General features: G+C 70.7%; 52 protein-coding genes and 1 tRNA gene (2 of these 53 running past the window's edge). 22 read left to right on the forward strand and 31 right to left on the reverse strand.

Annotated features, from left to right (window positions below):
- The 3 genes from AB0K03_RS20795 to AB0K03_RS20805 all read left to right on the forward strand — a co-directional run.
- On the forward strand, positions 1–366 hold the 3' end of the coding sequence (locus AB0K03_RS20795) for a DEAD/DEAH box helicase (RefSeq protein ID WP_364687228.1). It extends 5,970 nt beyond the left edge of the window; only the last 366 of its 6,336 coding nucleotides appear in the window; its start codon lies beyond the left edge, outside the window; it ends in the stop codon at positions 364–366.
- Positions 366–2,507, forward strand: a complete 2,142-nt coding sequence (locus tag AB0K03_RS20800; RefSeq protein WP_364687230.1) for a UvrD-helicase domain-containing protein — start codon at positions 366–368, stop codon at positions 2,505–2,507. Before AB0K03_RS20795 ends, AB0K03_RS20800 begins: the two co-directional genes overlap by 1 nt.
- 96 nt (positions 2,508–2,603) lie before the next feature.
- Positions 2,604–2,756 carry a hypothetical protein gene (locus AB0K03_RS20805; protein WP_364687232.1) on the forward strand — a complete coding sequence of 51 codons (153 nt, stop codon included), beginning with the start codon at positions 2,604–2,606 and terminating at the stop codon, positions 2,754–2,756.
- Between the two features lie 38 nt (positions 2,757–2,794).
- Here the strand turns inward: AB0K03_RS20805 and AB0K03_RS20810 are convergent, their stop codons facing one another.
- Positions 2,795–3,520, reverse strand: coding sequence for a GPP34 family phosphoprotein (locus AB0K03_RS20810; RefSeq protein ID WP_364687234.1), 726 nt, complete (start codon positions 3,518–3,520; stop codon positions 2,795–2,797).
- A gap of 437 nt (positions 3,521–3,957) precedes the next feature.
- Between AB0K03_RS20810 and AB0K03_RS20815 the strand changes: the two genes are divergently transcribed.
- The 7 genes from AB0K03_RS20815 (at position 3,958) to AB0K03_RS20845 (ending at position 10,400) form a co-directional block, all read left to right on the forward strand.
- Positions 3,958–4,881, forward strand: coding sequence for a radical SAM protein (locus tag AB0K03_RS20815; protein ID WP_364687236.1), 924 nt, complete (start codon positions 3,958–3,960; stop codon positions 4,879–4,881).
- Positions 4,878–6,107, forward strand: a complete 1,230-nt coding sequence (locus tag AB0K03_RS20820) for a methionine adenosyltransferase (RefSeq protein WP_364687238.1) — start codon at positions 4,878–4,880, stop codon at positions 6,105–6,107. Before AB0K03_RS20815 ends, AB0K03_RS20820 begins: the two co-directional genes overlap by 4 nt.
- Positions 6,104–6,757 (forward strand): hypothetical protein, encoded by a 654-nt coding sequence (locus AB0K03_RS20825; protein WP_364687240.1) that lies wholly within the window; start codon positions 6,104–6,106, stop codon positions 6,755–6,757. The genes AB0K03_RS20820 and AB0K03_RS20825 overlap by 4 nt, the downstream gene beginning before the upstream one ends.
- Positions 6,757–7,488 carry a phytanoyl-CoA dioxygenase family protein gene (locus tag AB0K03_RS20830; RefSeq protein ID WP_364687242.1) on the forward strand — a complete coding sequence of 244 codons (732 nt, stop codon included), beginning with the start codon at positions 6,757–6,759 and terminating at the stop codon, positions 7,486–7,488. Before AB0K03_RS20825 ends, AB0K03_RS20830 begins: the two co-directional genes overlap by 1 nt.
- Entirely contained in the window at positions 7,488–8,435 is a 948-nt protein-coding gene (locus AB0K03_RS20835) for an NAD-dependent epimerase/dehydratase family protein (protein WP_364687244.1), read from the forward strand. The genes AB0K03_RS20830 and AB0K03_RS20835 overlap by 1 nt, the downstream gene beginning before the upstream one ends.
- 89 nt (positions 8,436–8,524) lie before the next feature.
- Complete coding sequence (locus AB0K03_RS20840; RefSeq protein WP_364687246.1) at positions 8,525–9,067, forward strand: FkbM family methyltransferase; 543 nt, start codon at positions 8,525–8,527, stop codon at positions 9,065–9,067.
- A complete protein-coding gene (locus tag AB0K03_RS20845; protein ID WP_364687248.1) occupies positions 9,060–10,400 on the forward strand; it encodes a hypothetical protein in 1,341 nt (446 codons plus the stop codon). The genes AB0K03_RS20840 and AB0K03_RS20845 overlap by 8 nt, the downstream gene beginning before the upstream one ends.
- A gap of 7 nt (positions 10,401–10,407) precedes the next feature.
- Here the strand turns inward: AB0K03_RS20845 and gltX are convergent, their stop codons facing one another.
- Genes gltX through AB0K03_RS20860 form a run of 3 tightly spaced genes read right to left on the reverse strand, consistent with a single transcriptional unit; the run spans position 10,408 to position 13,764 of the window.
- On the reverse strand, positions 10,408–11,820 hold the full coding sequence (gltX, locus tag AB0K03_RS20850) for a glutamate--tRNA ligase (RefSeq protein ID WP_364687250.1): 1,413 nt from the start codon (positions 11,818–11,820) through the stop codon (positions 10,408–10,410).
- A 27-nt stretch (positions 11,821–11,847) separates the two neighbouring features.
- A complete protein-coding gene (locus tag AB0K03_RS20855; protein WP_364687252.1) occupies positions 11,848–12,561 on the reverse strand; it encodes a creatininase family protein in 714 nt (237 codons plus the stop codon).
- Positions 12,562–12,564: 3 nt separating this feature from the next.
- Positions 12,565–13,764: a helix-turn-helix transcriptional regulator gene (locus AB0K03_RS20860; RefSeq protein WP_364687254.1), complete on the reverse strand. Its 1,200-nt coding sequence runs from the start codon at positions 13,762–13,764 to the stop codon at positions 12,565–12,567.
- Between AB0K03_RS20860 and AB0K03_RS20865 the strand changes: the two genes are divergently transcribed.
- Positions 13,763–13,999 carry a hypothetical protein gene (locus tag AB0K03_RS20865; protein WP_364687256.1) on the forward strand — a complete coding sequence of 79 codons (237 nt, stop codon included), beginning with the start codon at positions 13,763–13,765 and terminating at the stop codon, positions 13,997–13,999. The two genes, AB0K03_RS20860 and AB0K03_RS20865, sit on opposite strands and share 2 nt — an antisense overlap.
- Positions 14,000–14,309: 310 nt before the next feature.
- On the opposite strand, the gene AB0K03_RS20870 is transcribed toward AB0K03_RS20865, so the two are convergent.
- From AB0K03_RS20870 to AB0K03_RS20935, 14 genes are all read right to left on the reverse strand, one after another.
- Positions 14,310–14,391 (reverse strand) — tRNA-Leu (locus AB0K03_RS20870).
- Positions 14,392–14,646: 255 nt separating this feature from the next.
- A complete protein-coding gene (locus AB0K03_RS20875; protein ID WP_364687258.1) occupies positions 14,647–15,996 on the reverse strand; it encodes an NAD(P)/FAD-dependent oxidoreductase in 1,350 nt (449 codons plus the stop codon).
- A 126-nt stretch (positions 15,997–16,122) separates the two neighbouring features.
- Positions 16,123–16,686: a hypothetical protein gene (locus AB0K03_RS20880; RefSeq protein ID WP_364687260.1), complete on the reverse strand. Its 564-nt coding sequence runs from the start codon at positions 16,684–16,686 to the stop codon at positions 16,123–16,125.
- 1 nt (position 16,687) lies between these two features.
- Entirely contained in the window at positions 16,688–18,019 is a 1,332-nt protein-coding gene (locus tag AB0K03_RS20885; protein WP_364687474.1) for a DUF58 domain-containing protein, read from the reverse strand.
- 32 nt (positions 18,020–18,051) lie between these two features.
- A complete protein-coding gene (locus AB0K03_RS20890; RefSeq protein WP_364687262.1) occupies positions 18,052–19,062 on the reverse strand; it encodes a MoxR family ATPase in 1,011 nt (336 codons plus the stop codon).
- 13 nt (positions 19,063–19,075) lie between these two features.
- Positions 19,076–19,672: a hypothetical protein gene (locus AB0K03_RS20895; RefSeq protein WP_364687264.1), complete on the reverse strand. Its 597-nt coding sequence runs from the start codon at positions 19,670–19,672 to the stop codon at positions 19,076–19,078.
- Between the two features lie 82 nt (positions 19,673–19,754).
- Entirely contained in the window at positions 19,755–20,459 is a 705-nt protein-coding gene (locus AB0K03_RS20900; RefSeq protein WP_364687266.1) for a DUF4129 domain-containing protein, read from the reverse strand.
- 48 nt (positions 20,460–20,507) lie between these two features.
- Positions 20,508–21,245, reverse strand: a complete 738-nt coding sequence (locus AB0K03_RS20905) for a uracil-DNA glycosylase (protein WP_364687268.1) — start codon at positions 21,243–21,245, stop codon at positions 20,508–20,510.
- Between the two features lie 26 nt (positions 21,246–21,271).
- On the reverse strand, positions 21,272–21,604 hold the full coding sequence (locus AB0K03_RS20910) for an LppU/SCO3897 family protein (RefSeq protein WP_364687270.1): 333 nt from the start codon (positions 21,602–21,604) through the stop codon (positions 21,272–21,274).
- 6 nt (positions 21,605–21,610) lie between these two features.
- On the reverse strand, positions 21,611–22,603 hold the full coding sequence (locus tag AB0K03_RS20915) for an HAAS signaling domain-containing protein (protein ID WP_364687272.1): 993 nt from the start codon (positions 22,601–22,603) through the stop codon (positions 21,611–21,613).
- Positions 22,584–22,940 carry a PadR family transcriptional regulator gene (locus AB0K03_RS20920; RefSeq protein WP_364687274.1) on the reverse strand — a complete coding sequence of 119 codons (357 nt, stop codon included), beginning with the start codon at positions 22,938–22,940 and terminating at the stop codon, positions 22,584–22,586. The genes AB0K03_RS20915 and AB0K03_RS20920 overlap by 20 nt, the downstream gene beginning before the upstream one ends.
- Before the next feature lie 38 nt (positions 22,941–22,978).
- On the reverse strand, positions 22,979–23,827 hold the full coding sequence (locus AB0K03_RS20925) for a hypothetical protein (RefSeq protein ID WP_364687276.1): 849 nt from the start codon (positions 23,825–23,827) through the stop codon (positions 22,979–22,981).
- 262 nt (positions 23,828–24,089) lie between these two features.
- Complete coding sequence (locus AB0K03_RS20930; RefSeq protein WP_364687278.1) at positions 24,090–24,824, reverse strand: hypothetical protein; 735 nt, start codon at positions 24,822–24,824, stop codon at positions 24,090–24,092.
- A gap of 243 nt (positions 24,825–25,067) precedes the next feature.
- Positions 25,068–25,838 carry a Hint domain-containing protein gene (locus AB0K03_RS20935; protein ID WP_364687280.1) on the reverse strand — a complete coding sequence of 257 codons (771 nt, stop codon included), beginning with the start codon at positions 25,836–25,838 and terminating at the stop codon, positions 25,068–25,070.
- A 101-nt stretch (positions 25,839–25,939) separates the two neighbouring features.
- Here AB0K03_RS20935 and AB0K03_RS20940 point away from each other — a divergent pair, with 101 nt between their 5' ends.
- On the forward strand, positions 25,940–26,242 hold the full coding sequence (locus tag AB0K03_RS20940) for a hypothetical protein (protein ID WP_364687282.1): 303 nt from the start codon (positions 25,940–25,942) through the stop codon (positions 26,240–26,242).
- A gap of 210 nt (positions 26,243–26,452) precedes the next feature.
- Here the strand turns inward: AB0K03_RS20940 and AB0K03_RS20945 are convergent, their stop codons facing one another.
- The 6 genes from AB0K03_RS20945 to eno form a co-directional block, all read right to left on the reverse strand.
- The gene (locus tag AB0K03_RS20945) at positions 26,453–26,716 is read right to left on the reverse strand and encodes a hypothetical protein (RefSeq protein ID WP_364687284.1); all 264 of its coding nucleotides are present in this window, start codon (positions 26,714–26,716) and stop codon (positions 26,453–26,455) included.
- A 229-nt stretch (positions 26,717–26,945) separates the two neighbouring features.
- Positions 26,946–27,851, reverse strand: coding sequence for a Ppx/GppA phosphatase family protein (locus AB0K03_RS20950; RefSeq protein WP_364687286.1), 906 nt, complete (start codon positions 27,849–27,851; stop codon positions 26,946–26,948).
- Positions 27,852–27,861: 10 nt separating this feature from the next.
- Positions 27,862–28,374 (reverse strand): amino-acid N-acetyltransferase, encoded by a 513-nt coding sequence (locus AB0K03_RS20955; protein WP_364687288.1) that lies wholly within the window; start codon positions 28,372–28,374, stop codon positions 27,862–27,864.
- Positions 28,371–28,874 (reverse strand): DUF501 domain-containing protein, encoded by a 504-nt coding sequence (locus AB0K03_RS20960; protein ID WP_364687290.1) that lies wholly within the window; start codon positions 28,872–28,874, stop codon positions 28,371–28,373. Before AB0K03_RS20960 ends, AB0K03_RS20955 begins: the two co-directional genes overlap by 4 nt.
- The gene (locus AB0K03_RS20965; protein ID WP_364687292.1) at positions 28,875–29,495 is read right to left on the reverse strand and encodes a septum formation initiator family protein; all 621 of its coding nucleotides are present in this window, start codon (positions 29,493–29,495) and stop codon (positions 28,875–28,877) included.
- A gap of 108 nt (positions 29,496–29,603) precedes the next feature.
- A complete protein-coding gene (eno, locus tag AB0K03_RS20970) occupies positions 29,604–30,887 on the reverse strand; it encodes a phosphopyruvate hydratase (protein ID WP_364687293.1) in 1,284 nt (427 codons plus the stop codon).
- Between the two features lie 170 nt (positions 30,888–31,057).
- Here eno and AB0K03_RS20975 point away from each other — a divergent pair, with 170 nt between their 5' ends.
- A complete protein-coding gene (locus AB0K03_RS20975; protein WP_364687295.1) occupies positions 31,058–31,675 on the forward strand; it encodes a hypothetical protein in 618 nt (205 codons plus the stop codon).
- Between the two features lie 77 nt (positions 31,676–31,752).
- Positions 31,753–32,448, forward strand: coding sequence for a hypothetical protein (locus AB0K03_RS20980; protein WP_364687297.1), 696 nt, complete (start codon positions 31,753–31,755; stop codon positions 32,446–32,448).
- A 438-nt stretch (positions 32,449–32,886) separates the two neighbouring features.
- Here the strand turns inward: AB0K03_RS20980 and AB0K03_RS20985 are convergent, their stop codons facing one another.
- From AB0K03_RS20985 to mfd, 4 genes are read right to left on the reverse strand one after another with little or no spacing between them, the layout of a single operon-like run.
- Entirely contained in the window at positions 32,887–34,503 is a 1,617-nt protein-coding gene (locus tag AB0K03_RS20985; RefSeq protein WP_364687299.1) for a DUF885 domain-containing protein, read from the reverse strand.
- A gap of 10 nt (positions 34,504–34,513) precedes the next feature.
- Positions 34,514–35,479 (reverse strand): nucleoside triphosphate pyrophosphohydrolase, encoded by a 966-nt coding sequence (locus AB0K03_RS20990; protein ID WP_364687301.1) that lies wholly within the window; start codon positions 35,477–35,479, stop codon positions 34,514–34,516.
- Entirely contained in the window at positions 35,479–36,267 is a 789-nt protein-coding gene (locus AB0K03_RS20995) for a SurA N-terminal domain-containing protein (protein WP_364687303.1), read from the reverse strand. Before AB0K03_RS20995 ends, AB0K03_RS20990 begins: the two co-directional genes overlap by 1 nt.
- A gap of 7 nt (positions 36,268–36,274) precedes the next feature.
- Complete coding sequence (mfd, locus tag AB0K03_RS21000; protein ID WP_364687305.1) at positions 36,275–39,913, reverse strand: transcription-repair coupling factor; 3,639 nt, start codon at positions 39,911–39,913, stop codon at positions 36,275–36,277.
- 190 nt (positions 39,914–40,103) lie between these two features.
- Between mfd and AB0K03_RS21005 the strand changes: the two genes are divergently transcribed.
- The 4 genes from AB0K03_RS21005 (at position 40,104) to AB0K03_RS21020 (ending at position 46,821) form a co-directional block, all read left to right on the forward strand.
- The gene (locus AB0K03_RS21005; protein WP_364687307.1) at positions 40,104–41,894 is read left to right on the forward strand and encodes a hydrogenase maturation protein; all 1,791 of its coding nucleotides are present in this window, start codon (positions 40,104–40,106) and stop codon (positions 41,892–41,894) included.
- A gap of 84 nt (positions 41,895–41,978) precedes the next feature.
- Positions 41,979–43,814 carry a glycosyltransferase family 2 protein gene (locus AB0K03_RS21010; protein WP_364687309.1) on the forward strand — a complete coding sequence of 612 codons (1,836 nt, stop codon included), beginning with the start codon at positions 41,979–41,981 and terminating at the stop codon, positions 43,812–43,814.
- A complete protein-coding gene (locus AB0K03_RS21015; protein WP_364687311.1) occupies positions 43,811–45,760 on the forward strand; it encodes a galactose oxidase-like domain-containing protein in 1,950 nt (649 codons plus the stop codon). Before AB0K03_RS21010 ends, AB0K03_RS21015 begins: the two co-directional genes overlap by 4 nt.
- Positions 45,760–46,821, forward strand: a complete 1,062-nt coding sequence (locus tag AB0K03_RS21020) for a glycoside hydrolase family 6 protein (RefSeq protein WP_364687313.1) — start codon at positions 45,760–45,762, stop codon at positions 46,819–46,821. The genes AB0K03_RS21015 and AB0K03_RS21020 overlap by 1 nt, the downstream gene beginning before the upstream one ends.
- A 15-nt stretch (positions 46,822–46,836) precedes the next feature.
- Here the strand turns inward: AB0K03_RS21020 and AB0K03_RS21025 are convergent, their stop codons facing one another.
- On the reverse strand, positions 46,837–48,411 hold the full coding sequence (locus AB0K03_RS21025; protein ID WP_364687315.1) for a lysyl oxidase family protein: 1,575 nt from the start codon (positions 48,409–48,411) through the stop codon (positions 46,837–46,839).
- A 180-nt stretch (positions 48,412–48,591) separates the two neighbouring features.
- Between AB0K03_RS21025 and ppc the strand changes: the two genes are divergently transcribed.
- The 3 genes from ppc to AB0K03_RS21040 all read left to right on the forward strand — a co-directional run bounded on the left by ppc (position 48,592) and on the right by AB0K03_RS21040 (position 53,578).
- Positions 48,592–51,387 carry a phosphoenolpyruvate carboxylase gene (gene ppc / locus AB0K03_RS21030; RefSeq protein ID WP_364687317.1) on the forward strand — a complete coding sequence of 932 codons (2,796 nt, stop codon included), beginning with the start codon at positions 48,592–48,594 and terminating at the stop codon, positions 51,385–51,387.
- Between the two features lie 92 nt (positions 51,388–51,479).
- On the forward strand, positions 51,480–52,181 hold the full coding sequence (locus tag AB0K03_RS21035; RefSeq protein WP_364687319.1) for a response regulator transcription factor: 702 nt from the start codon (positions 51,480–51,482) through the stop codon (positions 52,179–52,181).
- 56 nt (positions 52,182–52,237) lie between these two features.
- Positions 52,238–53,578 (forward strand): HAMP domain-containing sensor histidine kinase, encoded by a 1,341-nt coding sequence (locus AB0K03_RS21040; RefSeq protein WP_364687321.1) that lies wholly within the window; start codon positions 52,238–52,240, stop codon positions 53,576–53,578.
- Between the two features lie 51 nt (positions 53,579–53,629).
- Here the strand turns inward: AB0K03_RS21040 and AB0K03_RS21045 are convergent, their stop codons facing one another.
- Complete coding sequence (locus AB0K03_RS21045; protein ID WP_364687323.1) at positions 53,630–55,765, reverse strand: MMPL family transporter; 2,136 nt, start codon at positions 55,763–55,765, stop codon at positions 53,630–53,632.
- 222 nt (positions 55,766–55,987) lie between these two features.
- Here AB0K03_RS21045 and AB0K03_RS21050 point away from each other — a divergent pair, with 222 nt between their 5' ends.
- Complete coding sequence (locus AB0K03_RS21050; RefSeq protein ID WP_364687325.1) at positions 55,988–57,127, forward strand: monooxygenase; 1,140 nt, start codon at positions 55,988–55,990, stop codon at positions 57,125–57,127.
- Here the strand turns inward: AB0K03_RS21050 and AB0K03_RS21055 are convergent.
- A protein-coding gene (locus AB0K03_RS21055) for a response regulator transcription factor (RefSeq protein ID WP_364687327.1) crosses the window boundary here: on the reverse strand, positions 57,105–57,351 show its end. The gene runs 437 nt beyond the window's last position; only the last 247 of its 684 coding nucleotides appear in the window; its start codon lies beyond the right edge, outside the window; it ends in the stop codon at positions 57,105–57,107. The two genes, AB0K03_RS21050 and AB0K03_RS21055, sit on opposite strands and share 23 nt — an antisense overlap.

The following is a 57,351-nucleotide window of genomic DNA, read 5'->3' on the forward strand; positions in this document are numbered from 1 at the left end:
ACCGCGGTGACGACGACCAGCCTCGTCGAACCGATCGCCGGCAAGCCGGACACGGCCCAGCCGCGCCGGCCGTTGGGCGCCTGGGCCGACGTGTACGAGGCCGCGTTCTCCCAGGCCGAGAAGGAACTGATCGCTGCCCTGGCCGACCACGACGTCGCACCGCCGACGGTCGGTGCGGAAGGTCCCGACGGCATCCCGATCGACATCTGCTGGCCCACGGTGCGCGTCGCCGTCGCCTTCCCGCACATGCCGCCGGAGGACCGCACCGATCTTGCCCGCCACGGCTGGCGCCTGGCGGAGCCCACGCCGGCCGACGTCGTCGCCGCCCTGGCCCACGCCGCCGTCGACCCGGACGAAGGACACTGATGCCGACCATCATCATGGGCAAGCTCGCCAGCAAGATCGACGGCTCGGTCCGCGGCAAGGCGATGACCTTCCTGCAGAAGCTCGGCGTCGACGATTCGACCCCCGGACTGCACATCGAACCCATCCAGCACAGCGCCGACCCGCGAGTACGCACCGGACGGGTCGACGAGTTCTGGCGGGCCGTCATGTTCCGCCTCGACGGCGACGGCGAAACCCACTACGTCATCCACGGCATCTGGGCCCACGACGACGCCATCGCCATCGCCCGACGCGTACGCCTGAGAGTCAACCCCATCAACGGCCTGCCTCAGATCGAAGAGATCGAGGCCGCCCCGGCACCCACGCCTGAACCGCCGGTCGCTGAACCGCCGGCGAAACCGGTCGAGCCGTTGTTCGTCCGCCTCGGCCACGACCGCGTCGACCTCGTCGAACGGCTCGGGCTTCCCGAAGACGTCGTCACCCGGGCCGTCGCCGCGCCCGACGAGGACGCCATTCTCGACCTCGCTCAGCATCACGAGGGCTGGATCGGCACGATCTTGGTCGATCTCGCCGCTGGAGACAGAATCGACGCGATCGTCCAGCGCATGCAGCTGGAGAAGGCGTCCACCTCCGGAAACGACGACGCCGACGTGCTGCAGTCCCTCAAACGGCCGGCGGCCGCGCTGCAGTACGCGTTCATCGACGACCAGGAGGAGCTGCGCCGGGTCATCGAGGGCGGCGACTTCGGCGCCTGGCGCATCTTCCTCCACCCTGAACAGCGCCGCTATGTCGACCGTTCGTACAACGGTCCGTTCCGGCTCTCGGGAGGAGCCGGCACCGGCAAGACCGTCGTCCTCGTCCACCGGGCCCGCGCCCTCAACCGGCGCGACCCCGACGCCCGGATCATCCTCACCACCTTCACCACCAACCTCGCCGACGCGTTGGGCGACAGCCTCACCCACCTCGACCCACGAGTCCCCCAGGCGAAGACACTGGGCCAACCCGGCGTGTACGTGAACGGCGTGGACGCGCTGGCCTCCGCGGTGCTCCGCAACGCCGGCCACGGCCTCGCCGCCGCCATGCGCGACGTCCTGGGCGAGGAACGAGCGACGCCGCTGGCGCGCACCGCACCGACCCGATGGCGGGAAGTCGTCGAATCGACCGGCACCATGCTGCCGCACGAACTCGCCAACGAGACGTTCCTCGCCACCGAGTACGCCCACGTCGTCCTACCCAACAAAGTGCATGACGAGGTTGCCTACCTGCGGGTACGCCGTCCCGGCCGAGGTGTCGCTCTGGATCGCGCCAAACGCCGGGCCGTGTGGGCGCTCATCGAGGCGTACCGGGCACGGTGCCGCGCCGAGGGCAGCGTCGACTTCACGGAGGCCGCCGCGGTCGCGGCAGCACACCTGACCGCAAGCGGCGAGCACCCCGCCGACCACGTGCTCGTCGACGAAGGGCAGGACCTCTCGCCCGCGCACTGGCTCCTGCTGCGCGCCACGGTCGGTGAGCACGCCGACGACTTGTTTATCGCCGAGGACTCCCACCAGCGCATCTACGGCACCCGAGTCGTCCTCGGACGGTACGGCGTCGCGATCGTCGGACGATCCCAGCGGCTGACACTGAACTACCGCACCACGGCGCAGAACCTGGGGTACGCGATGAGCATCCTGGACGGCGCGGATTACGTCGACCTCCAGGACGAACCGGAAAGCACTGGATACCGCTCTGCCCGCTCCGGTCCAGCACCCGTGGTCGAGGTCGTCGAGTCGCTGCCGGAGGAGATGACCGCCATCGTGCGGCACGTCCGCGCCTGGCTCGACGCAGGTGACCCCCTGGAGAACATCGCCGTCCTCGTTCCCGACCGATACCACCGCGACCGCGTCGTGACCGCCCTGACCGACGCCGGCATCGACGCCCGCGCCGTCGATCGAGACCGACCACCGACTGGCCGAGTGCCGGTACTCACCATGCACCGCGCCAAAGGCACCGAATTCTCCAAAGTGGTCCTCGAAACGGGTAAGCCGTCTCCGGCCGAGCTGGAACGCCTGGGATCGCTCGACCCCTCCGAACGAGCGGACGCGGAACTGCGTGCCCGGTCCTTGAGGTACGTGGCGGCCACTCGCGCTCGCGACGCACTCGTGGTCGTGAAGCGCCGCTGAGGCTGCTGCCGGAAGGCTCGGCTCGGGGACGCGATAGTCACGGCCTGGGTCGAAGAGGCTGGGCTGCGTGGCGACTGGTGTACGTACGCGATCGGGATGCCGGTGATCCCGGTGACGGCGAACCCGGTGGTCGCACCGCCCACGACGACGGTCAGCGGGGCGGCAGCCGCCATCACGGTGAACACCAGCGGCCACACACCGAGACGGCTGCGCGCCAGGGTGGCGTTGACCGTGTCGGTGGAATGCTGAGCAGACATACGGGGATCCCTTCGAGCGGATCGGATGGATCAGCGGCGGGTGATGATCGAGTCGCCGACGGCGGCCTCGGTGTGGGCCAGCAGTTCCCGGACCGGGGCGGGAGCGGTGGTGACGGCGGCGCGAAGCCCGGTTTCGAGGTCGGCGGGATGGCCGAGCAAGACCGACCGGTACAGGTCGGTGGCCAGAATCAGGCCGCCGAGGACGGTGTCGAACCCGTCCAGCGGTTGGCCTTTCTGCAGGCGGCCGGAGAGGCGGGCCCAGGGCCAGGCAGCGGTATTCATGTCGGTGGGCACGTATCGCACCCGCCGCCCGAGCAGTCGTCGCTCGGTGGTGTTGCGCAGGTGTCCGGCCCGGGTGAGCCGGTCGGCGACGTCCTGGTGGGCAGTCCGGGCGAGGTAGGCCAGCCAGGTCCGGACCGGCAGGGCGGATCGTTCGGCGGCCAGCCGGTCAAGGACCGTGTGCGCAAGCGCGTCGATCGGCGGCTCCGCGTCCAAGATGATCACCTGCCCGCCCGGCAGCGCGAGCCTGCGTGCCAGCACCAGCTCGGCCAGCAGCGCCGCGGCCAGACCCAGACCGGTGACGTGATCGTCGAGCAGCGGCCGCCCGTCGTCGTCACGGTGGGCGAGCCGGAACAGGTCGTCGGCGACCAGCGGCCAGGTCGGCCGTCGTGGTCCGGCCTGCCATCCCCCGACCGCAGTATGCCGTCCTCGGGTCGGCGCGGAGCCGTTCGGAAATGCGGTATTGATGTACGCCATGACCAGACCGCCTATCGGCGGTTCTCACGGCCGGTGGTCGCATGGTCGATCTCGCGCTGTTCCAGGTAGTCCGCTGCGCGGATGCGCATGTCGTTGTCTCCTGTTCCAGGATCGTGAAGCCCCCGAGGCGGGCGGGTACCGGTGCCACTGCTGCTGGGGAGACCGCTGCGGCTCCTCACGCCCACCCCCGGGGCCGTCTTCGAGCGCCGCAATCGGCTGATCTGGCGGCGCGAATAGACGATCCCGTGCCACCGCCGGCGTTGGGTAGATCACGTTGGGGGTCCACCGCGAACCCCCGATATCGGGCCCTGGCCGCGTAGGGGTCCACCGTGAACCCCCACGATGAGCTGACCTGACAACGCTCCCGCCAGCGAGGGTGAGACATCGGTCTTCGTCGAAGTGAGCCCGGCGATGGTCGTCTTCTGGGGAGGAGAATCATGCGCGTCTCAGCGATGACGTCGGACCCCGCGCCGTGGGCGTGGGAGTTCGACTGGCACCTGACGAACAGGTGCAATTTCTTCTGCGAGTACTGCCATCCGCAGATCCGGTACGTCCTGAACAAGAAGCCGCTGGAGGAGCCGCCGGCCGACCTGGTCGTGCGCCGTTTCGAGGAGCTGGAGGGCACCTCGCTGGTGCACATGTCGGGCGGGGAGCCGTTCCTCTTTCCCGACTTCGCGCGGTTGTGCGCCGGGCTGACCCGCCGCAACTGGATCAGCATCAACACGAACCTGGCGTCACCCGACCTGGTGACCGATTTCGCGTCGTCGGTCGATCCGTCCAGGGTCGTGAAGATCGTGGCAGCGCTGCACATGCCTGAGCGCGAGCGTCTCGGCCTGCCGTTGGAGACGTACGCCGAGTCGTTCCGGATCCTGCGGTCCGCCGGCTTCGACGTGGTCTCCCTCTACGTCCTGTACCCGCCGCTGCTGCCACAGCTGCGGAAGGACCTCGCGGCTCTGGCTCGTCTTGGCGTGGAGCCGGTCCGTGCCAAGGTCTTCAAGGGCGTGCACGAAGGCCGCCGCTACCCGGAGTCCTACACCGCAGAGGAACGTGACCTGATTTTGGCGAACTCCGGCGAGTATGTGTTCAACCGCCCGTACTTGGACGGGATGCTCGCTTTCCGCGGCCAGCCCTGCACGGCGGGCATGAGCTCGTTCAAGGTCACGGTCACCGGCGAGGTACGCAGGTGCGCATCCGTTCCGGCGGGCTACGGCAACCTCTACGACGGGACGTTCCGGCCCGCCCGGGAAAGCACTGGTTGCCCGGCCCGACGTGTCCTGGTCCTGTCGCAGTGCCTGGCCTATCTGGTGGAGCCTCCTGCTCCAGCCGGAACGACAGCGAGCCAGGCGGAGGCTCGGGCATGAGAGTGCTGACCGGTCTCGGTGCCGTCCATCCCGATCAGATGCCCTTCGATGTCGCCGAACGTAAGGGAATCGGCCATCCTGACAGCCTCGCCGACCTGGTCGCGGACAGGTTCTCCCAGCGTTACTCCTACCTGTGCCGGGAGCAGTTCGGCGTGGTGCCGAACCACTGGGTCGACAAGGTCAATCTGGTGGGGGCAGCAGCCGACGTCCGGTTCGGCGGCTACGACATCCGCAAGCCGATCGACGGCTACCTGTTCGGCAAGCTCACCGAGCATCTGGGTGGGACTCGGCTTCCGCTCGCCGACCTGTTCGCCGAGGTGACCCGAAGCGTTCTCGTGGAGGTTCTCGGCGACGAGACCGTGCTCGATCATCTGCGCCTGCACGTCAACAACACTGCCGGCACCGCTGTGGATCATGACGAGCAGTTCTACCAGCCGCGGACGGCAGCTGCCGTCCGCGAGGTGCTGGCGGACGAGTCCGTCGCGAACGACACCGTGCTGTGCGCGGGAAGCGGCCCTCGTGGTGCGGCCGCGGAGACTGCCGTCTGGTTGGAGTCGCTGCTGACTCGGCATGACTTCCGCTCCCGTTTCGGCACCGGCACGGATGTGAAGGTCATGGTGGTCCGTTCGGGTGTTGAGCTGGACGTCACCGCAGCCGTTCCGTTTCTGCCCGGGGCGGTGAGCACTTGGTCGGAGTACCGCGACCAGCTGGACGCCATTCAGGACGAGCTCGGCAACGAGGTGAAGCAGTTCCTCGACGGCCTGTCGCTCTCCCTGGGAGAAGCGCGGTTACACCTGAACACGAAGGATGTTCCGGGCCGCGGCTACTTGGCGCCGTTCGGTACGTCTCTCGGCAAGGGCGACTGCGGTGCGGTGGGACGCGGGAACCGCTACAACGGCGTCATCGAGCCGTTGCGGCCGGCCAGCGGCGAGGCACCCGCCGGCAAGAATCCCGTGCACCATGTCGGGAAGATCTACACGGCGATCGCCGGTGACATCGCCGGTCGATTGTTCGCACAGTTGGGCGTCTACGCCGATGTGGTGGTCGCCGCCCGCAACGGTGGTCGGCTGGACAAGCCGGCGTATGTGCTGATCCGCAGTGATCTACCGGTCGGTGCCACGGGCGAAGCGATCGCTCGTGAAGCTCTCGGGACTGCTCCGTCCTACCATGAGCGCTTTCTCGGCGAGGATCCGATCGCCCGGTTCCGAGAGCGGGCGTCGGCATGACGACGGTGCTGGACGACGTCCATGTCCGCCATCTGGAGCAGCTGCGATCCCGGCTCCCGGTCATCGACCGGCAGGGGCTGCGGCTGGACGACACCTACGTAATGTTCTTCGCCGAAGCCGAACTCATGGCCGAGCATGCCCGCCGCCTGGTCGCCGGCCAGGCAGCGCCCCGGGTTCTCGAGGTCGGTCTCGGGCTGGGGGTCTTCGCCGAGCAGCTCGGCGCGTATCGGATCGGCGGCTATCGGGCAGTGGAACCGCATCCGGGCGTGGTGGAGCTGGTCGCTCCGCGAGTCAGGTCGGCGCTTCGCTGCGAGGTGACGTTCGAGGTGGAGCCCTGGCAGTCGGTCGCGCTGCCTCCGGCGAGCCTCGACGCGATCATGTACGACACCTGGCCGCCGGACGGTCATGCCGACGCGGACTTCGCCCGGTTCGTCGAGCATGTCGCCGTACCGGCCCTGCGGCCCGGCGGACGGTTCAGCTTCTTTCACAGCGGCACGCAGCTTTCGGCGGCTCGGACGTACGTCCTGGATCGGCATTTCCCCGGCTGGCAGGCCGCTCCGTACCGCATACCTCCGGCCGACCTACCGGCTGCTTGGAGCAAACCCAGCGCGGACTTTCTCGTACCGATCGCGGTGAAAGGAGACGGCTGATGGACACAGTGCCGATCAGTTCCTCGGTGCGAAGCGCATTCGACGAGGACGGGTACGTGGTGCTGCGGGGCGTTCTCGACGCAGCCACCGTTGAGGCTCTCCGCGACGCCGCCTCATGCGTGTTCGACCAGGTCGTCGGAGCGACCCTGGCCCAGCAGATGGCCCATCCCCGGCTCACCTGGTGGCGGCTGCCGGACGGCCGGGCGTACGTCTTCAAGGTGAAGCCCGTCGCTGACCTGGCGCCGGCCTTCGGCGACGTGGCGCGTGGCCAGACGCTGCCGGCCATCGCGTCGGCGCTGCTCGGCGCCGAGGTGGAGCTGATGGAGGATAAGGTCACCTACAAGGAGGCCCTGAATCCCGACGTGCCGTGGGCGAACTTGCCGGTGCTGGGCGAAGAGGTTCGCAAGCACTCGGATGCGACCTACTTCGCCGCACGTGGCTTCAGCGGGGTGCTGACCGTCGCGGTGTGCCTGGACGACTGCCCGGCCGAGGCGGGCGCGTTGCGTGTCTGGCCTGGAACCCATCGCCGGCACGTCGAGTACGTGCAGACGGCGGATCAGGGCCCGATCGTGCCAGACGAGTCGGCTCCGGACGACGAGGCGGTCACGCTTACGGCCGAGGCCGGGACTGTCCTCGCGTGGGACGCGGCCCTGGTGCACGCGAGCGAGGCCAATCTGACGGGCAAGCCACGGCGGCTGCTCGTGCTCGGCTACACGACAGTCGATCACTGATGGGTAGCCGCGTTCTGGTGATCGGCGGCACCGGCTTCGTCGGGTCCCACTTGGTCGCCGCAAGTGTGGACCGAGGCCACGACGCGACGGTGTTCAGTCGGGGTCGCCGTCCCATCACTCCCGAAGTGGCAAGCATCGTCGGAGACCGACGACGACCAGGCCCGGCGACCCGAGCAGATCTGGAAACCGGCTGGGACACGGTCATCGACACATGCGCACACACCGCCGTGGACATGGACGTGAGTCAGAGCATCCCGGCCACGCGCTACCTGCTGCTGTCCACGTGCGGCGTCTACCAGGCGGCGGGGCTGTCCCGGATCGCGGACGAGTCGGTGCCGGCGAACACGCACGGTGTGGCTCGCGGGAAGGTGCAGTGCGAACGCCGCGTTGCACTGCTTCCGGCGCAGTCTCTGGTCGTCCGACTCGGTGCGGTCACCGGGCCGGACGACCCGTCCGGGCGGGCCGCCTATTGGATCGACCGAGCACTGCGAGGCACGGGCGTCCTCGTTCCGGCAAGACCTGACCAGCCGGTACAACTCGTCGACGTTCGTGACGTCGCCGGATTCCTGGCGGCAATGGTCGACTCCGAGCACACCGACGTGGTCAACGTCGCCGGCCCGATCACACTGTTCGCCGAGTTCATCGACCTGATCCGGGCCGCCGGACACGGCGAGTCGGAATTCGACTGGGCCCCGGAACAATTCGTCCTGGCCCGCGGTGTCCGGCCTTGGCAGGAAGTACCGCTGTGGCTGCCCACCGACCACCCATTCCGAGCCCACCTACGGACCGGAACCGACCGTGCCGCTCAGGCGGGCTTCGTCGCCCGCCCGCTCGCCGTGACGATCGCTGACCTCACCTCCTGGCACCGGGATCATCGGTGTTGGCATCCCTACTGGCTGGGGCTCGATCGCGAGCAAGCTCTCCTCCAAGCGATCGGAGGATCCTGATGCTCCCCTACACGCAGCCCGCCCCCTACTCCAGCCAGTGGGGTGAGGACCGTTGGCTCACCGAGCGGCTCATCGCGCCGCGACGAGGAGTGTTCGTCGACGTCGGCGCAGGAGATGGCGTCCGCGGCAGCAACAGCCTGCACTTCGAGGATCAGGGCTGGTCCGGGCTCTGCGTCGACTCGGATCCACGCAATCGGGAGGCCCTCGCCCGGAGAAAGTGTCGGCTCCAGATGTGCGCCGTCGCCAGCCAACCCGGACCGCAGCCTTTCAGCATGTACGACGCCAAGCCCTCATGGTCAGGGCTGGGCGAGCGCGGCGCCGGCTACACCGTGATCAGCATCGTCTGCCGCACCCTGGAGGATCTGCTCACCGAGGCGGGCATCGAGCGCATCGATCTGCTCAGCATCGACGTCGAAGGCACCGAGCTGGATGTCTGGGCGTCCTTCGACCCTGATCGCCACCGTCCCGGAATCGTCATCGTCGAGTACGACGAGTCCGTTCCTACTCGCAGCACCGCACATCTGCACCGTGCGTTCGGCATCGACCAGTACGAACTCCTGCATCGAACACCGTCCAACCTGATCCTTCGAGGTACGGACGCGGTCAGCCGGCAGCGGTGGCCCGATGCATGACCAGGTCGCGGCTATCCTTCGCCGACGCCTCGCCGGCGAAAACGTTATCGTGTTCTGCTCCCAGCACGAGGAGGTTCCGGCGTGGGAACGGCTACTGGAGACCGCCGGGGTGAACTCGGCGCTGGTCCTGGCCTTCGACGGTCCTCAGCTCTCGCCGCTGCTCGCGCACCCGTCACACCGAGACGCCGGAGAACTGGTGGCCGCTCGGCATAGGCTGTTGGGCACCCTCTCCGCGAGATCGCCGCTGGCACAGATGGTCGATGGCTTCGACCCGGGAGGCCGAGCGGTTCTTCTGGTCACCGACCCGCTCGATCCTAGAGACGTCGGTGAACGTCGCCTTTTCGCGGCGAAGCATCCCAGTTGGTCACTCGTCGAACACAAGAGTGTCGTGGACACGCTGTGGGACGTCATGGGCGTGGACCGCGCCGAATCGGTGGCCCTCGACCGGCCCGGCGCCCTGTTGAAGCACGACAGTCTGGCGACCAGCGGCATCGTCGCCTCATGGCAACGCCTCGGCGAGGTGCCCTCAGCGGGCGGAAGCGGCATCCGAACCGCCCTCACCGGGAACGACGACGGACGCTTTCGCGTACGCATCATGCCGCATCTGACCGGACGGCCCTGCCGCCTGCAGGGGCTGACCAGCGCGGATACGACCGTCGTCTTCCCGCCCTTGGAGTTGCTGGTCCCGCAGCGAAAGGAAGACAGATCGTTCCTGTGCGCGGGCTCCACCCCGCTGTCGGCACCGGAGCAGGCCCCGCTGACGGCATTGACGCGGCGGCTCGGCGACCAGTTGCGCGCGTTTCTGGCGTACCGCGGAGGATTCTCGGTGGACGGCATCCTCACTCTCGAGGGCTTCCGCCCGACCGACCTCAACACCAGAGTCACCTCGGCGTTGGAGAGCTTGCCGGCGACGGTTCGCGTCGCGGTACACGCCTGCGCCTTGGCGGCTCGCGCCGATCTGATCGACCTGCCAGGTTCGGCCCTCGGGCGATACGTCGCGGACGCATTCCGGGAGACCGGCGAACTGCTGATCCGCGCTCCGTTCCCGGACAACGACCGCCTGGTTCGTGAGCATGTTCGCTGGTTCGGTGCGGTCCTCGTCAGCGCCGGACACGCCGAGCCGCACGGCGTCCTCGACATCGGTCCGGGAGCACGGGGAGCGGTTCTGACCGCTCGATTGCGCCACGCTGACCTACCCGACGGCGTGGACCTCCAAGCTGCCACCATCGCCGTGTTCGAGGCTGCAGACCGGCTGCTGGGAGCGAGGTACGGGCCGTTGACGGCACCCGGAGGTGCTGATCCGTATCAAGCGGATCAGCACCATCGAAGGTAGAGCAGGCTCATCCGAGCCGGGTGATCGCAGCCTGAATGCGGTGCAGAGTGCGTTCGCGGCCGAGCACTTCCAGCGACTCGAACAGCGGCAGGCCGATGGTCCGGCCGGTCACTGCGACACGAACCGGTGCCTGAGCCTTGCCGAGCTTCAGCCCTCGAGCCGCGCCCAGTTCCTCGACGGTCTGCTTCAGGCACTCTGCGGTCCACGCAACATCGGCGAAAGCGGCAGCCACGTCGGTCAGCAGACCGACCGCCGATTCGCCCGTCATCGCCTTCGCCCAGGCGGCCTCGTCGACCGGTGGTTCCGGCAGGAACAGGAAATCCACCATCGTCACGATCTCGCCGAGCAGGCTGACCCTGGTCTGCGCCAGCGGGGCGACCACAGCAAAGACATCCTCGTTGTAGTCCTCGGGCCGCCACGGGGCGGCCTCGCCGCGCAGCCAGGGCTGGCAGGCGGAGATGAACTCCTCGACGCTCATCGCCCGGATGTAGTCGCCGTTGAAGGCGCGAAGCTTCTTCACGTCGAAGAAGGCCGGCGACGGGTTGACGTCTTCGAGCCGGAACTCGGTGACCAGGTCCTCCCACGGCAGGATCTCCCGGTTACCGGACGGGGCCCAGCCGAGCAACATCAGGTAGTTGCGCATCGTCTCGGCCAGGTAACCCTCAGCGCGGAAGTCCTCCAAAGCGACCCGGTCACGTCGCTTGGACAACTTCTGCCGCTTCTCGTTCACCAGGATCGGCGCATGCGCCCACACCGGCGGCTCGTGCCCGAGCGCCTGCCACAGCAGCTGCTGCTTCGGCGTGTTCGGCAGATGCTCCTCGGCCCGGATCACGTGCGTGATGCCCATGACCATGTCGTCCACGACGTTGGCCAGCAGGAACACCGGTGACCCGTCACCGCGGGCGATCACGAAGTCTTCGATGGTGCTGTTGGCGAACGTCGGCTCGCCGCGAACCAGGTCACGAACGACCGTCCGCCCCTCGTCCGGGGTGCGGAAGCGCACGGCACGCCCCGGCTCGGCGGTCAGGCCGCGGTCACGGCAGAAGCCGTCATAACCTTTGTGCTCGCTGCCGGCGCGCGCGACGACCTGCTCACGGACGCAGTCGCAGTAGTACGCCTGCCCCGCCGCGAGGAGCTTGTCGATCGCGTCGCGGTGGTGCTGAACGTAGGCGGACTGGAAGAGTGGTCCCTCGTACTCCTCGGGTCCGCAGCCCAGCCACGCCATCGCGTCCAGGATCCCCTGGACCCACTCCGGCTTGCTGCGTTCAGCGTCGGTGTCCTCGATCCGGAGCACAAGGATGCCCCCGGACTGCTTCGCCAGCACCCAGTTGTAGAGCAGGGAACGAGCGTTGCCCACGTGGAACATCCCCGTGGGAGACGGGGCGAACCGGACACGTACGCCGGAAGGAGAAGACGCCATGCACGCAGCGTACCGACCCCGGTCCGATCATTCGGTTGCGGTCAGCGCGTCCAGGTGGGCTTTGAATGCGTCGGTCAGGCTGTCGAGAATCATCCGGCCTTTGTCCGCTGTTCCGGCCGATGGCAGCCCGATGACACCCGATCTGGTGTAGCCGGCCATGCCGTGGACGAGCAGCAGGTTGCGGTCGTCGGCCTGATGGTCGGACGTCTCGACACCGGGACGGAGCAGCTTCGGCGCGACGTGACGCAACAGCGACACCTCCAGCTCACCGGCATGCATGTCGGCATGGCCGTCGCTCGTCAGGCCGGCCGCCTGACGGGCGGCGTTCCAGTCGTCCCTGGCGGGAAACAGTGTCATCACCGGTCCCGCGATGTTCGCCTCCTGAACGATGTTGCTCAGCACGTAGTTGCCGCCATGCCCGTTGACCAGAGCAAGACGCTCGATCCCGGACCGCCGAAGAGACGTGAAAACGTCATTGACCACGGCGGTCAGGGTGGTGTGGCTGATGCTGACCGTGCCCGGCCAGGCGCTGTGCTCGTGGGAGCAGGAGATCGTCACCGGCGGCAGCATGAACAGGTCGTAAGCCGAGGCGACGCGTTCGGCGATCGCACACGCGACGACGCTGTCCGTGGCCAGGGGCAGATAGGCGCCGTGCTGTTCGAAACTTCCGATGGGTAGCACCGCGACGGGGGCGGCGCGGCGCCTCTCGTCCTCGCTGGTGGCGGGCGACAGCAAATTCATGGATCAATCCTGACAGGCGACGAGCGCACCCTGGTATGCCTCGGCCAGGTGGGGAAGCACGGTGAGTTCGCGGTGCCGGCGGAGTCGCGGCAGCAGCCGCCCCACGGCCCGCAGGGCACGCACCGACGATGTCTGCTCTGCTACCTGGACCGCGGACAGGCCCTCGACCGCCGCCCGTTCCGGCTCACCGTCGTCCAGATACGCGAGCGCGAGGTCAGCGCGCCATACGCCTTCATCGAGGCGCCCCTCGGCAGGCCACGCCGCGAGGACTTCCTCATAGGTCCTCGTGGCCGCCGCGCTCTCGCCGAGCATCTGCCGGCACCGGGCTTCGCTGGCGCGAACGTAGTCGACCGTGCAGTGGCCGCCGAGATGATCCGACCCGTCGGTGGGCTCGGAGACCAGACGGAACGCCTGGTCGATGTTCGTCCGGCTCGCCGCCGCATCGTCGGCGAGGGCGTGCGCCTCGGCCTCACGGATAAGGCACAGGGCCGACGTATGGGGCGGCAGTTTCGGTGTCCGGCGGGCCTGCTGCGCGAACCGGCCCGCACAGACCGCATCACCGTCGTCGAGCGCTTGCTGACTCTTGCGCATGAGGATGTACGACACCAGATGGAGATCGTCGGCTTCGGCGGCCAGGGCATGCGCCCGATCCAGCAACGAACTCGCCCGCGCCGGGTGCGACCCGTTCGCCTCGATCCAACTCAGGAACTCGGTCCAGTGCGCTTCGAGAGCCATCAGGCGAGAACGGTGCGGTCCGGTTGTGGCCATCCGGGCCGCGCCGATGAGCTGGGACTGTCCCTCTGCGGGCCGGCGCAGACCCGCGCAGCCAAGGGTGTTGCTCCGGGCGGACAGCACGCTCAACAGAGCATTCCACGAATCGTGCAGCGAAGGATCGGCGAAGACGTCAGCGAACCGTAACGGAGATGCCTCGGAGGATGAGGCGAGCCCCAGGTACGGCCGCGGGATGCTCAACCCGTCGGCGATGCGTTCCAGGACCTCGAAGGAGGTGACCCGTTGTCGTCCCTGGGCGATCTGCCGCACCCGGGTCTCCGAGAGGCCGGTCAAGGCGGCAAGTCGCGCCCGGGACAGACCTCGGGTCCGCAGGAAACGCAGAAGCACGGAGACATCGCGGGCCGCGAGATGCTCGACGAGGGGCCGGCCCTCGAACACCGCCGTGTCCCACCACTGAGGATCGATGTTCATGGCCGCGCCGCCCCTCTCCGACATCCGACCACACACCGCTTCGGTGGCAACACGCTACGGCAAACAGGAACGTTTCCGCCAGATCGGGCAGCGCATGGGACAACGCTCGGGCGTCGGCTTCGTCGCCGGCGTATCCGGGGACGACAGCTTCGACCAAGCGTGGCGGTCCGGAATCCAGGAGCGGTTCCGCACGATCCTCGCCGGCCTGTGCATGAAGACGGACCTGCTCGCGTGAATCACCGAGCAAGGCAAGCTCCGGCCGGAGACCGACCCAGCGCTCTTGGAGGCGATACCTACGACAAACCTCGCCGTCAGCCGACTACCGGAAGCCAACGGCGATGCCTTTCGATGCCTTCCACCTGGAGCTGCGCTACAGCGAACTGGACCCACGGGTCACGGTCACCGCAGACACCGCGACCAGGCTCAGCGCCACCGTGCACGAGATCCTCGCCCCAGATGGCGTTGCGGAACCCCTTGCGCGCCCCGAGTGGGGCACGCAACGGAACTCAACCAACGGTTGATGATCTCCGTGCGGATGCTCTGGGTGCCCGGGGCGGGTCTCGAACCCGCACGCCTTTTGGGCAGCCGCTTTTAAGGCGGCCGTGTCTGCCGTTCCACCACCCGGGCCGGTGCGCTGATGCTCACCGTAGCCGGTGCTGCCCAGCCGGCACGATGCCGGATCGGTCCCGAATCGGCCGCGTCACCCCCGGCGCGACGACGCGACGGGCGGGGACGGGCAGGCGGAACCGGACACGAATGGGACAAACCGCTGGTCAGCGGCGTTCCCGCCCGGCGAGCACCGAGCGGGAGGGGCGGCGCCGTTCGTCAGCCGCCCGTCGCCGGCCACGGCCAGCCGGGCGGCTGGCTGGCCGGCGGGCCGTGTCAGCGGCGGGCGGCGCCGACCGGTTCGCGGTCGTCCGCCAGCGGCGGCGTCACGTGGGTGAACTCCTCGCGGGGCTCGTGCAGCTGCCCCAGCGAGATGACCTCGCGTTTGAGGACGAACGCCAGGGTCCAGTCGGCGAGGACGCGAACCTTGCGGTTGAACGACGGGATGCGGCTCATGTGGTACGTCCGGTGCATGAGCCACGCCGGGAAGCCCTTGAGCTTGACGCCGTAGATCTTCGCCACGCCCTTGTAGAGGCCGAGGCTTGCGACGCTGCCCGCGTACTTGTGCTTGTAGTCCTTCGGGGTGCCGCCGTAGATGACCTGGCGGATGTTGTCGGCGAGCACCGCGGCCTGCCGGACGGCGTGCTGGGCGCTCGGCGAGCACCAGCCGCCCGGGTTGGTCAGGTCGGGGACCTGCGCGCAGTCGCCGGCCGCCCATGCCCCGTCCAGGACCCGGTCGCCGTCGACGACCTGCAGGGTGGCCCGGCAGGTGATGTGCCCGCGGGGGCCGCGCGGCAGGTCGGTGTGGTCGAGCATCGGCGACGGCTTGACGCCGGCGGTCCAGACGATGGTCTCGGCCCGGAACACCTCGCCGTCGGAGAGGTGGACCTCGCCGTCGACGCAGGACTCCATGCGGGTCTCGAGGCGGATGTCGATGCCGCGCTTCTGCAGCTGGCGGGCCGCGTACGCGCCCATCTCCGGGCCGACCTCGGGCAGGATCCGGTTGGACGCCTCGACGAGGACGAACCGGACCTCCTCCTTCTGCAGCTCGGGGTAGTACTTGAGGCCGTCGCGGACCACGTCCTCCATCTCGGCCAGCGCCTCGACGCCCGCGTAGCCGCCGCCGACGAAGACGAAGGTCAGCGACGCCTTGCGCACCTCGGGGTCGGGGGTGACGGCCGCGACGTCGAGCCGGTCGAGGATGTGGTTGCGCAGGTAGATGGCCTCGCCGATGGTCTTGAAACCGATGCCGTGCTCGCGCAGGCCGGGGATCGGCAGGGTGCGGGAGACCGAGCCCGGCGCCACGATGATGTGGTCGTACGCGATCTCCTTGATGGGGCCCTCGATGGGCTGCACGGTCACCGTCTTGCGGGCGTGCTCGATGCGGGTGACCTCGCCCGAGACGATGTGGCACCGCTTCAGCTCACGACGCAGCGGCACCACCGAGTGGCGCGGCGAGATGTTGCCGGCCGCCGCCTCCGGGAGGAACGGCTGGTAGGTCATGTGCGGCTGCGGGTCGATGACGATCACTTCGGCGCGGCGCGCGTTCAGCTTCCTCGACAGGCGCAGCGCCGCGTACAGCCCGACGTGTCCTGCCCCTACGACCACGATGCGTTGCGGTTTCACGTGTTCATTGTCCCGCCGCCGGGGGTCCCGTGCCCCGTTCTGTGACCAAGGACAACCCCGGAAGTCAAGAGTCGTAACGCCGGTATTTCGGTTTCATTTCGCTGAGAACTTCATGCGCGCGCACGGTCACGGACGGCGAAGGAGCCGGCTCAGGAGCAGCGCCAGGCCCACCGCGGCCGCCAGCCCGACCAGGGTCGCCAGGACGAACGCGCCGCCGGCCAGCTCGGCGGTCAGCCCCAGCGCGAGCACGGTCAGCACGGCCGAGAGGAGGATCGTCAGGCCCGCGCGGGTGAGCCAGCCGGTGACCACGTCGGCGTTCACCATCGAGTCGTACGGCAGCACCGCCGCCAGCGCCGCCAGCGTGTGGCCGGCGTACGTGAGCGTCGCGATCGCCAGCACCCGCCAGAGCGCGATGCGGGCGTCGTACCAGGTGGTGTCGACGAGCCAGCCCGCCACCACGGTCACGATCGTCAGCGTGGGCCCCCGGCCGCGCGGCGCGAAGGCGGGGTAGACCGCGACCACGGCCAGCAGGACCGCGTACCGGCTCACCACCAGCGACACCGGCCAGGCGACCGTCATCGCCGCGAAGAAGGCGAGGCCGGCGCCGCAGCGCACGGCCAGCGGCAGGACCGTCGCCCGGGTGACGACCCTACGGGTGCGGGCCAGGCGGTTCGCGATGCCGTCGAGCATGTCAGCGCCCCCGGGGCGCGGAGGCCAGCCGGGCCACGTCGCGCAGCACGAGGTCGAGGCTGCCCGCCCCGGCCCAGGTCACCACGGGCACGCCGTGCTCACGCAGCCGGCCGAGCACGTTCTCCCGTTCCATCCGCCACAGCCGGGTGGCCAGCGGCGTCCACTGGCTGCGCTGCGGTGGCGCGGCCCCCTCGGGCAGCGTGTCGACGGCCACCGTGTAGCGGCCCGACTGCACGAGCCCGGCCAGCATGTCCGCCGCCCGGGGATCCACCAGCGGGGTCAGCACCACGACGAGCGCGTCGGAGGAGACGTTGTGGGCGCCGAAGACGTGCTCGTACGGCTCACTGTCGGCGGTGTCCGCGCGGACGTCGAGCAGCCACTCGAGCACCGTCAGATACTGCCGCCGGCCCGTGGCGGGACGCAGGCGGCGGGCGGAGGAACCGTACTCGGCGAGCGAGACCCGGTCGCCGCGCTGCAGGTAGTGCTCGGCGATCGCCGCGGCCGCGCGCACGGTGGTGTCGAGCACGGACGCCTTTCCCTTCACTCCCCCGGACGCCCCCGCCTCCCCGAGCACGTCGAGGAGCAGCAGCACCTCGGCGTCGCGGTCGGACAGCGTCGAGGCCACGTGCAGATCGCGGGTCCGCAGGGACACCCGCCAGTCGATACGGCGCAGCCTGTCGCCCGGCGCGAACGGGCGTACCCCCGCAAGCTCGCCGCCCTCACCCGGCCGCCGCGACCGGTGGTTGCCGACCAGGCCGGCCGCCGCGGGCATCGCCTCGGTGGCCGCGAACGGTTCCGTCTCCGGGTAGACCCGCACCCCGCGGGCCGGGACGACGACCGGACGGCAGGCCAGCAGGCCGCCGCACGCGGCCACCCGCGCGGCCGCCGGGCCCACGGCGTGCCGGCCCCAGCGCAGCGCCCGCCCGGGCAGCTCGACCGCCGTCCAGCCGTCCGGGGCCACCGTGACGGCGAACGGCCGGTCGGCGTCCTCCAGGTCCAGCCACGGCGAGGTCCGGGTCCGCACCACCACCAGGTCGTACGCGATGACGTCGGCGTTGGCCACGGTCAGGGCCGCGGCGACCTCGCCACCCTCGACGATGTGCTCCTCGTCGGCGTCGATCCGCAGCTCCGGCGCGGACCGGGGCATCCGCCGCAGCCCGATCGCCGCCCCGATCGCGAACGGCGCGGCCAGCAGCACCAGGTCCACCCGGCCCAGCGCCACCCCGAGCACCAGCAGCAGGCCGGTGAGCAGGACCGTACGGCCCAGGGCCCGGGTCGGCACCCAGGCCGGGGCCGCCCAGCCCTCGTCGGCCGCCGCCTCGGCCGGAGGCACCGCGGCCCGCAGCGGTGGCGGGTCGATGAGTGTCACTGCTCGGCGTACCCGCCCGCGTACGTCGGCAGCGCGCCGCTGGCCGGCGCCGGCACGTTCTGCAGCACCTCCTGCACCACGAACTGCGGGTCGACGCGGCGCAGCCACATCTCCGGCCGCAGCGTGATCCGGTGCGCGAGGGCGGGCACGGCGACGTCCTTGACGTCCTCGGGCACCACGTAGTCGCGACCGGCCATCGCCGCGCGGGCCCGGGCGAGCAGCAGCAGCGCGAGCGAGCCACGCGGCGACGAGCCGACCAGCGCCGAGGCGTGCTCGCGGGTCGCCGCGGTCAGCGCCACGATGTAGCGGCCGATCGAGTCCTCGACCGCGACCGACTCCAGCGCGCCCTGCATGGCCTGCAGCGTGCGGGCGTTCACGACCGGCGCGAGCTGCGCGTCCTCCTGGCGGCGGGACATGCGACGGCGCAGCACGTCCCACTCCTCGTCCTGGGTCGGGTAGCCGAACGAGACCCGCAGCATGAAGCGGTCCAGCTGGGCCTCGGGCAGCGGGTACGTGCCCTCGTACTCGATCGGGTTGGCGGTGGCGAGCACGTGGAACGGCGGGTCCAGGCGGTAGGTCACGCCCTCGACCGACACCTGCTTCTCCTGCATCGCCTCCAGCAGGGCGGCCTGTGTCTTCGGCGGCGTCCGGTTGATCTCGTCGGCGAGCAGCATGTTCGTGAACACCGGGCCGGCCCGGAAGGCGAAGTCGCCCTTGCGCTGGTCGTACAGGAAGGAGCCGGTCACGTCCGCGGGCAGCAGGTCCGGGGTGAACTGCAGGCGGCGGAAGTCGAGCCCGAGCGCCTGCGCGAAGCAGCGGGCGGTCAGCGTCTTGCCCAGGCCGGGCAGGTCCTCCAGCAGCACGTGACCGCCGGCCAGGATGCCGGCGAGGACGAGCTCGAGGGCCTCCCGCTTGCCCACCACCACGCTGCCGACCGACTCGAGGACCGCGCCGGCCAGCCGGCCCACCTCGTAGGGCGGCAGGGCCTCCACGCTCGCGTCCGTCACCGATCCACCCTTCTCAGATCTTCTCCAGTGCGTCGACGACCGCCGACATCTCCCGGGCCTTCGGCGGCCGCCGTCCCGGGTCGTGCAGCAGCTGCCACAGCGGCTCCCCCATCAGCTCGCGGGCCCGCCGGGGATCCGAGGCGCGGGAGACCCCGTGCCGCAGCCGCAGGCGCTCGTCGGCCAACTCGGTCAGCGCGGGCAGCACGATACGCGAGAAGCGCTCGCCGTCGTTGTGCGACCAGTCCAGTTGCTGTTCCCAACGGCGTACGGCGATCCGCAGCGTGTCGTTGCCGGCCCAGCGGTAGTCGCCGCTCTCCTCACCCCGGCCGCCCCGCGCCCGCGGTGGCGGCGGCGGGGCCACTTCGGACACCGCGAGCATCAGCAGCCGCAACGCGATGAACGCGGCCACGACGAGCAGCACGGACACCTTGATGCCCTGCGAGCGCAGCACCGCCACGGTCACGGCCGTCGCGACGGCGACGAGCAGCACGTTGCGCAGCACCCAGCCGGCCCGGGAACGCGGTTTCGCGGGCGCCTCCGGGACCTCCTCGGCCGGGTGGTCGGCCGCGCCGGAGAACAGATCCTCGAGACCCCCGTCGTCGCGACTCACGTTACCTCCATCGGCATGGACTCCTGGCCCTCACCGGCGAGGCCGTCGCCCACCGCCGGCAAGCGCGGTTCGGTGCAGTCGCTCATGCCGCAGCTCCGGCCCCGAGGTCGGCGCGCAGCCGTTCCAGCGCCGACCGGGCCTGGTGGCGCATCTGGTCGTCGACCGTGTGGGTCGCGTACCGGGCCTGGCGGTAGACGTGGGCGAACGGCGTCAGCACGGCCGCCTCCACGCGTTGCTCGGCGAGGAGACGGGCGACCAGGTCGGTCGGGCTGTCGCCGGCGTGCCGGGGGGTGCCGGCCGCTGCCGCGGCCTGCTCGAGGCGTACCCAGCAGGCGATGACGGCCCGCCGGGGGTCACGGTCGGTGTCGGAGAGCTCCTGCAGGCCCGCGTCGAGCGCGGCGACCAGATCCTCGGCCGTACGGGTCTCCGGCCGCGGCTCGGCCCGGCGGGCGCCCCGCCGCACCCGCCGCCGGCTCCGGTCACGGATCACGGCCCACGTGACCAGGATGAGCACCGCCAGCCCGGCCACCGCGAGGACGATCCACGCCGCGGTGCCGATCCAGCCCGGCAGCCCGCGGGCGGCCTCGACCGGCTCGGGGGTCGCGCTCTTCACCGCCTCGGGCGTCGGCGGCAGCAGCGGCGCGGCGGTCTCCTCGGCCGCGGCGGCGGCATCCGGGTTGAACCGCTCGAGTTGCGGCGCCGACCGGGTGGCCGCCAGCGAGGCGAGAAAGAGCAGCGCGAGGACGGCGGCGAGCGGCCACCAGCGACGCAGTGCGGCGAGATCCAATGCGCGGGCCCTGATCCGTGTACGAGGGGAAAGACGGCAGGACACGAATCATGCCAGGCCCGCGAGCCGTTTCGCACTGTCGAAGACGTCGTCGAGCATGGCCGGGGTGAGCCGGCCGGTGAAGGTGTTCTGCTGGGACACGTGATAGCAGCCGAGCAGCTCCGGCGCGCCCGGCACGGACACCCGTACGCCGTGGCCGAACGCGGGCCTGGGCACCGGCGGCTGCACGCCGTACACGGAGGTCAGGGCCGGCCACCACGCCGCCCAGGCGAAGGCACCCAGCGCGACCACCACCCGCAGGGTGGGTCTGAGGAGCGAGATCTCCCGCCGCATCCAGGGTGCGCACGTGTCGCGCTCGACCGGCAGGGGTTTGTTGTCCGGCGGCGCGCACCGGACCGCGGAGAAGACGCGGGTGTGCCGCAGCTCCAGGCCGTCGTCGGCGGAGACGCTGGTCGGCTGGTTGGCCAGGCCCGCGCGGTGCAGCGCGGCGAACAGCACGTCGCCGGAACGGTCGCCGGTGAAGATCCGGCCGGTCCGGTTGCCGCCGTGCGCGGCGGGCGCTAGGCCGAGGATCACGATCGGCGCGTCGGCGGGCCCGAACCCCGGGATCGGCCGCCCCCAGTACGTCCAGTCCCGGAACGCTGCACGCTTCGTGGCGGCGACCTCCTCACGCCACGTGACCAGGCGCGGGCAGGCGAAACAATCCGCGACGCCGGCGTCGAGCACGGTCAGGTCCGGCGCGGCGGCCGCGTGGGCGGCCACGTCTTCAGGGGTACGGCTGAGCACGCGTCCAGTATGTCCGCAGGGCCGGTTCAGCGCCGCCGGGTGAGGCAGAGCAGGTAGCCGTCGCCGGCCGTGCTGCTGTAGACGAAGTACTCCTCGTTCGCCTGGAAATACGTCTCGCAGGCGGTGCTGCGCGGGTCACTGCGGCCGTCGAGCCGGCCGACCACGGTGTACGCGGCGTACGCGGAACCGCACCCGACCACCTTCGCGTCGGCTTCGGCGTCCTCGCCGACCCGGACCGTGACCGGCGCCGCGAGGCAGTCGCCGACCGCCGCGTCCACCGCCTCGTCCTCGTCGCGCGACACCGTCAGCACCAGCACACCCAGCAGCGCCGCGACGGCACCGCCGAGGAGTTTGTTCACACCGGGTCAACGACCCGGGCGACTCGGCGTTGTCGTCGGGTCCGCGCTCGCCGGCGCCGTCTTCGTCGGCTTGCTGCCTGCCTTCTCGCTCTCGGCCGCCTTCGGTGCGGCCCCGGGCATGCGGAACGGCGCGTGCTCCGGACAGTACGGGTAGACGCCCGGGTCGACGTCCTCGACGTAGTTGCCGTCCTCGTCGTAGCACGAGGCATTGCCCAGGTGGATGGGCTGGCCGTTCTGGTCGAAGAGGCGCGCGTCGTCGATCAGCTTCCCCTCCTGGTCGTAGACGAACACGTCCTCCACACCGCTGTACGGGTTGTCGTAGTTCACGTCCGAGTAGTACGAGTCCCGGGTGCTGCTGTCGGCCTCGACGAACCCGGAGAACGCCACCATGACCAGCACGAACGACCCGAGGTAGAGGGCCAGACGCGGCCACCGGCGCAGCCGCAGCGACCGGCGCCCCAGCCAGATCGAGCCGAGGACGCCGACGCCGAGCAGGAACAGCGCCACCAGGTCGCTCCCGCCGATGCGCGGCAGCAGGCCGATCGGCTGCCCGGTGCCGTCCAGCATCACCGCGACCACCATCGCCGCCAGATAGCCGCGCACGACCCACCAGGCGGGACGCAGCAGCACGAAGAAGTCGCGGGCGCGCGGGTAGCCGAGCATCTTGCCGAGGCGCACGTCCACCATCCGCAGCAGGGGGTAGACGTGCTCGCGCAGCTGCGGGACGAACTGCTCGCGGAGCTCCGCGAACGGGTTGACCGACCGCGGCGGGTCGGGGAAGCCGCCCACGAACGGCGCCGTGCCGCGCAGCTCGGCGGCGTACGCCTCCGGGCTGCCCAGGCGCTCCGTGAGCGACCCTTCACCGTCGGCCATGACCTCGGTCAAGTGCTCGGCAAGATCCTCGAGCAACTCGTCGCGCTGCGCCTCGGGCAGATCCCCGAGCGCCGCGCGGACCGCGAACACGTACGCGGTGATCTCGTCATGAGCCGTGGAATTCACGCCGTCTCCCGCTCGTCTCCCGCTCGTGAAGCAGATCGTCCATCGTTGATGCGAACCCGTGCCAGATCTTGCCCGACCGCTGCAACTCGTCCCGCCCGGCGGCGTTCAGCGAGTAGTACTTCCGGTGCGGCCCCTCGACACTCGGCACCACGTACGTGGTCAGCAGGCCGGCGTTGAAGAGGCGGCGCAGCGTGCCGTACACGGAGGCATCGCCGACCTCGGCGAGGCCGGCGGTGCGGAGGCGGCGGAGGATGTCGTAGCCGTAGCCGTCCTCGTCGCGGAGGGCGGCGAGGACGGCAAGATCCAGGACTCCCTTGAGGAGCTGGGTCGTATCCACGGGGAGCACAGTAGTGCGCGGTGCGAAGTAGTGTCCAATCAATGCCCCGGCGCGCCGCCGCCGAAGACGTAGCGGTTCCTCTCGCGGTCGAAACGGACCGCCACCGGCCGGGACGGAAGGCCGAACCGTTCCACCGCCCAACCGACGGCGGCCGCGGTCAAACCCTCCACCTGGAAGTCGGTCTCGGCGTACCGAACGGAGCGGACCACGATGTCGACCGGGTGCCCGCTGACGGCGGCCGATATCTCCTCCGCCACGAGAGCGATGCCCGAGACCACGGCACTCATCATCTCGTCGTCGAGGGGTGCACCGTCGACGTCCTGCACCACCCGGACGCCGCTTTGCGACGAGGGACGCGCCTCGGCTGTGAAGGCGATCTGGATGCCCCACGACGCGTGCAGCACCTTGTAGTCGAAGGTGGTCACGGTCGCGGCGACCTGTGTCTCCAGCAGCGGGACGGCGTTCGAGTGGCCGGTGCTGCTCTCCATGGTGAGGATGGCCGGGCGGCGGCAGACGGTGGCCAGCCAGATCATGAAGCGTTCCACCGATCCGAAGTTGCGGCCGTCGGCAAGCTCCGCTGGGGAGAAGGAGAACTCGATCTCCCCGGGCTCGAAGGGGAAGCAGGTGAACCACATGGGCTCGACGTGGACCTCAAGCCGCACAGAGACGTCGGCCGCCCCCTCCCCGAAGAGAGTCGCTGGTGAGAGGTCCTCGGCCGAGATCTGCCTGCCGTTGTGCTCCAGCTCGTATGGCCATGGACCCGCCACGACGGCGCGGAACAGCTTCTCCCAGTGACGTATATCAGCGTCGAGTACGCAGATGTCGCGCAGGCTCCCGTCCGTCTCGAAGTCCGCAGGACGATAGCCGCCACTCAACCCGATCTCCACGGTCCGATCCTGGCGCACGGACCGCGAGGGGCTGCACCAACGTCGGCGACGTCGGCACAGCCCTGTTGCACCCAGCCGCTATCGGCACCTCGTCCGGTCTCTCGTACCGTGTGGACCACATCACGAGGTCTACTGCGACCCGGTTCACCCAGCGCGTCGATGGACAACCTCGCCGGGCTGCCGGGACCGGCCACGCGGGGCGGGTCGAGAACGAAATCCATCCATGCTCCCACCCACCCCACAAGGCGTGAGTTTGAACTCGTCAAGTGGCATTTCTCAAAAGCGGCACGCAGCCAAGAGCCGCATCCCGAAGTTTGATTCCGCCGAAGCCAACGCCATCGAGTTCCCGCCTCACCCTGCCGACTGCGTGAGCGGATTTCACCAGAATCGTCGTACGTGGGTTGTCCCCACGCGCAGGATTCAAGTATGGCGCAACCGAAACGGCGATATCTTCGCCGAACCACCACTGAGAAAGGTCGCCGGAGGCGCTGGAGTCCCTCGACAGGTCACCGAGCACCCCCAGGACGTGCTCAGTAGCGGCGTCCAGGAACGCCACGTAACTCCAGCCTTGGAGACCTCCCCATACGGCCGCGTCTTCCAGCATCAGGCCGATGGAATCGAATAGCGGGGTGAACTCACCGGTCCACGAGCAGCCGAATCGACTGCCCACAGCCAGCACCATCGCGCATTGCGCAGTGTCATGGGCTGCCATCCTTGCCACCAAGATGTCTGGCCTTGCCCTCCAGACGTTGTTACTGCCATGCAGACCCAGACGCACCTCGCCGGCCAGCTGCCCACCCAGCACAGGGAATTTCAATCCGGAATATATCGAGTTGATCGGCTCCAGATGCGCTGCGAATTCACGCAGGTCCGGACTCTTGCTCAAAGAACTTGAGGTATCAATCCTGAATGGCGGCGGCGCGTAGGTCGCCCGGTTTGCGGCGAAAAACCTCTGAGCGCGTTCAGACAGGTCACTGAAAGCCGCGTCGCTCGCCATAGTGGCCCACCCTCGAGATATTCGAACAATCTCTCACAGGACGGACAGAAGGGTATATCCGTCCCATGCACATCGTAACCATGTCCTTGGCTTCCGTTTGCGACATGAACCGCCTGTGAACGAGCTCCAGTGATCGGGGCACCCTGACTTTCCAGATCACACAGAGCGCCGATCTCGGCACAGCCTCCATGATGCCCTGTTGCCTGGACGGCAGTCTTCACATCAGGTGTCAGGTCTTCGAGCTCACGTGCTTGACTGGTGCCGAATCCGCGCGTTCCATCGGTTGCCACTGCCTCTGCCGCAACGTTCGTGTGCCCGATGTTCGCATCGGCGAGATCCAGAAGTTCGTCCGAAGCCTCGCCGCAGTTGTGTACGAGAACTGGTGTGGTGCCGGCGAGGACGTAGTACGTGTGGATGCCCGTGACGGTCAGGTTGTGGACCTGCTGGCCCGTCACCGAGATCGGGGTCCAACGCCGTGATCTTCACGTACGTGCCTGCCGCAGTCCGCAGCAGCGCATCCACGCTCAGCTCCGAAGCCGGCACCCACTTGTGCAGCGACTCCACCCAGAACGGGTGACCGTCGGTCGCGATGATCGTCTCCTCGTCGGAGGCACCCACCTTGACCGTGATCTGCACGAGGTCCTTGTCGCCCTCGCCCAGGATCGTCGCCTCGATCGGCTTGGCCGCCGTCTCACCGGTCTTCGGGTCAGTGGCCAGGACCTCGTCGCCGACCTTCAGGTCTTCGATCGCCTTGGTGGAACCGTCGGCCAGCACCACCTTCGTGCCCGGCACGAAGCTGTTCTTGGTCGCGCAACTCTCGCCGCCGCCGTCGCTCTTGCCGCCCCCGTCGCCCTTGCCGCCGCCCGGGTTGTCCCCGTCGGTCTTCTTCGGCGACGTGTCCTTCGCCCCGCTCGGGGCGTCCTTCGGCTTGGCCGGGCGGCGCAGGCTTCGGCGGGACGGACGTGGCAGTTCACCGTGCGCGCCCTTGGCGGTGTCACTGACGCGCCCCGGCAAGGCGGCGCGCGATGGTCTACGCGGCGGTGGTGATCTTCGACCCGACCGGTTGCCGCCGGCCGTCCAGCTCGCCTACGTCGGCTTACTGACATAATCGCCGCGTGCCACAAATGCTGCCCCCCGAAGCCGCCCGATTCGTGGTTCGTGACGGCGCTCCGACTGTTGCACTCTCCGTCGACGTGCCTGCCGATGTCATTACCGGCGAGTGGTCGCTCATCAATCGGCTCACGCTTGTGGTGGTGGACGGCCCGGGAGACGCGGGCTTCCTATTGCCGCGCTTGACGCCGGCCGGAGACGCGGCGCCCGAAGGATGGGACGAAGCAGTGGACCGAGCCGGAGGCAGCCACGTCGCGTTCGGAGCCGACGCGGGGGCGCCGACCGTGTTCGCGCGAAACATCGATTGATCAGCCGAATATCCGGCCCGTACGGGACATCGAAACCCTGTTGCGGCGAATCGCCTCGAGACGGCAGCGAAGCTGAGGCCTCACCGCCACCGCGGGTTTCTGTCGGGCTGGAAGTCACCGAAGAGGCCTTCATATTCGCCCGTCTCATCGGTGAAAACGTAATCAGGAACCGAGTGCGAGACGGCAGCGTGAAGATGAGCGAGAAGCACGTCACCGGACGCCATGTCGAGCGACAGTAGGTCTGCCACTTCCGACTGGCTGGGCCCCCTCGAAGACCACCGCTCCGGCGGCCTCGACCGCGGTCAGACCGCCGGACTCCGACCGGCGGACGTCCACACCCTCACCCCGCACGGGCAGGGCCAGTTCGGTCTCCGCCAGGTCGGCAGCGGCCTCCGCCGACTTCACAACCATCACGTACGAGTAGCCGACGCTGGACGCGCTCATCTTGAGGTCGACGCCGGGCAGTGCGTCCACGTACGTCGCGGTGTCACCGTCCAGGACCGGCGTGGGGAGGGTGCCGGGCCAGCCGTACGCGAGGGCCTTGCCGTCCTCGGCGAGCCTGATGAGGTCGCCGATGCCCCCGCCGGAGAACGCGAGGTCGTTGAACGCTCGACGTCGATCGAGCGAGGAGAAGTAACCGGATGAGGGGCCTCGCGCGCTGCCCCGAAGATCATCTATGTGACCGGAGTCACTTAAGGCGGTCTTAAGACAGCGAGAAGGCGATGCCCTCGAGGATGTCGTGCTCGCTGGCGACCACCGACAGCTTCCCGGCCCGCTCCATGATGATCCGCAGGATGAGCGCCCCTGCGCCGATCACGTCGGCCCGGCCCGGGTGCATCACCGGCAGGTCCCGGCGGTCCGCGACCGTCGAGCCCAACAGGTCGGCCGTCACCTTCGCCACGTCGTCGTACGGGATGCGGGCGTGGTGGATGCGGGAAGCGTCGTACTCGGGGAGGCGCAGGGCCAGCGCCGCGACCGTTGTGACCGAGCCGGCCAGACCGACCAGCGTCATCGTGCCGCGGCCCGAGACTTTGCGCAGCGCGGTGTCCACCGCGCGGGTGATGTCCTCCTCCGCGGCCGCCACCTCGGCCGGGGTGGGCGGGTCGCCGTGCAGGTGGCGTTCGGTCATGCGGACGCAGCCGATGTCCACCGAGACCGCGTGGTCGACCTGTTCGAAGCCGACGACGAACTCGGTGGAGCCGCCGCCGATGTCGACCACCAGGTACGGCGGTTCCGCGTTGAGACCGGTGACCGCGCCGGCGAAGGACAGGCGGGCCTCCTCCTCGCCGGTGATGACCTCCGGGTCGACGCCGAGCACGGCCCGGACCATCGAGCGGAAGTCGGCTGCGTTGGAGGCGTCGCGGGAGGCGGACGTCGCGCACATGCGGACCCGCTCCACGCCCAGTTCGGCGATCTCCGCCGCGTACCCGATCAGGGCCTTGCGGGTCCGCTCGACGGCCTCCGGGGCCAGCCGGCCGGTCCGGTCGACGCCCTCGCCCAGCCGGACGATCTCCATCCGCCGCGAGACGTCGGTCAGCGTCCCATCGGCCACGTCGGCGATCAGCAGTCGGATCGAGTTGGTGCCACAGTCGATCGCGGCGACTCGCACGCCGGGCCTCCTAAAGGTGGAGCAACATCCTCGTGTTGCCGAGCGTATTCGGCTTCACCCGCTCCAGGTCGAGGAACTCGGCGACACCCTCGTCGTACGAGCGCAGCAGCTGCTCGTACACGGCGTGCGGCACGGGCGCGCCGTCGATCTCCGCGAAGCCGAAGGACGCGAAGAAGCGGGTCTCGAAGGTCAGGCAGAAGACGCGGGCCACACCGAGCTCGCGGGCCACGCCGAGCAGCTCGGTGACGAGGCGGTGGCCGATCTTCTGACCGCGGTACGCGGGGTCGACGGCGACCGTACGGATCTCCGCCAGGTCCTCCCACATCACGTGCAGCGCGCCGCAGCCGATGACCCGGCGCTCGGCGGCGTCCACGGCGACCCAGAACTCCTGGACGCTCTCGTACAGGGTGACGGTGGCCTTGCTGAGCAGGCGCCGGTCCGCGGTGTAGGTGTCCACGAGCGCCCGGATGGCTTTGATGTCGGCCGTACGGGCCCGGCGGATGTCGATCTGCACGGCGGTCATGCGTCCGACGGGGGCCGCACGCACGGACCGTCCGCCCACCACGGCTCGACGGCAGCGCGGACCTCGTCGCCGAACGGGTTCACCCCGGGCCCGGCGGCGAGCGCATGCCCCAGGTGCACGTGCAGGCACTTGACGCGGTCCGGCATGCCGCCCGCGGAGATCTTCTCGATCTCCGGCACGTGCTGCACGGCTTCGCGGCGGGCCAGATAGTCCTCGTGGGCGGCGCGGTAACGCTGCGCCAGCTCCGGGTCGGTGGACAGCCGCTCCTGCATGTCACGCATGACGCCGGCGGACTCCAGGCGGCTGCACGCCGCCGTCGCCCGCGGGCAGGTCAGGTAGAACATGGTCGGGAACGGGGTGCCGTCGTCCAGGCGGGGCTCGGTCTCCACCACGTCCGGGTTCCCGCAGGGGCAGCGGTGCGCGACGGCGCGGGTGCCGCGGGGGCGGCGGCCGAGTTGCTCGGCGACGATCTCGAGATCGGTCTCGGAAGGAGTCGTCATCTACTTTCGGGATTCTGCATTGGCTGCGGCGACGCTTCCCCACAGTGTGTCGTACCACCGGTCGGGGGCTCCGGCCACGGGACGGCCCGCGTCGCGCGCGGCGCCCGCCGGGTCGTTGAGGACCAGCAGCGGCACTTCGCCCGGGCGGACGTAGAAGAGCCGGTCACGGGCCTGGATGCGGACGTACTCGGGGTCCTGCCATTTCTGGACCTCCTCCTCCAGGCCCTTGATCCGGTCCTGCTGCGCGGCCTGGTCGGCCTGCATCTGGGCGATCTGGGACTCCTGGGCGAGGTAGACCCGCACCGGATACGTGTACGCGAGAGCGAGCGCGACCAGCACGACGATCAGCACCGTGGCCCGCCCGGTGAAGGCCTTGGGGCGGGTGGCGACCGTACGCTTGGTGGCGCCCGACGCGGCCGCCCGGCGCGCGGCGGCCGGCCTGCTGCCGGAGCGGTTGAGGCTGCCGGTGGTGCGGGTGCCGACGGTGCGGCGCGGCTCGATGCGGGTGGCGCCGGTGTTGATGCGCGTGGGCCGGGCGCCACTGCGGACCCCCGGACGCCCCGCATGACCGGTGGAGCGGCGCGACGGCCCCTGCCCACTCGGTGTGCGGCGCTGCGTCATCCCTGCCCTCCCCCGGCACTCGCCAAGACCATGGAGTTGCGGCACCTGCTCTGCGGACACTATGCCCACAGGACGCGGAGCCACAACTCCATGATCCGTGACCGGGCGTTACGCGGTGCGGTAACGCGGGAACGCGCCCGCACCGGCGTACCGGGCGGCGCTGCCGAGCTCCTCCTCGATGCGCAGGAGCTGGTTGTACTTCGCGACACGGTCCGAGCGGGCCGGCGCGCCGGTCTTGATCTGACCGCTGCCGACGGCCACGGCCAGGTCGGCGATCGTGACGTCCTCGGTCTCGCCGGAGCGGTGGCTCATCATCGTCTTGAAGCCGGCCCGGTGCGCCATGTCCACGGCGTCCAGGGTCTCGGTGAGCGAGCCGATCTGGTTGACCTTGACGAGCACGGCGTTGGCCGCGCTCTCGGCGATGCCCCGGCCGATGCGGGTCGGGTTGGTGACGAACAGGTCGTCGCCGACGATCTGGAGCTTCGAGCCCAGCTGCGCGGTCATCGCCGACCAGCCGGCCCAGTCCTCCTCCGACAGCGGGTCCTCGATCGAGACGATCGGGTACGTCTCCGCCAGCTTGGCGTAGTAGTTGATCATCTCCTCGGTCGACTTCGGCGAGCCCTCGAAGACGTACGCGCCGTCCTTGTGGAACTCGGTCGCGGCGACGTCCATCGCCAGCACGATGTCGGTGCCGAGCGCGAAGCCGGCGGCCTGCACGGCCTCGGCGATCAGGTCCAGCGCGGAGGCGTTCGACGGCAGGCTGGGCGCGAAGCCACCCTCGTCGCCGAGGCCGGTCGACAGGCCCTTCTTCTTCAGCACGGACTTGAGCGCGTGGTAGACCTCGGCGCCGGTCCGCAGCGCCTCGCGGAACGAGGACGCGCCGATCGGGGCGATCATGAACTCCTGCACGTCGACGTTCGAGTCGGCGTGGGCGCCACCGTTGAGGATGTTCATCATCGGCACCGGCAGCAGGTGCGCGTTGGGGCCGCCCAGGTAGCGGAACAGCGGCAGCTCGGCGCTCTGCGCGGCAGCCTTGGCCACGGCCAGGGAGACGCCGAGGATCGCGTTGGCGCCCAGCTCCGACTTGTCCGAGGTGCCGTCGATGTCGAGCATCTTCTCGTCGATCAGGCGCTGCTCGCTGGCCTCGTACCCGAGCAGCTCGTCGGCGATCTTGTCCTCGACGTTGCTGACCGCCTTCTCGACGCCCTTGCCGAGGTAACGGCCCTTGTCGCCGTCACGCAGCTCGAGCGCCTCGAACGCGCCGGTGGAGGCGCCGGACGGGACCGCGGCGCGGCCGATGGTGCCGTCGTCCAGACCGACCTCGACCTCGACGGTCGGGTTGCCGCGCGAGTCGAGAATCTCCCGGGCGACGATCGCTTCAATGGTGGCCATCTGTCGAATCGCTCCTCATGTTCGTACGGATAATTCCTCAGACCGCGACCCTGCGGCCGACCACGACCCTGAGGGTATCGACCCGGGGTTCCCGGCGTGGCGGCGGCCGGTGAACTTCCGGCGGCACTTGCCTCAGGCCCGGCGCGGCCCTGCCGATCACCCGTGTTGCCATGACTACCACCGCGCACCTCCCCGATGCCGGCTCGTACGTCGAGATGACCGCCTCCGACGAGCAGGCCGCCCGCGTCCGCGTCGTCCACGCCGAGGGCGCGGGCCTGACCCTGTCGGCGCCGCAGGCCGCCGTGCCCCCGGTGGGCACACCGGTCACGCTGCGCTGGTCCGCCGCGCCGCGCGGCAGATACGCCCTCCCTTGCGCCGTCATCGGCATCGAGGAGAACCGGGTGGAGCTGCGCGCGTCGGGCACCGCCGAGATCGAGCAGCAGCGCCTGTTCGTCCGCGGCGGTGGCGGCGAGCGCATCATCATGCGCCGGCCGGGCTGGGCGGACGCCCACGGCTGGATCCGCGACATCAGCGAGCACAGCATGCGCGCCCACTTCGAAGGCACGAACGTGGCCGCCGGCGAGGAGCTCCAGCTGTGGATCCAGCTGGGCAACGAGATCGTCGACATCCCGGCCGTGGCGTCCCGCGTCGCGATGCTGCCCCAGCAGGTGCCGCCGGGGCCGATGTCGGTGGAGATCGTGGCCATCTTCGCCACGGACGAGAGTCAGGCCCGCGTCATCCGCCGGTACGTGATGCGCCAGCAGCTGCTCAGCCGTACCCGCGCTTGAGCGGCCATTCATCCACGCAGAGCGACCGGGTGAATACCGGTTTGCGCGCGCTTGCGCACATCGGCAAAGGTGGGCTCGTGCCCTCCTCCCGTCTGCGCCTCACGGCGGCCGCTCTGCTCGCGCTCGCCGCCACGGCCGGCTGCTCGGACCTGGACGACCCGGCGGCGCAGGGGCTCAGCCGCAACGACCTGGTCGCCGACCTCGCCGCCCAGCTCTCGAACGCGGGCACCCTCACGTACGAGGCGACGTACCAGCTGCCCGGCGGCAAGACGGCGACCATCGCGCAGACCCAGAAACCGGCCCGCTCGGCGTACGTCTACCCGGGCGGCAAGCTGATGGTGACCGCGGACGCCACCACGGAGTGCCGCACCACCACCAAGCCGGCAACCTGCACGATGACGGCACCGGCCACCCCCACCAGCCCACCCCCGCCCACGGTGTTCCGCGGCGCCGACGCCAGCGGCATGATCACCCCGGCCACCGTGCTGACGCTGCTCAACAAGGCCGTCCTCGACCCGGACGTCCAGGTCGACCAGCACGACACGACGATCGCCGGCCGGCACGCCACCTGCGTGGAGTTGCTGGGCGTCGACGGCGCGGCGGCCCGGGACTTCCGCACGTGCGTCACGAACGAGGGGGTGCTGGGCAGCTTCAGCGGAATGCTGAACCAGACCAACGTCGACGTGGCGATGACCCACTACGCGGACCAGGTCGCGGAGGAAACGTTCAAGACGCCCCCGGCTGCCAAGATGGTCGACCGCCGCGGCACCTGAGGGCGCGTGGTCGGGCAGCGCTGCGATCAGGCGCTGGCCAGCCCTTCCAAATCGCACCGCGGCGTCCTGAGCCCGCAAGGATCCGGACAGCACGATGCGGGCGCCCGCCAAGTCATGGATGGTCTTCAAGCTCGAGCTGCGCTCGCGCCGGAGCTTGTCGATGCTGGTGCCGGTCGTCTTGAGTCGCACCGTGGGCTCGAAGCCGAGTTCTCGCAGCGAGCTTCCGACCTCTTGGAGCGCCTCGTCGTAGGCATCGAGGACGGACTCCAACAGCTCGAAGTCCTCCGCCGCCGGGGTGTCGGCATCGCGCAACCGATCGCCAAGTTCATCCAGTTGCTTCTTGCTGATCGGGAGTCCCGGCACCGGCCGAATCCGCCGCAAGCGGGCACCCTCTTCGTGAGGCGCGGGGCAGGCCGCCGGAGCGAGAAAGGGCGGCCGTCAGACGCCGAGGAGGGTGCGCAGGTGGCGGGGTGGCGGGGAGCCGTGCGCGAGCATCGCGTCGTGCCAGGCCTTGGGGGTTGCGCCGAACGGGCGGGCCGCCGCGATCGCCGCGATCTCCGTGTAGCCGACGAAGTAGGTGGAGAGCTGGGTGGAGGTCAGCAGCGCCCGCTTCCATTTGCCGGCCGCCTCGCCCTCCTCCTGGAAGCCGCGCGTGGTCATCAGCGCCATCGCCTCCGATTCCGGGAGGTCGTCGCAGTGGACGAGTTGGTCGATGACCGCGTTGAGGCTCATGCGGAGCTGCATCTTGAGCTGCTGGAGGCGGACGGGGAGGCCGCCGAAGCCGAGGCCGGCCATCAGCTCCTCCGCGTAGACCGCCCAGCCCTCCACGAACGGGCCGGAGAAGCCGAGCGCGCGGACGCGGGTGCCGGCGCGGAAGCGGCGGGAGTGGGCGAGCTGGAGGAAGTGGCCCGGCATCGCCTCGTGCACGGTCAGGTTGCGCAGCATGTGGTCGTTGTATTCGCGGTAGAACGATTCGATGCGGTCGCGCGGCCAGTCGGCGGGGGCCGGGGCGATGCAGTAGAACGTGGGGACGTCGGCGGTCTCGAGCGGGCCGGGCGGGTCGCAGTAGGCGACGGCGACGCCGCGGGCGAACTCCGGCATCTCCTCGATGAGGCACGGGTCGTCGACGAGGGTCATCAGGCCGTGGTCGCGGACGAACTCCGTGGCCTCGGCCATCGTGACCTTCGCCAGGTCGACGATCGTGGACTCGTCGGGGTGCTCGGCGGCCAGGGTGTCGAGGGCTCGGCGCACGGTCTCGTCGGTGGCCGGGCCGCCGACGAGCTCCGCCGCGGCCTCGCGCAGCCGGGCGCCGACATCGTCGATGTTGCGCCGCGCGCGGGCGAGGACCTCCGCGGCGGGCAGCTCGGTGTCGAGCGTGTGCCAGAGCCGGGCCTCCCAGAGCGGGCGTCCCAGGCGGGGGTCGCGTCCCGGCTCGCCGCTCTCCAGGCGGGCCCGCAGCCAGCCGTCGAACTCGGCCAGCGCGTCGAGCGCGGCGGCGGCCGCCGGCTCCACGGCCGGGCGCAGGCCGGGCGCCTCGGTGAGCATTCGCGGCACCTGGTCGCGGATCAGGGCCGCCGTGCCGGCGAACTGGCCGACCGCGGTCTCGGCGTGCAGGCGCGGCACGTCGCGCAGCACCGCGCGGGCGGTGGCGAGCGTGTCGGGCACCGCGGCGAGGCGGCCGCCGAGGCTGGTGAGCCGCTCCTCGGCGGGTGCGAACGGGCGGGCGAGGAGCGCGTGCAGCAGCGGGCCCGGGTTGTGCGCCAGCGGGTTCCACTCGTGCTCGCGCACGTCGGTGAGCTCGAAGATGCGGCGCTCCACGACGGCCGACAGGATCGCGTGGTCGACCTGGTCCTGCTCGCCGAAGGCGTCGGGGTCGAGGCCGGCGAGGGCGTCCGCCGCGTCGCGCAGCATGGTGACCCGTTCGGCCACCGCGCCGGGCGAGCGGTCGGGCAGCCGGTCGTCGTAGCGGTGGTCGCCCGCGAACGACGCCAGGGCGGGGTCGGTCTCGAGGATGGCGTCGACGATGCGCTCGGCGAGCGGCACGAACTCCGGCATGGAGCGAAATCTACTCGGCGGGTCCGACATTCTCCTGGGCACGCACGTCGTCGGCGTACGCGAGGGCCGCCTGGCGCAGCAGTGCCTCGGGGTCGAGCCCGTCGGCGCGGGCCTGCGCGACCAGCCGTAACAGGGTGGCGCCCAGGTCGTCGCCGGCCGGCAGCGGCACCGCGAGCCCGGCGCGGTCCGTACGCTGGAGGATCTTCGCGGCCAGCGACAGGGCCGGCTGGCTCAGCGCGATGCCGTCGAGCACCGACTGCCGGGCCTTCTCCTCCTTCTTGATCCGCTCCCAGTTGTCGATGATGGCCTGCACGCCGTCGACGTCCTCGCCCGCGAACACGTGCGGGTTGCGGCGCACCATCTTGTCCACTAGGCCGCCGGCCACGTCGTCGACGGTCCAGCGTTCGTCCTCGGGCAGGTCTTCCGCGAGGCGCGCGTGCAGGACCACCTGCAGCAGCACGTCGCCGAGCTCCTCGCGCAGGGCCGCGAGGTCCTGCGACACGATCGCGTCGTACGCCTCGTAGCTCTCCTCGAGCAGGTACGGCGCGAGCGTCTCGTGGGTCTGCTGCTGCTTCCACGGATCCCCGCCGGGCGACACGAGCCGGTCCATCACCGCGACCGCGTCGAGCAGCCGGGCGCCGGGCGGGTCCCAGGAGCCGTAGCAGAGCTCGAGCTCGGCGAGGGCGGGTTCGCGGGCCAGCCGCAGCCCGAGCCGGCGGGCGAAGTCCTCGTCCCCGGCCGCCCCGGCGAGCCAGACGACCGTGGGCTGCGCGGCCAGGGCGGCCACGAGGATCTCCGGGTCGGGCTCGACGACCTGCACGGCCACGCCGGCCGAACGCAGCGCCGTGGCCTGCTCGCTGTCGGCGGCGGCGTACACCGGGGAGCTGCGGACCAGGTCCCAGGCCGCCGCCGTGAGCAGTCCGGCCGGCAGTCTCGGGGAGGTGACCAGCAGGACGATGCGCCCGGCGCCGGGCATCAGGCGACGTTTGCCACGGCGGAGACGTCGGTGACGTACGTGTCGCCGGACTGGTCGTCGCCGGCGAGCGGCAGCACGATCAGCGGCACGTCCTTGCCGTCCGAGCCCTGGGCCGAGAGCAGGGAGACCTGCTGATCGCCGTACCGCGGGTTGAGCTTGACGTGCTCGTCCGCCACGATCTTCTCCAGCTCGCCGCGCAGCGCCACGTACGTCTCGAGCAGCGACTTGTTCTCCGGAGACAGCGTGTTCTTGAACTGCTCGAAGGTCGTGGAGGGGTCGGCGACGCCGCCCTTGACGAGCCGCTGGTGCACGTCGCGCAGGTCGGCGTCGGTGAGCGTCGCCGGGCTGACCGCGCCCTGCAGGGCGGTCCGCAGCCGGTACGTCTCCGTGTAGAGCCGCGTGTACTCCCACTCGGGCGAGTAGTTGCGCGCCTGGGCGACCTGCTCGACGGTCGGCGAGTCGGCGGCCTGCAGATTGTGCGCCTTCGCGGACTTGCGCAGCACGTCGACGGTCAGCAGCGTGTTGAGCACGTCCTGCTGCTTGATCGGCATGGCCAGCGGAGGCAACGGCTCGGCGGAGTCGCCCTTCTGCTGCCGGGCCTGCTCCCGCGCGGCGGTCAGCTGGTCGCGGACCTGGTCGTAGATGCCCTGCACGCGGTCCTCGGTGATGGTGCCGCCGCCCACGTACGCCGCCACGTCGGGCGACTGCTGGCAGGCGGTCAGGCCGGCGACGGCGAGGACGGCGACGACGGCGGTGGATGCGAGTCGGCGGGCACGCTGCATGGTCATGACTCTCTCACGATCGGGATGTGACGCCGGTAACCGGGGCCGGGATGTCACCCAGCACGTCCTTGAGCAGCTGGGTGCACCACTGCAGGAGGGCCAGGTCACGCAGCGGCTCGCCGCCGACCCGGCGGGTGGTCGGACGCGGCACGCTGACCTGGTCGTTGGCCGGCTTGTAGACCGAGTCCGGGTGGTAGCGCTTGAGCCGCATCTGCTTGGAGTCCGGCAGCGGCAGCGGCGAGAAGCGCAGGTGCTTGCCCTGCACCGAGACGTCGGTGAGGCCGTACGCCCGCGCGACCAGCCGGAACCGGGCGACCGCGATGAGGTTGGCGACCTGGGCCGGCGGCTCGCCGTACCGGTCGGTCATCTCGGCGACCACCTCGTCGAGGCGGGCGTCGTCGCGGGCCTCGGCGAGCTTGCGGTACATCTCCAGGCGCAGCCGCTCCACGGAGATGTACTCGACCGGCAGGTGCGCATCGACCGGCAGGTCCACCTTGACCTCGGGCTCCTCCTCGGGCCGCTCGCCCTTGAAGGCCTGCACCGCCTCGCCGACCATGCGCACGTACAGGTCGAAGCCGACGCCCTCGATGTGGCCGGACTGCTCGCCGCCGAGCAGGTTGCCCGCCCCGCGGATCTCGAGGTCCTTCATGGCCACGTACATGCCGGCGCCGAGCTCGGTGTGCTGCGCGATGGTGGCGAGCCGCTCGTGGGCCTGCTCGGTCAGCGGCTTCTCGCGCGGGTACAGGAAGTACGCGTACGCGCGCTCGCGGCCGCGCCCGACCCGGCCGCGGATCTGGTGCAGCTGGGCCAGGCCGAGCAGGTCGGCCCGCTCGACGATGAGCGTGTTGGCGTTCGGGATGTCGATGCCCGACTCCACGATGGTCGTGCAGACCAGGACGTCGAACTCCTTCTCCCAGAAGCCGACCATCACCTTCTCGAGCTGTTCCTCGCTCATCTGCCCGTGCGCGACCGCGACCCGGGCCTCGGGCACGAGCTCGCGCAGCTTGCGCGCGGCCCGGTCGATCGACTCGACCCGGTTGTGCAGGTAGAACACCTGGCCGTCGCGGAGCAGCTCGCGGTGGATGGCGGCGGCGACCTGCTTGTCGTCGTGCGCGCCGACGAACGTCAGCACCGGGTGCCGCTCCTCCGGCGGGGTGGCGATGGTCGACATCTCGCGGATGCCGGTGATGGCCATCTCGAGCGTGCGCGGGATCGGCGTGGCGGACATGGTGAGCACGTCCACCGAGGCGCGCAGGGCCTTGAGCTGCTCCTTGTGCTCGACGCCGAAGCGCTGCTCCTCGTCCACGATGATCAGCCCGAGGTTCTTGAACCGGGTCGAGTTGGCCAGCAGCCGGTGCGTGCCGATGACGATGTCGGCGGTGCCGTCGGCGGCCTGCTCCAGCGTGAGCGCCGCCTCCTTGGGCGTCTGGAACCGCGACAACTGCTTGACGCTGATCGGGAACTGGCTCATCCGCTCGGCGAACGTGTTGTAGTGCTGCTGCGCGAGCAGGGTGGTCGGCACGAGGATCGCGACCTGCTTGCCGTCCTGCACGGCCTTGAAGGCCGCGCGAACGGCGATCTCGGTCTTGCCGTACCCGACGTCGCCGCAGATCAGGCGGTCCATCGGTACGGCGAGCTCCATGTCGTGCTTGACCTCGCTGATGGCGGCGAGCTGGTCCGGCGTCTCCTGGTACGGGAACGCGTCCTCCAGCTCGCGCTGCCACGGGGTGTCCGGGCCGAACGCGTGGCCCTGGGACGCCTGGCGGGCGGCGTACAGCTGGATCAGCTGGGCCGCGATCTCGCGGACCGCCTTGCGTGCGCGGGCCTTGCTCTTCTGCCAGTCCGAGCCGCCCATCTTGTGCAGGCTGGGCTGCTCGCCGCCGACGTAGCGGGAGAGCTGGTCGAGCTGGTCGGTGGGGACGAACAGCCGGTCGCCGGGCTGGCCGCGCTTGCTGGGGGCGTACTCGATGACCAGGTATTCGCGGTCGGCGCCGTTGACCGTGCGCTGCACGAGCTCGATGTAGCGGCCGATGCCGTGCTGCTCGTGCACGACGAAGTCGCCGGTCTTGAGCTCCAGCGGGTCGATCGTGTTGCGCCGGCGGCTCGGCATCTTGCGCATGTCCTTGGTGGACGCGCCGCGGCCGCCGCTGATGTCGTTGCCGGTGATGACGGCGAGCCGGGAGCCGTCGTCGATGAAGCCGTGGTTGAGCCCGCCGCAGGTGATCAGGAGCTGGCCGGTTTCGATGCCGGTCTCGATGGCGTCGACCGGGGTGACGCCGAGGCCGGCGTCGCGCAGCAGCTCGGTGGCCCGCTGGGCGGTGCCGTGGCCCTCGAAGACCAGCGCGATCGCCCACTGCTCGGCGGCCCACCGGCGCAGGTCGTCGGCGAGCCGCGCGGTGTCGCCGTGGTAGAGCGGGACCGGCTGCGCGCGCAGCGAGACGGCGTCGCCCGTGTCGGGCGTGACCTCCACCTCCGGGGTCTCCAGCCACGGCGTGTCGGAGGCGGACGCTTCCTCGGCCTCGGCGAGGCCGAACGGTGACACGGTCCACCACGGCTGGCGCAGGGTCGCGGCGTGCGCGCGGACATCCGCGAGGGTCCGGAAGGCGGCGGCGCCGACATCGATCGGGGCCTGGCCGCCGACGGCGGCCGCGGCCCAGCTGGCCTCGAGGAACTCGTCGGAGGTGCGGGTCAGGTCGTGGGCCCGGGTACGGATCCGCTCCGGGTCGCACAGCAGCACGTGGGTGCCCACAGGCATGCAGTCGATCAGCAGCTCCATGCTGCCGGTGCCCTGCAGCAGCGCCGGGGCCAGCGATTCCATGCCCTCGACCGGGATGCCCTCGGCGAGCTTGTCGAGGATCTCCGCCAGCTCGGGGTGCTCCTGGGCCAGCTCGGCGGCGCGCGCCCGCACCGACGGGGTCAGCAGCAGCTCGCGGCAGGGCGGCGCCCAGAGCCGGTCGACGGGGTCGATCGTGCGCTGGTCGGCGACGGCGAAGGTGCGGATCTCCTCCACCTCGTCGCCCCAGAACTCGACCCGGGACGGGTGCTCGTCGGTGGGCGGGAACACGTCGAGGATGCCGCCGCGCACGGCGAACTCGCCGCGCTTGGTGACCAGGTCGACGCGGGCGTACGCCATGTCGGTGAGCCGCCGCGCGACGTCCTCCAGCTCGGCCGTTCCCCCGGCGTGCAGCTCGACCGGCTCGAGGTCGCCGAGCCCCTTGAGCTGGGGCTGCAGCAGGGAACGCACGGGCGCGACGACGACCTGCAGCGGCTCGCCACCGGACTCCGCGGGGTGCGCGAGGCGGCGCAGCACGGCCAGGCGGCGGCCGACGGTGTCGGAGCGGGGCGAGAGCCGCTCGTGCGGGAGCGTCTCCCAGGACGGGTACACGGCGATGCGGCCGGGGTCGAGGAGGCAGCCGAGCGCGTTCGCGAGGTCGTCGGCCTCCCGGCTCGTGGCGGTGACGGCGAGCACGGGACGCCCGGCGCCGCCGAGGTCGGCCGGTCCGGCGACCGACGCGACCACGAACGGGCGCAGCGACGCGGGAGCGGTCAGGTCGAGCGCGTCGGAGTCCACTCCGCCCTTGCGGGCCAGGTCACGGGCCCGCGCCAGCCCGCGGTCACGCAGGGCGGCCGGGATGAGGCCACTGAGTTGCATGAAAAAAGCTCTCCCGACAGGCACATCGAAAACCCCCGACGCCAGTTGGACGGGGGGTACGCCCCCAAGCTTAGTCCGCCACCCGGGGACGTCGGCGTGACGGACCGTTATCGGACAGCAAGTCCGACATCATGCCAATCGGGTGGTCAAGACTGCCGAGCTGCTGTGGGGGATTGTCTGGGGAGGCAATGTGCGGATTCTACTGCTGGTGTCCGGGTTCAACGGCCTGAGTCAGCGCGTCTGGTGCGCCCTGCGGGAGGCCGGTCACGACGTCGGCGTCCTGCTGGCCACCGGGGCGCAGGACATGATCGACGGGGTCCGCGCCGCGCAGCCGGACCTGATCGTGTGCCCGTACCTGAAGGACCGCGTCCCGGCGCAGGTCTGGCAGCGGTGGCGCACGGTGATCCTGCACCCCGGGCCGGTCGGCGACCGCGGCCCGTCCTCGCTGGACTGGGCCATCGCCGAGGCCGCGCCGACGTGGGGCGTCACCGCGCTGCAGGCGGTCGAGGAGATGGACGCGGGCCCGATCTGGGCGACCCGTACGTTCCCCATGCCGGCCACAGCGCCGCGCAAGTCCTCGCTCTACAACGGTCCGGTGGCCGACGCGGCGCTGGAGTGCGTGTTCGAGGTCGTGGCCAAGGCCGCCGACCCGGCGTTCGAGCCGGTGCCCGCCACCGAGCTGACCGTGGAGGTGCAGGGCGCCCGGCCCCGGCCGATGATGACGCAGGCGGACCGGGCCTTCGACTGGTCCGCGCCGACCGACCAGATCCTGCGCAGGATCCGGGCCGCCGACGGCGCGCCGGGTGTCCGTACGGAGCTGGCCGGGCTGGAGGTCTTCGCGTACGACGCGCACCCGGGCCTGACCCGCGGCGCCCGGCCGGGCAGCGTGCTGGGCCGCCGGCAGGGGGCCGTGCTGGTGGGCACCGGCGACGGCAGCGTGTGGCTGGGCCACCTGCGGGACGCCTCGGGACCCGGGCACTTCAAGCTGCCCGCCACCACGCTGCTCGGCAAGCGGCTGCGCGGTGTGCCGCACTCCCCGCTGCCCGTCGGCGTCGAGCCCGAGGCGCCGTCGTACCGGCAGATCCGGTACCGGCGGGCCGGCGCGGTCGGCTGGCTGGCGTTCGACTTCTACAACGGCGCGATGTCCACCGGGCACTGCCACCGCCTCCTGGCCGCCCTGCGGCACGCCGCCGGGCAGGACACCCGGGTGCTGGTGCTGCGCAGCGGCAGCGACGCGTTCAGCAACGGCATCCACCTCAACGCCGTGGAGGCCGCCGCCGACCCCGCGGGCGCGGCGTGGGCCAACATCAAGGCCATCAACGAGGTGTGCCGGGAGATCATCGGCTGCACCCGGCAGGTGGTGATCGCCGCGTACGCGGGCAGCGCCGGAGCCGGCGGCGCAATGATGGGCCTCGGCGCGGACATCGTGGCGGCCCGCGACGGCGTGGTGCTGAACCCGTACTACGACATGGGCCTGTACGGCTCCGAGCTGCACACGTTCACCCTGCCCCGGCGGGTCGGCGCGGACGCCGCGCAGCGGCTCATCGACGACAAGCTCCCGGTCAGCGTGGCGCAGGCGCAGTCGCTGGGCCTGGTCGACGAGGTCGGGCCCCGGCGCCCGGAGGCGTACGGCGAGTGGCTGACCGCGCTCGCCGCCCGGCACGCCGACGCCCGGACCGCCCGCCGGCTGCAGGCCGAGAAGGCCAAGCGGCTCGCCGCCGAGCCGGTGCCGCTGGACGTGTACGAGATCCGCGAGCTCGCCGAGATGAGCAGCGACATGTTCGGCGACCGCTCGGGTTTCGCCGCCGCCCGGCACGCCTTCGTCACCAAGGCCCGGCCCGCGCACACCCCCGCCCGGCTGCTGCTGAGCGCGGCCCCGGCGGTTCAGCAGGGCCGCCCGCGTCAGGTCACGCGGGTGCGCAACGGTTCCGCCGGCGAGCCTCCGGCGCGGGTACGCCCGGCCGTGCCGCTCTCCGCCTGACCGTCCACACCGGACGCCGGGTACGACGCCTGTTGTCGTGCCCGGCGCCCGTTGCCATGCCCGGGTCCGATGTGAGAGGACGCCATGCGCGACCCTGCCCACCCTTCCGCCGAGATCCCCGCGCCGAGAACCCCCGCCGACCAGGCGCTCACGCGGGCTCTCACCGCCCCGACCGTGCTGTTGCCCGGCAAGTACGAGTACAGCGGCTACAGCGTGCTGGCCGGGCCCGCCGAGCTTCCCGAGGGCGACGGCGCGCAGCGCGTACGGATGCGCCCGCTGGCCCGCCGCCGCCCGGTGCTGACCGTGTTGATCACGCTGTTCGCGTTCGCCTTCGAGAGCACCTTCTTCGGCTGGCTGCTGTCGTCGCTGGAGGTGCCCGACCCCGGCCTGTACCTGTGGCTGTACGCGGCCACGATGTTCATGATCGTGGCGACCGCCCTGATCGAGCTGTTCCGGCTCGTCAACGTGGTGACCCTGTGCCTGGCGACGCTCTGGGCCCGCGACCCGGTGCCGATGGTCCCGGACCCCCGCCTGCGGGTGGCGTTCCTGACCACGATCGTGCCGGGCAAGGAACCGGTCGAGATGGTCGAGCGGACCCTGCGCGCGGCGAAGGCGATCCGGCACTCCGGGCCGTACGACGTGTGGCTGCTGGACGAGGGCGACGACGACGACGTGGAGGCCATGTGCGCCCGCATCGGCGTGAAACACTTCAGCCGCAAGGGCATCGCGCGGTACAACACCGAGGCCGGCGCGTACAAGGCGAAGACGAAGCACGGCAACTACAACTCCTGGGTGGACGCGCACGGCGACGACTACGACGTCTTCGTGTCGGTGGACCCGGACCACGTGCCGATGCCGAACTTCTGCGAGCGGCTGCTCGGCTACTTCCGTGACCCGGACGTCGCGTTCGTCGTCGGGCCGCAGATCTACGGCAACTACGACAACGTCGTCACGCGCTGGGCCGAGTCGCAGCAGTACCTGTTCCACTCGCTGCTGCAGCGCGCCGGCAACCGCCTCGGCATCTCGATGCTGGTCGGCACCAACAACGCCGTACGCATCTCCGCGCTGCGCAGCATCGGCGGCCTGCAGGACTCGATCACCGAGGACATGGCCACGAGCCTGGTCGTGCACAGTGGACGCAACGCCGGGACGGGAAAGCGGTGGCGGTCCGTCTACACGCCGGACGTGCTGGCGGTCGGTGAGGGGCCGTCGTCCTGGACCGACTACTTCACCCAGCAGCACCGGTGGTCGCGGGGCACCGACGAGGTCGTCGTCCGGTCGTTCTGGCGGTTCGCATGGCGGCTCGGGTTCCGCCGCGGGCTGCACTACGCGCTGCTGATGTCGTACTACCCGCTGACCGCGCTGGCCTGGCTGCTCGGCGCCGTGAACGCCGTCTGCTACCTCGTGCTCGGCGCCAAGGGCGTCCAGGTGCCGGCCGAGGTCTGGCTGATGCTGTACGTGGACGCCGCCCTGTTCCAGATCGGGCTGTACCTGTGGAACCGGCGGCACAACACCAGCCCGCACGAGGAGGCCGGGTCGTCCGGGCTGGCCGGCATGGTCATCTCGACGCTGTCCACGCCGATCTACGTGTCCTCGTACATCGGGGCTCTGCTGCGCCGCAAGGCCGGCTTCGTGGTGACGCCGAAGGGCGACTCGGCCAGCCCGGACCGGCTGCTCACCTTCCAGCAGAGCCTGCGCTGGGCCGCCTTCTACGTCGCGCTGCTGATCGCCGCACCGATCGGCGGTCACGTCGACGGCGCGATGTGGCTGTGGCCCGGCCTCAACCTGATCGTCTGTCTCGCGCCGCCGGCCATCTGGGCCGGCCAGGAATACCGGCGCCGCAGAACCGGCCGGCGGACCCCTCCGCCGGTGACCCCGCAGCAGAAGGAGACCGAAGCACCCGTGGAGACGTACGCATGAAGCCCCGTCCCCGCACCTCGACGCCCCGCCGCCTGCTGAGCGCCGGCATCGGCCTGATCGTGCTCAGCGTGCTCGTGTTCGTGAACCGGCCGATGGTCGCGTTCGGCGCGGACGCCCTGCACGACTTCAGCATCAACCGGGAGTCGTACAAGCAGAAGTACGGCCACTGGTCGCGCCTGCCCGTGCCGCAGGGCTTCCGGGTCAACGCGATCCACGCGGCGCTGCTGAACACCGGCAAGGTGCTCATCGTCGCGGGCAGCGGCAACAACCGGGACAACTTCGAGGCGGGCACCTTCCGAACCGTCCTGTACGACCCGGCGAAGGACTCCTTCTCCGAGGTGCCGACGCCGACGGACGTGTTCTGCGCCGGGCACACGTTCCTGCCCAACGGCAACCTGCTGATCGCCGGCGGCACGAAGTCGTACGAGGTGCTGGAGAAGAACATCACCCACGCGGCCGGCGTGATGAAGATCAAGAACGAGTCGGCGACCGGCGGCCCGCGGACGTTCCCGAAGGGCACGACGCTGTTCTCCGCCGACGGGACCGCGTACCGGACCCGCGCCGACCTGACCGTGCCGGCCGCCACGACCATGAAGCACGGCACCGAGGTGATGACCCACGCCGGCGCCGCCGAGGTCTGGGTGGACGCCGTGGAGGAGGGCGACGGGCCGATCGTCGACCACCCGGCGCAGTACACCGTCGCCGGTTTGACGGGCGCGGACAAGCAGAACATCTACGGGCTCGCCGACAAGATCACCCGGGAGAAGCAGGAGTACGGCGGGGACAAGACGTCGTACGAGTTCGACCCGCGGACGGAGCGCTACGTGCGCACCGGGGACATGGTGAAGAGCCGCTGGTACCCGACGCTCGCCGAGATGCCCGGCGGTGACGTGCTCGCCGTCTCCGGCCTCGACGAGTTCGGCCGGATGCTGCCCGGGCACAACGAGCGCTACCTCAAGGACCAGCGGCGCTGGGTGGACGCCCCGGAGCTCAAGCGGGTCTTCCCGACGTACCCGGCGCTGCACCTGATGAAGGACGGCAAGCTGTTCTTCTCCGGCTCGAACGCCGGCTACGGCTCGGACACCGAGGGCCGTACGCCGGGCCTGTGGAACCTGAAGAACAACACGTTCAAGGAGGTTCCCGGCCTGAAGGACCCGCGGATGACGGAGACCAGCTCGTCGGTGCTGCTGCCGCCGGCCCAGGACCAGAAGGTCATGATCTTCGGCGGCGGCAAGGTCGGCGAGTCGGCGGTGTCCACCGCGCGGACCGCCATCGCGGACCTGGACGAGCCGATGCCGGTCTACGAACCGGGTCCCGACCTGCCGCACCCGGCGCGCTACCTGAGCACGGTGATCCTGCCCGACGACACCGTCTTCACCACCGGCGGCTCGTCCGGCTATCGCGGCGGCCGCTACGGCAACAAGACGCGCAGCGACTTGTTCAACGCGCAGATCTACCGGCCGGGCTCCGGCAAGTTCGAGACCGCCGCGGAGTCCACGGTCGGCCGCAACTACCACTCGGAGGCGCTGCTGCTGCCCGACGGGCGGGTCATCACGATGGGCTCCGACCCGCTGTACGACCCCAGCGGGCGCAACCCGGGCACGTTCGAGCAGCGGATCGAGGTGTTCTCCCCGCCGTACCTGTTCAAGGGCGACCGTCCGGTGATCGGCGGCGCGCCGGAGGCGGTGCAGCGCGGCACGACGTTCGCGGTGGCCACCCCGGACGCCGGCCGGGTCCGCACGGCCCGGCTCGTCCGGCCCAGCGCGGTCACCCACGTGACCGACCTGGACCAGCGGTCGGTCGCGCTCGACATCACGCCGGCGACCGGCGGCGTGGCGCTGAGCGTCCCCAAGACCCGTGGCCTCGTGCCCTCCGGCTGGTACATGCTGTTCCTCACCGATGCCGAGGGCGTGCCGTCGGTGGGCCGCTGGATCCGGGTGCGCTGATGTCCCGGCACGCCGTGCCGGCGGGCCGCCGGTGGCCGCTGCCGGCCGCCTGCCTGGCGCTGGTCGTCGTCCTCGCCGCCATCGTGGTGCTCTCGATGCGCGGCGAGGAGTCCCCGGTGGTGGTCGGCACGGCCGCGGTCCAGGTCAGCGCGCCCGCCCCCGCGCGGAGCGGGCGCGTCGCCGGCCGGGAGCTCTACGTGGATCCGAACGGGGCCGCCGCCGAGCAGGTCCGCGAATGGGAGGCCACCGGCCGCACGGCCGACGCCGCGGCGATCCGGCGGATCGCCGACCGGCCGGCCGCCACCTGGTTCGCCGACGCCGAGCCCGGTTACGCCGAGCGGGCCCGGCAGCTGGTCACGGCCGCGGCGGCGGCCGGCCGGCTGCCGGTGCTGACGCTCTACAACATCCCCGGCCGCGACTGCTCGGGCCAGTCGGCGGGCGGCGCCGCCGACGGGGAGGCCTACCGGGCCTGGGTACGCGCGATAGCGGCGGCGCTGCAGGGCCACGAGGCGCTGATCGTGCTGGAGCCGGACGCGATACCCCAGGCGGTCCAGGGCTGTCTCGGAGAGGACGGCGCCCGGGAGCGCTACGCGCTGCTGGCCGAGGCAGTCGGCGCGCTCCGGGCGATCCCGGGCGTGCACGTCTATCTCGATGCGGGGAACCCGACGTGGATCACCGATCCCGGCCGGCTCATCCCGGCGCTGCGAAGGTCGGGCATCGCGCGGGCGTCCGGGTTCTCGCTCAACGTGGCGAACTTCGAGACGACCGCGGACAACGTCGCGTACGGGCTGCGGCTGTCCGGGCTGCTGGGCGGCGCCCACTTCGTCGTGGACACCAGCCGCAACGGCAACGGGCCGGCGCAGAAGGGCGCCGGGGACCGGCACTGGTGCAATCCGTCCGGCCGGTCCCTCGGCGACCCGCCGACCACCCGGACCGGCGTCGCTCTCGTGGACGCGTACCTGTGGGTGAAACGGCCGGGCGAGTCCGACGGCGCGTGCGGGAACGACGCTCCCGCGGCCGGCCAGTGGTGGCCCGGCTACGCCCTCGAACTCGCCCGGTGAAACCGGTGCTGTGGATCAGTCCAGGCCGTGCACCGACGGCACCTCGAGGGTGCGGGCGCCCGGGGTGCCGCCGAGGCGGATCTCCCGCAGGGCGGTGTTGTTCGTCGTGCTCAGCTCGGCGAGCTTGTTCGACGGGTTGGCCTTGACCTCGATGTAGTAGGTGCCGTTCGGCAGGTCGGTGACCTCGAAGGACTGTCCCGGCCGGGCCTGGGTGTAGGTGTCACCGTTGCCGATGTCGAGCACCTCGCGCACCGCGACGGCCGTGTTCTGCCCGCAGGAGCTGGAGAGGTCGGTGTTCTCCGGGCGCCACTTGGCGTTCGGGATCGTGTAGTCGACCGCGTCGGTGTTGGCCAGGCAGAACGCTTCCTTGCCGCTGCGCACGGCGAGCTTCTTGTCGGCGCCGAGCAGGTTGTACTGCGCGAAGTCGGTGAAGTGCCAGTGCCGGTGCCCCTCGCGGGCGTCCCACTCCATCGTGCCGGCCTCGACCGAGCCGACCTCCTTACCCTTGGCGTCGAAGAAGTACTGGTACGCGTCCATCAGTTCGGTGCCGGTGCGCCGGAAGCCGTCGACCAGCAGCGGCGAGGTGCCGGCGTTCCACACGGTGGCGCCGAAGTTGACGAACGTCTTGCCGTCCTCCTCCGACATCGAGATGCCCCACGCGGGCAGCGAACGCAGGTCGGGACGCGGTCCCTGAGCGATCTTCGAGAGCTTGACCGCCTTCGGCGCCTTCGCCGGCGGCCGGAAGTCCGGGTCGTACGCCGACACCTGCAGCGCGGCGTCGCCCTGGCCGGCGTGCTCGCCGTGCTCGGCCTTGGCGACCTTCGCGGACGTGTCGTCACCGGCCTTGGCCGCCTGGACCCGCGCCTTCGCCGCCCCGACGCCCCGCTCGTCCTCGCTGACGGTCTCGACCGTGAGGTTGACCTGCGCGGTGGCCTGGTCGGCAGGGATCTTGAAGTAGTCGCGGTACTTCTGGTTCAGGCTGACCGTCGCGGTGTACGAGCCGGCGGGCAGGTCGAAGTTCTCCCGGTTAGGCATGCTCGCGGTCCCGGCGTTCCAGCCGGCCTGGATGCCCCACACCGCGCCCAGATTGAACGGGTTGTAGCCATTGCAGCCCTGCGGGTACGGCGTGTCGGCCGGAGCGTCGCGCCGGGTCCGCGTGGAGCTGTAGTCGTTCGGGCAGAAGTCGGTCTGGAAGTTCGCCACCTCGGCGCCGGCGGCGTCCTTGATGGTGACCGTGGTGAAGTCCTTGAGCCCGTTCCAGTCGGTGACCATCCCGGCCGGCAGGGTCACCGCCTTGCGCTTGCCGTTCTTCACCACGTACTGCTGCGCCACGATGGGGTCCGCGTACGACTTGCGGGTCGCCCGGATCTCGAACGGGTCCTTGCCCGCGATGACGTTCACGCCGAGGTCCAGGTACAGGTACGCCTCGTCGCCGTAGACGTAGCGCTCCGCCGTCACGTTGGGCGTGGCCAGCGAGAAGGCCAGCGGCGGAGGGTCGGCTGCCGCGCTGGCGATGCCCACCCCGGCGCCGGCGAGGGCGACGGCCGCGGTCACGGCACCGGCCGTGAGCAGTCGGGTCCTGCTTGTCATGCTTTTTCCTCCCCAGAGGTTTGGTGGCGCTCAGGTAAACCGGAAAGGTGTGAAGCAGACGTAAGGCGCTATGAGACTTGCCTCAAATCAACCAGCCGGGGCACCGCACCGATACGATCGCGGGGAGTCGGGACAGCGCCGTCCTCCGCACGTCTTGCGAACATGCAAAGGAGCGCCCCGGTGTCAGACCACCACGGCCAGCTCGACCCCGACGGGCCCGACGCCGCCCTGCGCGCGGACATCCGCCGCATCGGCACGCTGCTGGGTCAGACCCTCGCCCGGCAGGAGGGCAAGCCGCTGCTCGACCTGGTCGAGGAGGTCCGCGCGCTGGTGCGCGCGGACGCCCCGGCCGCCGCCGAGCGCCTCGCCGCGATGGACGTCACGACCGGCACCAAGCTGGCCCGGGCGTTCTCCACCTACTTCCACCTGGCGAACATCACCGAGCAGGTGCACCGCGCCCGCGACCTGCGCCGGCGCCGGGCCCGCGACGGCGGCTGGCTGGACCAGGCCGCCAAGCTCATCGCCGAGAAGGGCGTGCCGGCCGACGAGATCGCCGCAGCCGCGCGCCGGCTGGCCGTACGGCCGGTCTTCACCGCGCACCCCACCGAGGCCGCCCGGCGCTCGATCCTGTCGAAGCTGCGCCAGCTCGCCGACTCCCTGGACGCCGAGGCGAGCGCCGCCGTGCTGTACGGCGCCACGGACACCACCGCCTCGACCCGCCGCTTCGCCGAGCTGATCGACCTGCTGTGGCAGACCGACGAGCTGCGCCTCGACCGGCCGGACCCGACGGACGAGGCCCGCAACGCCGTCTACTACCTCAAGGACCTGTACGCCGAGGCCGCGCCGCAGGTCCTCGACGACCTCGCCGAGACGCTGCGCCAGCTCGGCGTGGAGACCGCGCCCACCGCGCGCCCGCTGACCTTCGGCTCGTGGATCGGCGGCGACCGCGACGGCAACCCGTTCGTCACCCCGGCGGTCACCCGCGACGTGCTGATCATCCAGCACGAGCACGGCATCCAGGCCACCGAGGCGGCGATGGACGCGCTCATCGACGAGCTGTCGGTGTCCCGGCGGCTGCGCGGGGTCTCCCTCGACCTCTCGGCCAGCCTCGCGGCGGACCTGGACGCGCTGCCCGAGGTGGCGCCGCGGTTCCGGCGCACGAACGCCGAAGAGCCGTACCGGCTGAAGGTGCGCTGCGTGAAGGCGAAGCTCGCCAACACCCGGCAGCGCCTGCGCCAGGGCACCGCCCACGTGCCCGGCCGCGACTACCTGGGCAGCGACGAGCTGATCGCCGACCTCGAGCTCATCCGGGCGTCGCTGGCCCGCAACTCCGGCCAGCTCACCGCGGTCGGCACGGTGGCCTCGGCGATCCGCGCGGTCTCCGCCTTCGGCCTGCAGCTGGCCACGCTCGACGTACGCGAGCACGCCGAGAAGCACCACGAGGTGCTGACCCAGATGTTCGCGCAGGTCGGCGAGGTCGACGACTACGCCGCGCTGAGCCGCGAGGAGCGCACCAAGCTGCTCGCCACCGAACTGACCGGCCGGCGCCCGCTGGCGGCTGCGGACGTCCCGCTCACCGAGTCGGCGCGCAAGACGTTCGACGTCTTCGGCACGATCCGCGACGCGCAGGACCGGTTCGGCGCCGACGTCATCGAGTCGTACATCATCTCGATGACCCTCGGCGTGGACGACGTGCTGGCCGCGGCGGTGCTGGCCCGCGAGGCCGGCCTCATCGACATCCACACCTCGCGGGCGCGCATCGGCATCGTGCCGCTGCTCGAGACCCCCGCCGAGCTCGACGCCGGCGGCGACCTGCTGGACGAGATGCTGTCGCTCCCGGCGTACCGGGAGATCGTCCGGGCCCGCGGCGACCTGCAGGAGGTCATGCTCGGCTACTCCGACAGCAACAAGGAGGCCGGCATCACCACCAGCCAGTGGTCGATCCACAAGGCGCAGCGCGCGCTGCGGGACGTGGCGGCCCGGCACGGCGTACGGCTGCGGCTGTTCCACGGCCGCGGCGGCACGGTCGGTCGCGGTGGCGGCCCCACCCACGAGGCGATCCTGGCCCAGCCGTACGGCACCCTCGACGGCGCCATCAAGGTCACCGAGCAGGGCGAGGTCATCTCCGACAAGTACACGCTGCCGGCGCTGGCCCGCGAGAACCTCGAGCTCACCGTCGCCGCGGTGCTGCAGGCGACGCTGCTGCACACCGAGCCGTCGGTGGACGCCGCCTCGCTCAAGCGCTGGGACGCGGCCATGGACACCGCCTCCGGCGCCGCCTTCAAGCGCTACCGGTCGCTCGTCGAGAACCCGGACCTGCCGGCGTACTTCTGGGCGGCGACCCCGACGGAGCTGCTCGGCGCGCTGAACATCGGCTCCCGCCCGGCGAAGCGGCCCAACGCCGACGCCGGTCTCGGCGGCCTGCGCGCCATCCCGTGGGTGTTCGGCTGGACCCAGACCCGGCAGATCGTGCCGGGCTGGTTCGGCGTCGGCACCGGCCTGGCCGCGGTGCGCGAGGCGGGCCAGGGCGACTCGCTGCACGAGATGTACGCCAACTGGCAGTTCTTCCGCACGTTCATCTCGAACGTGGAGATGATGCTGACGAAGACCGACCTCACCATCGCGCGGCGCTACGTCGAGACGCTGGTGCCGCCGGCCCTGCAGCCGATCTTCGCCACCATCGAGCAGGAGTACGCCAAGACGGTCGAGGAGGTCCTCGCCATCACCGGGCACGAGGATCTGCTGGCCTCGCAGCCGGAGCTGTCGCGAACCCTGAACGTGCGCGACACGTACCTCGAGCCCCTGCACCACCTGCAGGTCGCCCTCCTCCGGCAGTACCGCGACCTCGGCGAGGCCGACCGCCAGCTCCCGACGGCACCCGGCGCCCGCCGCGCCCCGTCGGACTCCACCGCGCTGGAGCGGGCCCTGCTCACCACGGTCAACGGCATCGCCGCCGGCATGCGCAACACCGGCTGACCTTCCGGCGTACGGGAAAAGGCCGGGCACCCTTCGAGGGGCCCGGCCTTTGTGCTGCGTCTCTAATGCTGGCCTCAGGTTGATCGCGGAGAATGGTCGGCGTGCGAATCATGATCGCGGATGATGACGCGGCCATCCGTGAGTCGCTGGAGCGCGTGCTCCAGGTCGAGGGTTACGACACCGGCACCGCCGCCAACGGTCTCGCCGTGCTCGACGAGGTCGGTGGGGCCGGCGGCGACACGCTGGACCTGCTGATCCTCGACGTGATGATGCCCCGCCTCGGTGGGTTGGAGACCTGCCGGCGGTTGCGGGCCGCGGGCCGGGATGTGCCGGTACTGATGCTGACCGCCCGGGACCAGGTCTCCGATCGGGTCGCGGGGCTGGACGCGGGCGCCGACGACTACCTGCCCAAGCCGTTCGCCACCGAGGAGTTGCTGGCCCGGGTGCGGGCCTTGCTGCGCCGGCGCACGCCGGCCGACGGGGAGTCGCAGATCCTGTCGTTCGCCGACGTCCGGCTCGATCCCGACAGGTTCGAGGCGTGGCGGAACGAACGGCCGCTGCGGCTGACCCGGACCGAGTTCTCCCTTCTCCAGGTCCTCGTCCGCAACGCGACCCGGGTCCTGACCCGCGACGCGCTGTTCGAGGCGATCTGGGGCTTCGACATGAGCGCCACCGCCAACAACCTCCAGGTGTACGTGAGCTACCTGCGCCGCAAGCTGGAGGCCGAGGGTGAGCCACGATTGATCTACACGCTGCGGGGTCTGGGGTACACGTTGCGCGAGACACCTCCGTGAGCGGGAAACCCCGCCGGCTGACCCGATGGTGGCGCCGGCGGTCCCTGCGGACCAGGATGACCGTGATCGCGGCGACAGCGATCGCGGTCAGCGTGTTCGTGGCCTTTCAGGTGGCCAGCGAGCTGCTGGGCTGGGAGCTGCAGAAAACCGCTGAGAAACAGCTGCGCGCCGATTCCCGCGTCCTGGCGACGAACGCGGAGCAAGCCGGTCTGGCGCAGGTCCCGCTACCGCCGTATCCCGGATCCGGCCGGCTGGTGCGGGTCATCCTGCCCGACGGCTCGACCCGGACGCCGACCGGCCAACCCGCGCTGCCCCCCGTCAGCGAGCACGCCGGGCGCGTGGCGCAGGGCGCGGCGACGGACCTGATGGAGTCGATCGACAGCGACGAGGACGGCTACGTCATCTACACGCTGCGGGCGGGCGACGGCGCGGTGCAGGTGGCCCACGCCGCCGACGACAGCCCGGTCAACCAGTTCGGGTTCGGCATGCTGCTGATCGGGCTGCTCTGCGTGGCCGGCGGCGGCCTCGTCGGGCGGACCGTGGCGCGGGCCGGGCTGGCACCGATCGACCGGCTGACCGCCGCCGCGGTCCGGGTCGCGCAGACCCGGGATCTCGACGCCGACATCCCGGACGAGGGTGGTGGGGAGATCCGGCGGCTGATCCAGGCGATCAACGACATGCTCGCCGCGCTCCGGGACTCCCGGCGGGCCCAGCGGCTGCTCGCCGAGGACGCCGCCCACGAGCTCAAGACACCGCTGACCAGCCTGCGCCTCAACATCGAGCTGCTCGTCCGGCTGGACCGGCGCGGCACCCTCGACACGTCCCTCTCGGCGGAGAGCCGGACCCGGCTGCTCAACGATCTCGGCGCCCAGGTGGCCGAGCTGAGCACCCTCGCCGCCGAGCTGACCGACCTGGCCCGCGGCGACGTCAGCGACGAGAGCACCGAGCTGGTCGACCTCGCCGACGTGGTGGTTGCCGCCGCGACCCAGGCGCGTTCCCGCATGCCCGACCTGGATCTCGCGCTCGACGTGACCCCCGTGCGGGTGAGCGGGCGTCCCGCCGCGCTCCGGCGAGCGGTGCTCAACCTCATCGACAACGCCGGCAAGTGGTCCCCCGCGGGCGTGCCGGTCCAGGTCCGGCTCCGGGCCGAGGGCACGTCGGCGGTGCTCGAGGTCGACGACGCCGGGCCGGGCATCGATGACGCCGACGTACCGCGGGTGTTCGACCGGTTCTACCGTGCCGACAGCGCCCGGGCCTTGCCGGGGTCCGGTCTGGGACTGTCGATCGTTCAGCGGGTCGTCGACGCCCACGGCGGCCGCGTCACCGCCGGCCGCTCCGCACGCGGTGGCGCGCTGCTCCTGGTCGACCTTCCGGCCGCGGCACCCACCACCCGATAGATCCGGGAGGGGGCGTGGGCCCCATCCCGGATCTCGTTCGTGCCGCCGCGCTCACCGTTGCAGCGCGAGCTCCTCCTCGTCGGCGAGCGGCTGGTGCCCCTTCGGCGGCTCCGCCGTCGGCCGGGACAGCCGGCTCGGCCACCAGATCCGCCGGCCGAGCAGCAGGGTGAGGGCGGGCACCAGGACCGACCGCACCAGCAGGGCGTCGAGCAGCACGCCGAAGGCGACCAGGAACCCGACCTCGACCAGCATCACCAGCGGAAGTGAGACGAGCACCGCGAACGTGGCCGCCAGGATCAACCCCGCCGAGGTGATGACGCCGCCCGTGGCCGACAAGGCCTTCAGCATGCCCTCTCGGGTGCCGAGACGCACGGCCTCCTCCCGGGCCCGGCTGGCCAGGAAGATGTTGTAGTCGACGCCGAGCGCCACCAGGAACAGGAAGGCCAGCAGCGGCACCGAATAGTCGACGCCCTTGAATCCGAGGATCGTGTCGAAGACGAACACGCTGCCGCCGAAGGCCGCGGCGAACGAGACGATCACGGTGGCCATCAGGACCAGCGGGGCCACGATCGCCCGGAGCAGCAGCCCGAGGACGATCAGGACGACGGCGAGCACCAGCGGGATCACCACCTTCTCGTCGCGGCTGGTGGTCGCCTCGGTGTCGAGGTGCTCCGCGCTCGGCCCGCCGACGATCGCCTCCGCCCCGTTCACCGCATGCACGGCGGTGCGTACCCGCTTGATGGTGTCGTACTCCGCGGGGGTGTCCGGGGCATCGGTCGGGAACACGGAGATGTCGGTCCAGCCTCGGACGGTCTCGCCCGGGACGGCCGTTGCCACGCCGGGAGTGCGCTTGACGACGTCGACCACCCGGTCCCGGTACGCCGGCCGCGCGTAGATCGTCATCGGCTGGCCGCCGAGCTCCGGGAAGTGCCGGCGGAGAACGGTGAAGCCGGTGACCGACTCCGGCGCGTTCAAGAACTGGTCCTGCTCCCGCAGGGCGCCGGTGTTGCCCGTCAGCCCGACGCAGAGCACGCCGAGGATGCCGATCGAGCCGAGCGTCGCCACCCACCGGCGGCGGTTGATGGCGGCGCCGAGCCGTCCCCACAGCCCCGGCTTCTCCTGTGGGGCCGCGCTGAACCGCGGGATGGCCGGCCAGAAGATCCGCCTGCCGAGCACCACGAGCACCGCCGGGAACAGCGTCAGCATGGCCACCAGCGCGCACAGGATGCCGGCCGCGCCGATCGGGCCCAGCCCGCTGGTGTCGTTCAGGTCCGCGGCGAGCAGGCAGAGCAGGCCCGCGACCACGGTGGCCGCGGACGCGATGATGGCCGGCGCGGCGCCGCGCAGCGCGTGGATCATCGCGACCCGGACGTTCTCGTGGTGATGCAGCGTCTCTCGATATCGAGCGATGAGCAACAGCGCGTAGTCAGTGCCGACGCCGAACACCAGGATCGTCAGCAGCGCCGAGTTCTGGTCGTTGACCACGATGCCGAAGCCCTTGACGAGCAGATAGACGGTCGCCATCGAGGTCAGCGCGGCCACGCCCACGACCACCAGTGGGACGAACCACAACACCGGGCTGCGGTAAGTGAGCACGAGCAGGACCGTGACGACGATGACGGTGGTGAGGAAGACCTGCAGGTCGATGCCGTCGAAGACGGCGTCCATGTCGCCGTCGATCGCGGCCGGGCCGGTCACCTCGAGCTCCAGGCCGGCGGGGCGGTCCTTCGCGGCGTCACGCAACGGGCCGACGAGGGTCTCCGCTGCGCCGTAGGTCGTGCTCACGTCGAGGGTGAACACCATCGCCTTGCCGTCGGTGGACAGCCTCGTCGGCGGGCCGTCGTCCTCCTCATCGCCGGAAGCAGCCGTCTTCGGCGGGTACCGCTTGGCAAGGGTGTCGTAGTGACGCTCGACCGTGGCACGGTCGGCGTCGGTCAAGGCGCCGGCGCGGTGGTAGACGAAGACGAACGTGTTGTCCTCGCCGCCGGGGAGACTGTCCTCCAGCGCCGCCACCTTGGTGGACTCGGCACTGGCGGGCAGCATGTCCACGGCTTTGTCGGTGGTGACCGAGCTCAACTTTCCGCTCAACGGCACCATGACCGCCGCCAGGGCGATCCACAAGCCGATCACCAACCACGGCACCCACCGGCCGGCCCACCGACCGGCCGGCGCTGCATTCATTTCCATCAATAGCCTCCTCGGTACGAGCTGCATCGCTCAGCTGATGCCGACTTCGTACCGAGCGAATCTGAGACGACCGTTAATGGACGAGGTGGTACCGCGGTACCGCCTTCCTCCCGGGATTGACGACCGCAGCACGACGAAGCGGGACGGAATCGGTCCTAGTTTCGGGCTATGAGTGATTCCGGAAGTCCACGGTGGAGGCTCGGGGCGGCCACCATGACGCTGGTGACGGCGTTCGCCGTCGTCGCCGCCTGCGGGTCGGACCCCGACAAGAGTGCGGCGCCCGGCCCGCACAGCGCGCACGCGGGCGGGTCGTCGGCTCCACCGCAGCCGCTACGCGCCGGCGAGCGGTTCGTCGACCTGAAGATGGCCGGGGCCTACACGCCCGCGCCGCCGCGGGGCGGCGGCTCGGACGAGTACCGGTGCCAGGTGATCGATCCCGGCCTGACCAAGGCGGCGTTCCTGACCGGGACCCAATTCACCCCGGAGAACGTCGCCATCGCGCATCACGCCATCGTGTACGTGGTGCCGCCGGGCGGCGCTGCCGCGGTACGCGAGCAGGACGCGAAGACCGCCGGTCTCGGGTGGCAGTGTTTCGGCGGGACCGGCGTCCCCGGCGCCGAGGTCGAAGAGGGGGACGCGGCGTGGGTGGACACCTGGGCGCCGGGCGCGACGGAGACGCTGCTCGACCAGGACGCCGGCTTCCGGCTGGACCCGGGCAGCCTGGTCATCCTCCAGATCCACTACAACCTGCTCGCGACCGGCGGCAAGCCGACCGGGTCGGACCGCTCGGCGGTGCGGCTGCGGCTGACGGACGGCACTCCCCGGACCCGGGTACTCGAGACGTGGCCCCTCGACGCACCGACCGACCTGCCCTGCGCCGCCGACGAGTCGGGTCCGCTCTGCGACCGGGCGGCCTCGATCGCGGACGTGACCAAGCGGTTCGGGGCGGACGTCGGCGACATGGCGGACCGTCAGGTGCAGGAGTGCGGCCGGGGCGTGCCGAAGCCCGGTGACACCCAGACCTGCGATCACAAGGTGGAGGCGCCGATGACCCTGTACGCCGGTTTCGGCCACATGCACATGCTCGGGCGGTCCTTGAAGGTCGAGCTCAACCCGGGTACGCCGAAGGCCCGGGTCGTGCTGGACGTGCCGCAGTTCGACTTCGACGACCAGCGGCTGATGAAGCTGCCGTCGCCGGTGGAGGTCGGTCCCGGGGACACGCTGCGGGTGACATGTACGCACGACGCGGGGCTGCGCAAACGAGTGCCGCAGCTCAGCAAGCTGCCGCCGCGCTACGTGGTGTGGGGCGACGGCACCAGCGACGAGATGTGCATCGGCATCATGATGGTCTCCCCCCGCTGACCGGCCGGCCGAGTCTCAGGTCGTGGGCGAGGATGACGGCCTGGATCCGGTCCCGGGCGCCGGTCTTGGCGAGGACCCGCCCGACGTGGGTCTTCACCGTCGACTCCGACAGCGTGAACCGTTGCGCTATCTCGCGGTTGGTGAGGCCCTGGCCGACGGCGATGAGGATCTCGCGCTCGCGGCCGGTCAGGAAGCCCAGCCGGGGATCCTCCCGCACGGGCCCG

Source organism: Actinoplanes sp. NPDC049316 (genome assembly GCF_040677315.1).
Taxonomy (GTDB): Bacteria; Actinomycetota; Actinomycetes; order Mycobacteriales; family Micromonosporaceae; genus Actinoplanes.

What these genes read in the sequence shown, in the direction of transcription:
- gltX (WP_364687250.1), bottom strand. Translation starts at nt 11,820, where the DNA reads ATGGCGTCTTCTCCTTCCGGCGTACGTGTCCGGTTCGCCCCGTCTCCC.
- AB0K03_RS20855 (WP_364687252.1), bottom strand. Translation starts at nt 12,561, where the DNA reads ATGAATTTGCTGTCGCCCGCCACCAGCGAGGACGAGAGGCGCCGCGCC.
- AB0K03_RS21035 (WP_364687319.1), top strand. Translation starts at nt 51,480, where the DNA reads ATGGTCGGCGTGCGAATCATGATCGCGGATGATGACGCGGCCATCCGT.
- AB0K03_RS20865 (WP_364687256.1), top strand. Translation starts at nt 13,763, where the DNA reads ATGGCCGCGCCGCCCCTCTCCGACATCCGACCACACACCGCTTCGGTG.
- AB0K03_RS20880 (WP_364687260.1), bottom strand. Translation starts at nt 16,686, where the DNA reads ATGCTCGACGGCATCGCGAACCGCCTGGCCCGCACCCGTAGGGTCGTC.
- AB0K03_RS21025 (WP_364687315.1), bottom strand. Translation starts at nt 48,411, where the DNA reads ATGACAAGCAGGACCCGACTGCTCACGGCCGGTGCCGTGACCGCGGCC.
- AB0K03_RS20820 (WP_364687238.1), top strand. Translation starts at nt 4,878, where the DNA reads ATGAGAGTGCTGACCGGTCTCGGTGCCGTCCATCCCGATCAGATGCCC.
- AB0K03_RS20825 (WP_364687240.1), top strand. Translation starts at nt 6,104, where the DNA reads ATGACGACGGTGCTGGACGACGTCCATGTCCGCCATCTGGAGCAGCTG.
- AB0K03_RS20800 (WP_364687230.1), top strand. Translation starts at nt 366, where the DNA reads ATGCCGACCATCATCATGGGCAAGCTCGCCAGCAAGATCGACGGCTCG.
- AB0K03_RS20845 (WP_364687248.1), top strand. Translation starts at nt 9,060, where the DNA reads ATGCATGACCAGGTCGCGGCTATCCTTCGCCGACGCCTCGCCGGCGAA.
- AB0K03_RS20960 (WP_364687290.1), bottom strand. Translation starts at nt 28,874, where the DNA reads ATGACGACTCCTTCCGAGACCGATCTCGAGATCGTCGCCGAGCAACTC.
- AB0K03_RS21045 (WP_364687323.1), bottom strand. Translation starts at nt 55,765, where the DNA reads ATGGAAATGAATGCAGCGCCGGCCGGTCGGTGGGCCGGCCGGTGGGTG.
- AB0K03_RS20835 (WP_364687244.1), top strand. Translation starts at nt 7,488, where the DNA reads ATGGGTAGCCGCGTTCTGGTGATCGGCGGCACCGGCTTCGTCGGGTCC.
- AB0K03_RS21015 (WP_364687311.1), top strand. Translation starts at nt 43,811, where the DNA reads ATGAAGCCCCGTCCCCGCACCTCGACGCCCCGCCGCCTGCTGAGCGCC.
- AB0K03_RS20830 (WP_364687242.1), top strand. Translation starts at nt 6,757, where the DNA reads ATGGACACAGTGCCGATCAGTTCCTCGGTGCGAAGCGCATTCGACGAG.
- AB0K03_RS20860 (WP_364687254.1), bottom strand. Translation starts at nt 13,764, where the DNA reads ATGAACATCGATCCTCAGTGGTGGGACACGGCGGTGTTCGAGGGCCGG.
- AB0K03_RS21010 (WP_364687309.1), top strand. Translation starts at nt 41,979, where the DNA reads ATGCGCGACCCTGCCCACCCTTCCGCCGAGATCCCCGCGCCGAGAACC.
- AB0K03_RS20815 (WP_364687236.1), top strand. Translation starts at nt 3,958, where the DNA reads ATGCGCGTCTCAGCGATGACGTCGGACCCCGCGCCGTGGGCGTGGGAG.
- AB0K03_RS20965 (WP_364687292.1), bottom strand. Translation starts at nt 29,495, where the DNA reads ATGACGCAGCGCCGCACACCGAGTGGGCAGGGGCCGTCGCGCCGCTCC.
- AB0K03_RS20995 (WP_364687303.1), bottom strand. Translation starts at nt 36,267, where the DNA reads ATGACCATGCAGCGTGCCCGCCGACTCGCATCCACCGCCGTCGTCGCC.
- AB0K03_RS20930 (WP_364687278.1), bottom strand. Translation starts at nt 24,824, where the DNA reads ATGGCGAGCGACGCGGCTTTCAGTGACCTGTCTGAACGCGCTCAGAGG.
- AB0K03_RS21040 (WP_364687321.1), top strand. Translation starts at nt 52,238, where the DNA reads ATGACCGTGATCGCGGCGACAGCGATCGCGGTCAGCGTGTTCGTGGCC.
- AB0K03_RS20990 (WP_364687301.1), bottom strand. Translation starts at nt 35,479, where the DNA reads ATGCCCGGCGCCGGGCGCATCGTCCTGCTGGTCACCTCCCCGAGACTG.
- AB0K03_RS20810 (WP_364687234.1), bottom strand. Translation starts at nt 3,520, where the DNA reads ATGGCGTACATCAATACCGCATTTCCGAACGGCTCCGCGCCGACCCGA.
- AB0K03_RS20955 (WP_364687288.1), bottom strand. Translation starts at nt 28,374, where the DNA reads ATGACCGCCGTGCAGATCGACATCCGCCGGGCCCGTACGGCCGACATC.
- eno (WP_364687293.1), bottom strand. Translation starts at nt 30,887, where the DNA reads ATGGCCACCATTGAAGCGATCGTCGCCCGGGAGATTCTCGACTCGCGC.
- mfd (WP_364687305.1), bottom strand. Translation starts at nt 39,913, where the DNA reads ATGCAACTCAGTGGCCTCATCCCGGCCGCCCTGCGTGACCGCGGGCTG.
- AB0K03_RS20975 (WP_364687295.1), top strand. Translation starts at nt 31,058, where the DNA reads ATGACTACCACCGCGCACCTCCCCGATGCCGGCTCGTACGTCGAGATG.
- AB0K03_RS21020 (WP_364687313.1), top strand. Translation starts at nt 45,760, where the DNA reads ATGTCCCGGCACGCCGTGCCGGCGGGCCGCCGGTGGCCGCTGCCGGCC.
- AB0K03_RS20805 (WP_364687232.1), top strand. Translation starts at nt 2,604, where the DNA reads ATGCCGGTGATCCCGGTGACGGCGAACCCGGTGGTCGCACCGCCCACG.
- AB0K03_RS20985 (WP_364687299.1), bottom strand. Translation starts at nt 34,503, where the DNA reads ATGCCGGAGTTCGTGCCGCTCGCCGAGCGCATCGTCGACGCCATCCTC.